This window comes from Arthrobacter sp. Y3224055 (assembly GCF_059090825.1).
The window spans coordinates 568,052-618,527 of the sequence record NZ_JBNHGB010000002.1; the positions used below are offsets into that span (position 1 = coordinate 568,052).

Genomic DNA, 50,476 nt, shown 5'->3' on the forward strand with positions numbered 1-50,476 from the left:
TCGTCGTCGACGCAGACGACCGCGTGGCCGGACCGCTCCGGGCTGAACAGGCGGGCCTTGGTCTCGAAGTACTCGTCCATGCTCCCGTGCAGGTCCAGGTGGTCCTGGGTGAGATTGGTGAAGCCGGCCACGTCGAACCGGACGGCATCGACCCGCCGGAAGGAAATGGCATGCGAGGAGACCTCCATGGCCGCCGCGTCCAGCCCGCGTTCGCGCATCAGGGCCAGCAACCCGTGCACCTCGGGCGATTCCGGCGTGGTCAGGGCGCTGGGAATCGGTTCGGAACCGGCCGTGATCTCGATGGTTCCGATCAGTCCGGTGCTGAGGCCCAGCGCCTCCAGCAGGGACTTGATGAAGTAGGTGGTGGTGGTCTTGCCGTTGGTTCCGGTGACGCCAAACAGCGCCGGCGCCTGTCCGCCCGCCGGCTGGCTGCGGTAGACGGCGGCCGCCAGCGGCCCCACGAGTGCACGCAGGTCCCGCGACCGCAGCACGGGCAGGCCCGGAGCCAGGCCGGCTGCCCGCCGGGCGCCGTCGTCATCGGTCAGGATGGCCGCCGCTCCGGCCGCTTCGGCCTGGGCGGCGAAGTCGGCGCCGTGCCGGCGGGCTCCGGGCAGGCCGACATACAGGTCCCCCGGCTCGACGGAACGCGAATCTATGGTGATGCCGGTAAAGGTCAGGTCCTCCGACCCCGGGCCGCCCTCGGGTACGGGAAGCCCGCGGTGCTGCAGCATGCCGCTCAGCGCCGCCAGCCGGACCGGCCTGACCGTTGGGGGCCGCAAGGGCGAGGCGGACCGGTGGGGCTGCTCGGCAGTGGAACTCACATATTCTCCAGGTTGGCTCATTCCAGCGGCAGGTCGACCCGTTTGCTGGTGGACGGCGGCACGTCGTAGGCGTTGAGGACCTGCGTCATGACCTTCTTGAACGTCGGTCCGGCCGACAGCGTCAGCACCCCGCCCTGCGGCCGCTGGATGGTCGCCACGACGACGAACTGCGGATCCTCCATCGGGGCGATGCCGGCCATCGAAATGGTGTAGCCGCTGAATCCCCCGTCGGCGGCCGGTGCTTCGGCTGTACCCGTCTTGACCCCGATCCGATACTCCTTAATGTTACCGGGCTTGCCGCTGTGGTACTTCGAGTTGGTTTCCAGCATGTCCTGCACCAGGTTGGCGGTCTTCTTGGAAACCGCCCGGCTGCCCTTCTCGACCGGCACCTCGTGCTCGGTGCCGTTCGGATCGATATAGGCGTCGATCAGCCGCGGCTGCATCAGCACGCCGTTGTTGGCGATGGTCCCGAAGGCCACGGCGGTGTGGAGGGCCGTCTGAGCGAGGCCCTGGCCGAAGAGGACGGTGAACTCCTGCCGCCCGTCCCACGTCTCCGGCTCGGCCAGCAGGCCGGCGGTGGCGCCGTTGATGCCGATGTCGAAGCGCTGGCCGATGCCGAACTTCCGCAGGTAGTCGTAGCGCTGCTGCCGCGTCAACTGCTGGCCGATCATGGTGGTGCCGGTATTGAGCGACTGCGCGAAGATGCCGGCCGTGGTGCGCGTCAGGGTGCCGTGCGGTGTCGCGTCCTGGAAGGTCTGGCCGTTGACCGTGTACTTGGGCGGGATGGTGTATCGCGACGCCGGGGTCGTGATGCCCTCTTCGATCGCGGCCGCCATGGTGATCATCTTGGTAGTGGACCCCGGCTCGAAGGCACGTGTCACAGCCATCGACTGCCGTTCGCTGTCCGGAGTGGCGCCCGGGTCATTGGGGTCCACCGTCGTGGAGTCCGCCAGCGCGATCAGGTCGCCGGTCTTGGCATTGAGGACGACGACGGTACCGTAGTCGGCGCCGTAATCCCGCACGGTCTCGGCGATGACTTCCTGGGCGTACCACTGGATGTCGGTATTGAGGGTCAGTCGCACGCTTTGGCCATCCACGGCCGGGACTTCTTCATAGGTGCCGACCGGTATGCGGATGCCGTCGGCGCCGATTTCGTAGGTCTTCGTGCCCGGCGTCCCGGAGAGGACGTCGTTCTGCGAGGCCTCGATGCCTTCGAGCGGCACGCCATCCGACCGCATGAATCCGACCACCGAGCCGGCCACCGCCCCTGCCGGGTAGTTGCGGATGGTGGTCGCGCGCGCGGACAGCCCGGGAAAGGCCAGCTCCTCGATCTTCTGCTGGACTTCCGGGGTGACCGACTTGGCCACGTAATTAAAGGGTTTGTCGCCGGTGACCGCTTTGGTGACGGTCTCCACGTCCTGGCCCAGGATGCCGGCCAGCTCGGCGATGGCGTCGGCGATCTTGACGTCCTCGGACTTTTGGCTGATCGGATCGAACCGGGTGTAGTCCTCGACCAGCCGCTGGTCCACCACCACGTCGAACCGCTGCACGCTGCGGGCGAGCACGTTGTTGTTGGCGTCCAGGATCTCGCCGCGGAGCGCGGGCAGGTCGACGGTGCGCAGGCGCTTGTCCACCGCCGCCTGGGCCATGCCAGCGGTGTCCAGCCCCTGCAGCTGGAACAGACGGGCCCCGAGAATGACCAGCAGGATCAGCACCATCGCCAGCCCGGCCCGGAGCCTCCTGGTAGCCCTCGCCGTGCGGTTGGGGTGCTGCCGGTCGGCTGTTGGTGCTGCCACAGGTACCTCGTTTGCGTTGCCGGGCGATTACTGGCCTGTCTGTTGCTTCGGCGCCGGGATGCTGCCGCCGTTCAGCTGCTTTTCGGCGGGTTTCGGTGCCGCGCCTTCTTCTGCACCGGCTTCAGCAGCGGCAGCAGGTTTCGCCGGTTCCTTCGCCGCCGCGGGGGTGCCGTCCTTCTTCCCGGCTTCATCCTTCGCGGCCGGCTTTTGGACCGGATTTTCCGGCTGGGCCACCAACAGCTCCGGGGCTGCGCCTGGTTCCGCCGCCTTCGGCTTCCCGGTGACCTTCTGGCTCTCCAGATTGATGGAGCCGACCGACGGAGACGTTACCATCCCCAATTCTGCCGCCTTCGCGGCAAGATTCTGGGGAGCCTGGTGGTTTTCGAGTTGCTGTGTCAGTTTTTCGTTCGCCTGGGCCAGGGAGACCTGCTCGTTGCGCAGCTCCACCAGTTTGTACTGCCCGCTGGAGACCGAGATGTTCAGCATCAGGACGCTGCCGAGCGCGAGCACCAGAACCGTGAAACAGAACAGGGCGAACGGCACGCGCTTGCGCGTCGGGCTGTTGGGTACGACGGAGAGCGGGGTGCGGCGGGGGGCCTGCCGGGGCGCCGCTGCGGGACCTCGGGCCGGCACGGCACTGCCGTGCACGTACTGATGCTGGTCGGGACGGGCCGCGTGGGCACTGGCACTCATTTTGCGCTCCTGTTCCGGATCCGTTCTACCGCCCGCAGCTTGGCCGAAGCCGCCCGCGGGTTTTCTGCAATCTCTGCCGCCGTCGGCACTTCGGTGCCCTTGGTCAGGGTCTTCAGCTGCGGCTTGTGTTCTTCCAGCTCGACGGGGAACCCGCGGGGTGCGGATGACTTCGAGAGCTGTCCGAAAACGGCCTTGGTGATCTTGTCCTCCAGCGAGTGGTAGGACATCACGACGATCCGGCCGCCCAGCGCCAGCACGTCGATGGCGGCCGGCAAGGCCCGCTCGAGCACGTCCAGCTCCTCGTTGACCTCGATCCGCAGTGCCTGGAAGGTGCGTTTCGCCGGATGGCCGCCGGTCCGCGCCGCAGCAGCCGGCACGACCTTGCGGATCGCGTCCACGAGTTGGCCCGTGGTGGTCAGCGGGGCCTCGTCGCGGGCTGCCACAATGCTGGAGGCGATGCGTCCGGCGAACTTCTCTTCGCCCCAGCGCCGGATGATGCGCACCAGGTCCGCCTCGGCATACGTGTTGACAATGTCCGCGGCAGTCATGCCCCGGCTGGTGTCCATCCGCATGTCCAGGGGCGCGTCGTAGGAATAGGCGAAGCCGCGGTCCCGCTCGTCCAGCTGGAGCGAGGAGACGCCCAGGTCGAACAGCGCGCCGTCGATCTGGCCGACGCCGAGGTCGTCAACCGCGTCGGCGATCTCGTCGTACACCGCGTGAACCAGATCGGTGCGCTCCGCGAAGCGGCGCAGCCGCTCTCCGGCCAACGCCAGCGCCTGTTCGTCCCGGTCGATCCCGATCAGATGCAGCTGCGGAAAACGCTGCAGCAAGGCCTCCGAATGCCCGCCCATGCCGAGCGTCGCATCGACGACGACGGCGCGGCCGCGTTCGGCCACCGCACGTTCGACGGCCGGGGCGAGCAGGTTGATGCAGCGGTCGCGGAGCACCGGAATGTGGCGCTCCCCTGCCGGCCGCTCGCTGTTCATCCTGAAGCCTTCTTTCCTGCTGGTGCCCGGGACCGGTTGGTCGCTGGAGTCTTTAAGTCCGAAAGTCCTTGAACCAGATCCCCATCCGCGCCTGGCCTGTCCCGCCTGGCTCCGGGGAAGGTGAGCCAGGTTGGACCTGCCGGGCGGCTGGAGATCTCATCCAAGAACGTCCGTGCCGCGTGTGCTGTTTGTCGTGCCGGGGTCAAAAGACTCCGGGCAATACGTCTTCGTCTGTTTCGGAGAAGGCGGTTTCCTGCTCCTGGAGGTAGTCGTCCCAGGCCCGGGCATCCCAGATCTCAGCGCGGGTTCCCGCACCGATGACCGCCAGCTCCCGGTCCAGCCCTGCATAGGTCCGCAGTGCCGGCGGGATGGTGACCCGGCCCTGCTTATCCGGAACTTCGTCAGAGGCTCCTGACAGAAAGACGCGAATGTAGTCACGGGCGTGGCGGGAAGATATCGGAGCCTTCCGCATCTCCTCGTGGACCCGCTCGAATTCCTTCTGGCTGAAGACGTAGATGCAACGCTCCTGGCCTCTCGTCAGGACGAGTCCATCGGCAAGCTCCTCGCGGAACTTTGCGGGAAGTATCAGGCGCCCCTTCTCGTCGAGCCGCGGCGAGTGTGTCCCGAGGAACATCGCCACCGCCCTGCCGATTGGAGGAGACCGTCGCCCCCTGCGTCACCACTACCCTCTTATGTCCTCCACTTTACTCCACATCACGCCACAGTCAACTACTTCCGGCCCCTTTTGTAGCTGGAAATGTTCGGTGCCCTCCGCGTGGGGGCGCGGAAGCAGGCGGGTGGAGCAGAGTGGAGGGAAAGTGGAGGGTCTGGGAACCCCGGCAGTAGAAGTTTCCTGTTGGATCGCGTCCAGGCCGGCCGATGCGGCCGTTGCGCCGGGAAACGGGCCGGATCCGGCCCACACGGGGCCTTTAAACACGAAAAGACCCGACGTTTGACGGGTCTTGCCTTCGTGCCTTCGGCCGCTAGCCGCCGGGTGGGGCGAAGTGGAGGAGCCTCAACGGTTGCTCCGGCGGCCGGGTCTTATGTCAGCGGTCTTCGCCGTGATGCCGCTCGTCCCACCGCTCCTCGAGGCTGGCCATGAAGCCGCCCTTCGATGAGGAAGTCTGCCTGGTGCCGGTCGCCCGCGGCGACCCTGCCCCGGCGCGACGCGTGGTGGCCCAGTAGACGCCGGCACCCATGATGACGAATCCCAGGACTCCGACGGCGATGATCTGGCTGAGGATGCCGGTGAGCAGGACCAGGATTCCGGCAATCGCGACGAGTGAGCCCACGACGATGTGGCGCGTCGACAACGATCGGCCGCTGGCCGATTCCATGTGGCTGGCAAACTTCGGGTCATCAGCATGCAACTGCTGCTCCAGTTGTTCCAGCAGCCGCTGTTCATGCTCTGAGAGTGGCATCTGAGCCTCCTTTGTTCCAGTCCCCCAAGGGTGCATAGCGTACAACGAACTCCGCGGGACAAGAGTTCCTGAAACCAACCGGAACCGAATTGACCTCTGCTACTAAGAATAGAGCGCAAAGCCTGCAATCAAAAGCCACGATGACCCACCTGTGATCCCACCCGCCCCGATTTCACGCACCCTGGCCCCGGCCCGGCCGGCGGCGGGATTCCGGGCCCTGCTCCGCCGGCTTGCGGGGCCCGGACTTCAGCAGCGAGGCAGGCACAATCCCCGCGCCGCCGAACTTCCGGTTCACCTCGTCCAGGGCCTGTTCGGCGCTGTGCCACGTGTCTTCGTGGCCGTCGAAGCTCAACTGCTGGCCGCCCCGGCCGGCGTCCTCCAACTGCTCCGCCCGCAACCCGATGAGCCGGACCGCCTGCGGCCGCTCGCCGAGGGCCGACAAAAGCGCCGCAGCGGCGGCCTGCAACTGCTGGGCGCTGTTCGAGGGCGCTGGCAGCTTCCGTGACCGGTTCAAGGTGGTGAAGTCGGAATACCTGAGTTTCAACGCTATGGTTCCGGCGCGCATGTTCCCGGCGCGGAGCCTGGCGGCCGTCCGGTAGGCCAGCCGCAGGAGCTCGCGCTCGAGCACCTCGTCGTCGTCGACGTCCTTTTCGAAGGTTTCTTCGGCACCTATGCTTTTCTCCACCCGTTCAGGGGTGACCGCCCGGTCGTCCATTCCCCAGGCCAGCCGATGGACGTGGTCGCCGGTGGCTCCCAGGACGCGGTGCAGCGCCGCGGGCGGCGTGTGTGCCACATCGGCAACGGTACGGATGCCAAGGCGGGCCAGGACCTCCCGCGTCTTGGCGCCGACTCCCCACAGGGCGCCCACCGGCAGGGAATGCAGGAAGTCGACCGTCTCGGCCTCGGGTATGAGCAGCAGGCCGTCCGGCTTGGCGTGCGTAGAGGCTATCTTGGCCACGAACTTGGTCGTGGCGATGCCCACCGTCGCGGTCAGTCCCAGCTCGGCCGAGATCCTACGGCGGATCAGCGCGCCGATCTCCAGCGGTTCGCCCAGCCGCCGGCGGGCACCGGCCACATCGAGGAAGGCTTCGTCGACGCTGAGCGGTTCCACGTACGGCGTGATTTCCCGGAAGATCGCCATGATCCGGGTCGAGGCCTGCTGGTACTTGCCGTGGCTGGGTTCAATGATGAGCGCCTGCGGGCAGAGCATGCGGGCCCGTGCCATCGGCATCGCCGAGCGGACACCGTATTTGCGGGCCTCGTACGACGCCGAGAGCACCACCGCCCGGCCCGAGGCGGATCCCACGATGACCGGCTTCCCGACCAGCTCCGGCCGCTCCAGCAACTCCACACCCACGAAAAAGGCGTCCATGTCCACGTGGAGAATGGTGCAGTTGTGCTGGTCCGGGGAGGTCACAGCACTATCGTAGGCTGGCTGCCGCCTGCGGTGCGGCCGAAGCTGCGGGCGGGCGGCCCGGCGGCCCGGCGGGATTGTCTAGACTGGCTGCAGACATCAGTACCACCGCGAGGAGCTCCGCCGCATGCTGTACCGCCCTGACGAATCCCTCCCCGCACGGGCAGACCGGAGGTAACGGCATGGAACCCTCTGCGACCACAACGAGCGCGGCGGAACAGGAAGACTTCCGGCAGGCCGTGGCCGGATTGCTCCGGGAGTTCCTGGCCGGACAGAAGGACCTGCTGCAGGATGCGGCCCCGGACGCGGCACCGCTGGTGGAGGCCATCACCGACCTCACCGCGGGCGGCAAGCGCCTCCGGGCGTTGTTGGCCTACTGGGGCTGGCGCGGGGCAGGGGGGTCCGTGCTCGCCGGCCAGGCCGTTCAGGCGGGAGTCGCGCTGGAGCTCTTCCAGGCCGCGGCACTGATCCACGACGACATCATCGACCGCTCGGACACCCGGCGGGGCAGCCCGAGCGTGCACCGGCGATTTGAGCAGCAGCACCGGCTCAACGGCTGGGCGCTGGACGCCGAGCGCTACGGGCAGGCCGCCGCCCTGCTGGCCGGCGACCTCTGCCTGTCCCTCAGCGAAGAAGTCTTTGCCGGCATCGGGGCGGAGTCCGCGTCAGGAACGCCGGCCCGCGCAATTTTCAACCGCATGCGCGCGGAGGTCATGGCCGGGCAGTATCTGGACCTGCTGGAGGAAGCTGCCGGACCGGGGCGCCCGGCCGAAGCCGCCGTGGACCGCGCGCTGCAGATCCTCCGCTACAAGTCGGCCAAGTACTCCACCGTGCATCCCCTGAGCGTGGGCGGTGCGCTGGCCGGCGCTTCTACCGGCCTGCTGGAGGCCTACGAGGCATTCTCGCTGCCCTTGGGCGAGGCCTTCCAAATCCGCGACGACGTGCTGGGCGTGTTCGGCGATCCGGCCACCACCGGCAAGCCGGCCGGGGACGACCTGCGGGAAGGCAAACGCACGGTCCTGATTGCGCACACGCTCAACCACTGCACGCCGGCCGAACGCGCCCTGCTGGAGACCCGGCTGGGTTCACCGGAACTCTCGGACGCGGCGGTGGAAGAACTGCGGGACCTGATCACCGGAAGCGGCGCCCTGGCTGCCGCCGAGCAAATGATTGCCGACCGGACCGCCGCGGTCGAGGCGGCCCTGGCGGCCCTGCCGGTGGCCGACGGTGTGCGGCAGGCCCTGGGCATGCTGGCCGACGCAGCGGTGCGCCGCAGCGCCTGAGCCGGCAGCCCGGGGCCCGACCCCCGCGGGTTGGGCAATTGCGCCGGCTACCGGGTCCCTACCAGCCGAGCGCCTGGGCGCGGCGGCGGATCTCGGTTTTGCGGCCCTCGCGCAGCGCGTCGATGGGCCGGCCGGGCAGCGAGTCATCGGCGGTGAAGAGCCAGACCAGGGCTTCCTCATCGCTGTAGCCGGCGTCGGACAGCACCGCCAGGGTCCCCTTGAGGCTTTCGAGCACGGTCCCGCCGACCAGGAACGCCGCCGGCACCGAGCGGATCCTGCGCTCCCCCACGCGCGCCTCCACCAAGGCGCGTTCTTCGAGCAGGGCGTGCACCTTTTTAATGGAGACGTCCAGTTGTTCGGCGACGTCGGGAAGGGGCAGCCAGTCGGTAATCAGTTCTTCAAGTTCACTCACCGTATAAGGGTGCCACGGCGGCCCCCGCGGAGCCATTTCCTTTTCGACACGCCGCCTTCATTCTTCATTCTCCGCCGGTGGCTTTTGTGTTATGCGTCGATAGTGTAAATTCACTTGAGTAACAGCTTTCACATCGATAACAAACGGCACACCAGTACCACTGTGCGGCCCGTTGGGGGACGCTCGCCAGGCCGCAGAACAAGGATGAGGGACACCAATGACCGATCAGCGCCCGATCACGCGCAACGACCGCAGCCAGCCCCGCCGGGTACTACTGTCCGCGGCAGCAACCGCGGCGATTCCCGCCGTCGTGCTGTCCTCCGCTGCCTTGGCCATGCCGGCCCAGGCAGCCGAGCTGCCGCCGCGCTCTGCGCTGCAGCCCAAGGCGGCGATTCCGGGCGTTACGGTTCCGGCGACCGCTTTCATTCCCGCTTCCCAGGTTGCCGCCCGATTGCCCGCTTCCCTGCGGGCGCAGAACACTCCCGCCGTCCATACGGTGAGGGCCGGCGAGACGATCAGCGGCATCGCGGCCCGGTACGGCCTCTCCACGCAGAAGGTACTGTCGCTGAACGGCCTCAGTGCCAGCACCATCATTCACCCGGGGCAGAAGATCAAGCTGGGCGGCTCGGCCGCCAAGTCCTCCGGCAACGCCGCGAAGCAGTCCTCGTCGGGTTCCGGCAGCTACACCGTCAGGTCCGGCGATACCCTCTCCGGCATCGCCGCCAAGCACGGCATGAGCCTGGGCGCCGTGCTCTCGGCCAACAACCTCAAGATCAGCTCGATCATCTACCCGGGCCAGAAGATCTCGGTCAACGGCGGCGCCGCCCAGGTCTCGGCCGCCTCGGCCGTTGTCCGGGCGAAACCTTCCGCCAAAACCGTCGCCGGTAACGGCAGCTACACGGTCAAGTCGGGCGACACCCTCTCCGGCATCGCCGCCAAGCACGGCATGGGCCTGGGCGCCCTCCTCTCCGCCAACAACCTCAAGATCAGCTCGATCATCTACCCGGGCCAGAAGATCTCGGTCAACGGCGCGACCAAGACCTCCAGCGCCTCGCCCGCTCCGGCCGCGCAGGCGAAACCTTCCACCACGTCGGTCGCGCCCTCCGGCACCGGAAGCTACACGGTCAGGCCGGGCGATACCCTCTCCGGCATCGCCGCCCGCCACGGCATGAGCCTGGGCGCCGTCCTCTCCGCCAACAACCTCAAGGTCACCTCGGTCATTTACCCGGGCCAAAAAATTAAGGTGAGCGGTTCGTCGGTTACCAGCGCGTCGGCGTCGTCCAAGGCCCCGGCCAACAACGGCGCAGCCACCGGCGCGGGCAGCTATACGGTCAAGTCCGGCGATACGCTTTCCGGCATTGCCGCCAAGCTGAACGTGACCCTGTCCAGCCTGCTGCAGTCCAGCGGCCTGAAGTCGACGTCGATCATCCACCCGGGCCAGAAGATCAGCGTCCCCGGCGGTGCGCAAACCACGACGTCGACTGTGGGGACCGCGTCGGCCCAGCCGCTGGTTCCCAGTACCTTCCTGCACTACACCTACCCGGCCGCCGTGGTGGGCAAGGCGAACGAGAACAAGCGCCTGCTGCTCTCCACCCCGCAGCCCACCCAGGCGCAGATGAAAGACATCATCGCCGAGACGGCCGTCAAGATGGGGGTGGACCCGCGGCTCGCCCTGGCGCACGCCTACCAGGAATCCGGCTTCCAGCAGGACGCCGTGTCGCCGGCCAACGCGATCGGCGCCATGCAGGTCATTCCGTCCTCGGGCGAGTGGGCCTCGACCCTGGTGGGCCGCAAGCTCAACCTGCTGGACCCCTACGACAACGCAACCGCCGGCGTAGCGATCATCCGGTCCCTGGTGAGCACCAGCCCGTCCCTGGACATCGCCATTGCGTCCTACTACCAGGGCCAGTACGGCGTGATGACGTACGGCATGTACAACGACACGAAGGCCTACGTGGCAGCGGTTAAATCGCACATGAAGAAGTTCTAGCGGCCACCGCCCCCGTGGCAAAAGGAGCCGAACCCCGGTGTGGATTCGGGTCCTTTCGCTCATCGGACTTAGGATCGTAGAGTGCAACCGGCAACTGATTCACTGGTCGGCGCCCTGATCGACGGGCGCTACCGGGTTGCCTCGCGCCTGGCGCGCGGCGGAATGTCCACCGTTTACCTGGCATCCGACACCCGGCTGGACCGCAATGTGGCGCTCAAGGTCCTCTATCCCTACCTGGCGGAAGACGCCGGCTTCCTGGAACGGTTTGAACGCGAGGCCAAGTCCGCGGCCCGGCTCTCACACCCCCATGTGGTGGGCGTCTACGACCAGGGCATCGACGGCAACGTCGCCTACCTCGCGATGGAATACGTGCCCGGACACACGCTGCGGGACCTGCTCGACGAGTCCGCTCCGCTGACGCCGCGGCATGCGCTGGCTGTCCTTGATCCTGTGATCGAGGGGCTGGCCGCCGCGCACGCCGCCGGTCTGGTGCACCGCGACATCAAGCCGGAGAACGTGCTGATGTCCGACGACGGCCGGGTCAAGCTCGGAGACTTCGGCCTGGCGCGCGCCGTGACCACCAGCACCAATACCGGGTCCCTGATCGGGACGGTGGCGTACCTGCCGCCCGAATTGGTCACCGGAACCGCGTCCGATGAACGCAGCGATGTCTACTCGGTCGGCATCATGCTGTTCGAGATGCTGACCGGGCGTCAGCCGTTCACCGGCGACGTGCCGATCCAGGTGGCATTCCAGCACGTCAATTCCACCGTCCCTGCGCCGTCAACCCTGGTTCCCGGGCTGGCTCCCGATCTCGACGAACTGGTGCTCTGGTGCACCGGGTCCGATCCGGACCAGCGGCCGGTGGACGCCGCCGCGCTGCTGGGTGAACTGCGGCACGTGCACAAATCCCTCAGCGACGCCCAGCTGGATGCCCGGCCACCCCGGGCCGAGCCGGCGGGAACATCATCCACCCAGGTCATCCCGTCCGATCCGCACCGCACCACCGTCATCTCCCGCTCCGCAAACCACACGCAGGTTTTCAGCGCCGGCGAGGCCGCTGCGGCGGCACCGGCCGGCCAGCAGCGCCCGCTCTCCGCCCGCGAATCCAAGAAGCGCCAGCGGGAACTCGCCCGCCAATCGCGGCGTCCCGAACAGAACCTGCGCCGCGGAAATCCCCGGCGCCGGGGCATCATCTGGATTGTCGTGCTGGCCATCCTGGCCGCCTTGGTCGCAGCCGCAGGGTGGTTCTTCGGCATGGGGCCCGGCGCCATTGTTTCCGTGCCCGACGTTGCCGGCAAGCCGGTGGCCGAAGCCGAGGGCATGCTCCGGGAACAGGGGTTGGAGTACACGCTCGAGGAAGTCTTCGACGAGAAGTTGGCCGCGGGGGTAGCCGTCGGCACGGAACCCGATGCGCCCGTCGAAGTCCGCCGCTTCGAGCAGGTGGCCCTCGTGGTCTCGAAGGGCCCGGAGCTCTTCGGCGTGCCCGCGTTGGCGGGCATGAGCGTGGAGGAGGCCACCGCCGCGCTGGAGGAGGCTGGGCTGGCCGCCGGTGATGTCAAGGAGAAGTACGACGAAGAAGCAGCGGCGGGTACCGTCCTCGGCCACAAACCCGGCGAGGGCGAACAGCTGCGGCGGGGCACCGCCGTCGGGCTCACGGTCTCCAAGGGGCCGAAGCCGTTCAGCGTGCCGCAGGTGGTGGGCCAGCCGCAGTCCGACGCCGCCGCAGCCTTGGAAGGCGCCGGCCTGAAGGTGGCGGTGGCCCCGGAGGCCGTGTTCGACCGCAACGTCCCGGCCGGCTCGGTCGCGGCGCAGACGCCGGCCGAAGGACAGGTCATCCGCGGTGACACCGTGACGCTGACGCTTTCCAAGGGCCCGCGGATGGTCGAGGTTCCGGACACCGTGGGCCGGCAGGTCGACGAGGCGAAGCGCGCGCTGGAGGACCTGGGCTTCGAGGTGAAGGTCAAGGAGTTCCTCGGCGGCTTCTTCGGCACCGTGCGGACGCAGGACCCGGACAGCGGGTCGCTGCCGGAGGGATCGGTCATCACCCTGACCGTGGTGTGACGCTGTCCCTGGCGCGAGCAAGAGCCTGAGCCAGCAAGCCGGCGGCTCGCCCCGCCCGCGTCCCGTGAAGCCGGAAGGCCCGGAACCTGTTCACCTGGTTCCGGGCCTTCCATCTCGTCCCGGTCCTGAGGAGCGCGGGGACGGCGGGCGTGCGGCGGGCTACCGCTGGCGGGAGAGCGCTCCCGCCACCAGGAACGCCATCTCCAGGGACTGCATGTGGTTCAGCCGCGGGTCGCAGACGGACTCGTAGCGGTCCAGGAAGGCGTTCTGATCGATGGGATCGGCGCCGCCCAGGCACTCCGCCACGTCGTCGCCGGTCATTTCCACGTGCAGGCCGCCGGGGAAGGTGCCCAGTTCGTGGTGCACGTCGAAGAAACCGCGCACCTCCTCGATGACGTCGTCGAAGTTCCGGGTCTTGTAGCCGTTGGGCGAGGTGACCGTGTTGCCGTGCATGGGGTCGGTCACCCAGAGCACCTTGGCGCCGCTCTCGGTGACCCGCTTTACGAGCTCCGGCAGCTTGTGGCGGATGTTGCCGGCACCCATCCGCGTGATGAAGGTCAGCCTGCCCGGCTCGCGCTCGGGATCCAGTTTGTCGATCAGCCGCAGGGCGTCGTCGGCGGACGTGGTCGGGCCCAGCTTGACGCCGATGGGGTTCCGCACCCGGGACAGGAAGTCCACGTGGGCGCCGTCCAGCTGGCGGGTGCGTTCACCGATCCAGAGGAAATGCCCGGAGGTGTTGTAGGGCAGGCCCGTCCGTGAATCGATGCGGGTCAGCGCGCGCTCGTAGTCCAGCACCAGCGCCTCGTGGCTGGCGAAGAACTCGACCCGCTTGAGGGCGTCGAAGTCGGCGCCGCAGGCATCCATGAACTTCACGGCGCGGTCGATTTCCCGTGCCAGTGACTCGTAGCGCGAATGCGCCGGGTTGGCCGTGAAGCCCTTGTTCCAGTGGTGCACCAGGCGCAGGTCGGCGAAACCGCCCTGGGTGAAAGCACGAATCAGGTTCAGGGTGGAAGCGGACGTGTGGTACGCCTGCACCATCCGGCTGGCATCGTGGGCCCGGGACTCGGGGGTGAATTCGAAGCCGTTGACCATGTCGCCGCGGTAGGCCGGCAGGGTCACGCCTTCACGGGTTTCGTCGTTGGACGAGCGGGGCTTCGCGAACTGCCCGGCCATCCGGCCCATCTTGATCACGGGCAGCGAGGCGCCGTAGGTGAGCACCACGGCCATCTGCAGGATGGTCTTGACGCGGGCACTGATCTTGTCGGCAGTGGCCGCGCCGAAGGTTTCGGCGCAGTCCCCGCCCTGGAGCAGGAACGCCTTGCCGTCGGCGGCCAGGGCCAGACGCTCCCGCAGGACGTCGACTTCCCCGGCAAAGACCAGCGGCGGCAGGGAGTTCAGCTCGGCAACGGAGGACGCGTAGACCGAGGGATCGTGCCAGGTGGGCTGCTGCACCACCGGCAGCTCTCGCCAGTCATCCAGACCGGGATAGTCCGCTGCCGTCGGCAGCTGGTCGGGAACGGAAGAAATGAAGGTTGTATCGGTCACCCTTCAATCGTAGACCTGCGGCTTCGCTGGCTTCACGTGCAGGGGTCATGGGCCGCCACACGGGCGTCACATTCCGACGGCGTCAGCGCCGGCCCTTCCGGCCGGATCGCGGGACTGTTCCCCCGGCATCCGGTCCTTCCGCCGCGGCCGCGCCCGCTCCGCCGCTGTGCCCTGCGGTGCTGTCGGACGGGCTGTCGGGCAGGGCGCCGGAGGGCGTGGCCGCTGCGGCGTGGCCGGCAGCCTGCCCGTCCGCCTCGGGCTGTTCCTGCCCCAACCCCGCGGCGGCAGGCTCAGGCCCTGCGGCGGCCGGCTCCCGTCCCGCGGCGGGGTCCGCTCCGCCGATGACCGTGATGGCGCCGGGCGCTTTGGCCTTCGGAGGTTCCGGTTGCTCCGGCGGCAGGCCGACGGCGGCGTGGCGCTGGTTTTCGGTCTTGGCCGGTTTGCGGGCGGTCAGCTTGGCCTTGACCGTGCTGGCGTACGAGTCGACGTATTCCTGGCCGGAGAGCCGCATGATCTCGTACATGATCTCGTCGGTGACCGAACGCTGGATGAACCGGTCGTCTTCCAGCCCCTTGTAGCGGGAGAAGTCCAACGGCTTGCCGATGATGATGCCCACCCGGCGGATGTTGGGGATGCGCCGGCCGATGGGCTGAACCTTGTCCGTGCCGATCATCGCCACCGGGATCACCGGCACGCCGGTGTGCAGCACCAACTTGGCCACGCCGGTCTTGCCGCGGTATAGCTTTCCGTCCGGTGACCGGGTGCCCTCCGGGTAGATGCCCAGCAGGCCGCCATCCTGCAGCGCGTCCCGTCCCGCCAGCAAGGACGTGGCCGAGGCCGCTCCGCCGGATCGGTCCATTGGAAGCTGGTTGGTCATCCTGAAGAAAGCCGCGGTGAGCTTGCCCTTGGCGCCCTTGCCGGTGAAGTACTCGCTCTTGGCCAGGAACACCACGGGCCGGGGCACCGCGAGGGGCAGGAAAATCGAATCGGAGAAGGAAAGGTGGTTGCTGGCCAGCACCGCGGGGCCGCTGTCGGGAATATTGTCCAGCCCCTTGACCCATGGCCGGAAGAGTAGCCGGACCACCGGTCCTACGACGATGGTCTTCATGAACCAGTAGAACACGTGTGCCTTTCCGTTCCGCCGCCGCCGGCCGCTTTACCAATACCGCTTGAGACTCTACTCCAGCTTTGGCTTTGCGTGGCTGCGCGGGATGGGGGTGCCGGAGAAAGGAACCGGTCGGCTATTGATGGCCGAACGGCTCCCGTAATGACACGATAGTGCCATGACTTCTGTTGCCGACGGCGTCTTTTCCAGCCCCGGGCACGGCCCGAATTCCCGCGTCGGCGTCGTCCTGCTGCATGGTTTCACCGGTTCCCCGCGCAGTATGCGGGGGTGGGCGGAAAGCCTGGCCGATGCCGGCTTCGGAGTACGGTTGCCGCTGCTGCCCGGTCACGGCACCACGTGGCAGGACTTGGCCACATCCCGTTGGCAAAGCTGGTACGGGGCGGCCGAGCAGGCCTTTTCGGAGCTCGCCCGCGAGCGCAGCCACGTCTTCGTGGCCGGTCTGTCCATGGGCGGAGCGCTGGCGTTGCGGCTGGCCGCGCACCGTCCGGTCTCCGGCGTGCTGCTGGTCAACCCGGGTCTAACCATCGCGGACCGGCGCGCTCCGCTGTCGGGCCTGTTGAAGTATGTCCTGCGGTCGGTGCCGGCCATTGGCAACGACATCAACAAGCCGGGCATGGATGAGGGTGCCTATGAACGCACCCCGGTGGCCGCCGCGCACCAGCTGGGCCAGCTCTTCAAGACTGTCGTGGCCGACCTGCCACGCGTCACTGCTCCCACGCTCGTCTTCCGCTCCGCGGTGGACCACATAGTCCCGGAATCTTCCATGGATGTGCTCCGGCGGCGGATTGGCACGGACCGGCTGGAGGTGGTGCCGCTGGCGGACAGCTATCACGTGGCCACCATGGACCACGACGCCGAGCTGATCTACCGCCGGTCCGCCGAATTCATTCACGCCACTGCGGCCGCGTCTCCGGGGCAGACGGGAGCCACCCATGCCCGGGCATGACCAGGACCGGGACGACGCCGCCTGGCAGGATCTGGTCGCCCGGCTGGAAGAGACAGACTCCGGCAACGCGGACGGCATGCCCCCGGAGCGGCCCGCGGCCGGCAACGGCGGCGATGCACAGCGCCTGCGCGAGATCTTCGAGAACCGCCTGCCGGAGGTCCCGGCGGATGAAGCGCCGCCCGGGCCGCGCGATTACACGGTCGCCGAACCGGACGACGACGAGGGCTACGTCCCGCCGGAACCTGCCCCGCTGGGCGCCGGCGAGCCGCTGCTGGTGCTGGCGTGGATCGGTGCCGTGGGGGCCCCGCTGGGCCTGCTGCTGACCGCCATGTTCTGGCCGGGCGCCCCCTTCACCGCGGTGCTGGCGCTGGTGGCCCTCTTCGTGGCCTCTGCGGCCTACCTGCTCTTCCGCCTGCCCACGGAACGCGACGGGCACGACGACGGGGCGCGCGTCTAGCGCCGGCCGTGGAATCAGACGGAGGCCCCGCGGGCGAGGTCCGCGGCGCCGATCATCCCCGCCTTCGGTCCCAGGCCGGCCGCCCGAACCTCAGCCACCGGCCGGAACCCGCGACCGGTCAGGTTCCGCTGCAGCGCATGGCGGGCCGGCTCCAACAGCAGGTCCCCGGCTTCGCACAGGCCGCCGCCGATCACGAACAGCCCGGGATCCAGCGCCGCGGCAAGATTGGCCAGCCCCAGCCCCAGCCACTCGCCGGCCTCTTCCAGCAGCCGGACGCTGGCGGGGTCGGCGCGTTTCGCCTGATCCGTGACCACCGCGCCGGTGATGTCTGCCACCGTTCCGCCCACGGCCTCCAGCCAACGCTGCGCCACGGGCGAGTTCGCCGCGGCCAACTCCCGGGCCTCCCTGCCCAGGGCGTTGCCCGAGGCGTATTGCTCCCAGCAGCCGCGGTTTCCACACGCGCAGCGGTGCCCGCCGGGCATAATGACCTGGTGCCCGAATTCCCCGGCAACACCCCACCGGCCCCGCTCCAGCCGGCCATCCATCACCATCGCCCCGCCGATGCCGGTGCCCAAGGTGATGCAGACCAGGCGCCGCTCCCCCGTCCCGGCGCCAAAGCGGAACTCCCCCCACGCGGCGGCGTCGGCGTCGTTGACCACTTTGACGGGCCGGGCCAGCAGCCGCTCCAGGTTGTCCCGCAGCGGTTCATTCCGCCACGCCAGGTGCGGGCTGAACAGAACCGTTCCCCCGGCAAGGTCCATCCACCCCGCCGCTCCGACGCCCACTGCGGCAACGTCGTGCTCGGAAGCCAACTCCCGCACCATCGCCGAGATGAGGTGTTCCACGTGCCGCGGATCGTGTCCCGGCGTGGGACGGACCAGCTCCGCCACTACGCGCCCGGCCCGGTCGACGGCCCCGGCGGCCACCTTGGTGCCGCCGATGTCTATGCCCACCGCCAGGGCGCTGTTCTCCACCCCACCATCTTAGGCAGCCGCTCGCGGCGGGCCTGCCGGGCCAGGGAGGGCCCGACCGTTACCGTTTCGTAGGTTACCTGCCGGTATCCGTTGTGATTTAGGTTATAGGCTAAAAGCACCCTCCGTCAGGGAGGCTATACAGAGCTGGCCACAGCTGAGGAAGTGAGGAGCTATCGTGCGCGAATACAGCGTGCCCGTCCTGGTTGACGTTCCGCGGGAGGCCAATATCGCCGGTCTGGTGGTTGAACAGGCGCAGAAGGCATCGAATCCGGCCCTGTTTTCCCGCAAGGACCCGTCCGGGACGTGGCAGGACATCCGTGCCACTGAGTTCCTCGCGGATGTGACCCGGCTGGCCAAGGGGCTGGTCTCCAGCGGTGTTCAGCCGGGCGACCGGGTGGGCATCATGGCCCGCACCCGCTACGAATGGTCCCTGGTGGACTTCGCCATCTGGTTCGCCGGCGCCGTGTCGGTGCCGATTTATGAGACCTCCTCCCCCAGCCAGATCGCCTGGATCCTCGGCGACTCCGGGGCTGTGGCAGTCTTCGCGGAAAGCGCCTCCCATGAGGCGAAGGTCCGCCAGGCCGCCCTCAACGAAGGCTTGGAGGACCTGAAACACGTGTGGCAACTGGGCGAGGAGTCGCTGGACGCGCTCCGCGCCGCCGGCCGGGAGGTGCCCGACGCCACGGTGGAGGAACGCCGCACGGCGGCGAATCTGGACGATCTGGCCACGATCATCTACACCTCCGGCACCACCGGCCGGCCCAAGGGCTGCGAACTCACCCACGGAAATTTCGTGGAGCTGTCCAAGAACGCCGCGGCGGCGCTGCCGGACGTCGCCCACGAGGGCGCGCAGACCATCATGTTCCTGCCACTGGCCCACGTCTTCGCCCGGTTTATCTCCGTCCTGTGCGTCGCCGCGGGTGCCACCGTGGCGCATACGCCGGACATCAAGAACCTGCTGCCGGATCTGCAAAGCTACCGCCCGACGTTCATCCTGGCTGTCCCGCGGGTGTTCGAAAAGGTCTACAACAACTCCATGCTCAAGGCGGAGGATGCCGGCAAGGGCAAGATCTTCCACGCCGCCGCGGACACGGCCGTCGCCTGGTCCCGGGCCGACGAGGCCGGCAAGGTGCCGCTGATGCTCAAGCTTAAGCACAAGCTCTTCGACAAGCTGGTGTACCACAAGATCCGAAGCGATGGGCGGTCGGGTCGAGCACGCGGTCTCCGGCGGCGGCCCACTGGGCGAACGGCTGGGGCATTTCTTCCACGGCATCGGCCTTCTGGTGCTGGAGGGCTACGGCCTGACCGAAACCACGGCCCCGGTGTCCGTCAACACCCCCAAACTGGTCAAGATCGGTTCGGTCGGGGCACCGCTGCCCGGAAACGCGGTCAAAATCGCCGACGACGGCGAGATCCTCGCCAAGGGCGTCTGCGTGCTGCGCGGCTACTACAACCGGCCCGACCTCACCTCCGAGGCCTTCGAAGACGGCTGGTTCCGCACCGGAGACATCGGCGAACTGGACGCTGACGGTTTCCTGCGCATCACCGGCCGGAAGAAGGAAATCATCGTCACCGCCAGCGGCAAGAACGTCGTCCCGGCCCTGCTTGAAGACCAGATCCGCGCCGATGCGCTGGTCTCCCAGTGCGTGGTGATCGGCGACAACCGGCCGTTTATCTCCGCGCTCATCACGTTGGACGAGGAGGCCCTGCCCGGCTGGCTGGACCGCCACAACCTGCCGGCCGACACCACCATGGACCAGGCAGCCGACCACGAAGTGGTGAAGGAGGCGGTCCAGTCGCTCATCGACCGCGCCAACCAGACCGTCTCCCAGGCGGAAGGGATCAAGTCCTTCCGGATCATCCCGTCCGACTTCACGGAAGCATCGGGGCACCTGACCCCGTCGCTGAAGATCAAGCGGGCGCAGGTGCTGGCCGATTTCGACGACTACGTGGAGCAGATTTACGCCGGCGTGCGTCAGTAGCCTCGACGAGACAGGCAGGGCCGCGGCTTCCACGCCGCGGCCCTGCCTGTCTCCTCCCGAAGGTTGCCTCGGGCCTACGCCGGGTCGATGACCAGGAGCAGGTCCCCGCCCTGGACCTGTTCGACGGCGGAGACCGCCAGCCGCGTGACGGTGCCTCCGGCGGGAGCGGTGATGCCGGCTTCCATCTTCATGGCCTCGATGGTGGCCACCGTGTCGCCCGCCTTAATGGTGTCGCCGACCTTGGCGAGGACGGTGACGGCGCCGGCGAACGGAGCCGCCACGTGCCCCGGCTGCGCGGGATCGGCCTTCTCGGCGACCTTGACTTCGGATTCCACGCTGGCGTCGCGCACCATCACATTGCGCTGCTGGCCGTTGAGCGTGCAGTGCACGGTGCGCATGCCCTTCTCATCCGGCTCGGAGATGGCCCCGAGCATGGCGATCAGGCGGACGCCCTTCTCAAGCTCGATCACGTGTTCGGTTCCCGGCTGCAGCCCGTACAGGTAGTCCAGCGTGTCCAGCACGGACACGTCGCCGTACATGTCCCGGATCTTCTCAAACTCCTTGGCCGGGCCGGCAAACAGCAGCCGGTTCAGGGCCGCGCGCCGGGTCGCCGAATCCGCGGCCAGCGCCGCCGAGTCCTCGGCCGTCAGCTCCTCGTCGCGCCGCTTGATGGTGCGGCCAGCCAGGGCCTTGGTGCGGAACGGCTCGGGCCAGCCGCCGGGAGGATCGCCCAGCTCGCCGGAGAGGAAGCCAATGACGGAATCGGGGATATCGTACTTCCCCGGATCGGACGCGAACTCCTCCGGATCGACGTTTGCGCCGACCAGCTGAAGGGCCAGGTCGCCCACCACCTTGGACGACGGGGTCACCTTCACCAAGCGGCCCAGGATCTTGTCCGCGGCGGAGTACATGTCCTCGATCGCCTCAAACCGCTCCCCGAGTCCCAGCGCGATGGCCTGCTGCCTCAGGTTGGAGAGCTGGCCGCCCGGAATCTCGTGCGCGTACACGCGGCCGGTCGGCCCCGGCAACCCCGACTCGAACGGGGCATACACGCGGCGGACCGCCTCCCAGTAGGGCTCCAGCGAGCCGACGGCGGCCAGATCCAGGCCGGTGTCGCGCTCGGTGTGCGCCAGCGCCGCCACGAGCGCCGACATGGGCGGCTGGCTGGTGGTGCCGGCCATGGCCGCGCTGGCGACGTCCACCGCGTCTGCACCGGCATCCACGGCGGCCAGCAGCGTCGCCAGCTGGCCCCCGGCCGTGTCGTGGGTATGCACGTGCACCGGCAGATCGAAGCGCTCGCGCAGCGCCGTGACCAGCTTCGCCGCGGCCGCCGGACGCAACAGGCCGGCCATGTCCTTGATCGCCAGGATATGCGCCCCGGCCTCGACGATCCGCCCGGCCAGCTCCAGGTAGTAGTCCAGCGTGTACAGGTCCTCCGCCGGATCCAGCAGGTCTCCGGTGTAGCAGAGCGCTACTTCGGCCACGGCGGTTCCCGTCTCCCGCACCGCCCGGATTGCCGGCTCCATCTGGGAGACGTCGTTGAGCGCATCGAAGATCCTGAAGATGTCGATGCCGGTGGCGGCAGCTTCCCGGACGAACGCCGTGGTGACTTCCTCCGGGTACGGGGTATAACCGACGGTGTTCCGTCCGCGCAGCAGCATCTGCAGGCAGATGTTCGGCATCGCCTGGCGCAGCGCCGCCAGGCGCTCCCACGGGTCCTCGCCCAGGAACCGCAGCGCGACATCGTAGGTTGCGCCGCCCCACGCCTCGACCGAGAGCAGCTGCGGGGTGAGGGCCGAGACGGCGGGTGCGGCGTTGAGCAGGTCCTTGGTGCGTACCCGGGTGGCCAGCAGCGACTGGTGGGCGTCACGGAAGGTCGTGTCCGTGACCGCCACGGCTGTCTGGGCCCGCAGCTCGGCCGCAAACTTCTCCGGGCCCAGTAGCTGCAGCCGCTGCCGGGATCCGGACGCCGGAACGGCCGTCAGGGCACCGGTGGCCTCCAGCGCCTGCCTGGCGGGTTCGGGCAGCTTCTCCACCGGTGCCGTGGATACCGGCAGCTCGCCGTGCGGTTTGTTGACGGTGACGTCCGCCAGCCAGGTCAGCAGCTTGGTGCCGCGGTCGGCCGAGACCCGGGCCTTGAGCAGTTCCGGCCGCTCGTCGATGAACGAGGTGGCGACGTTTCCGGCCAGGAAGTCCGGGTCCTCCAGCACCGCCTGCAGGAACGCGATGTTGGTGGAGACGCCGCGGATGCGGAACTCGGCCAGCGCACGCCTGGCGCGGGCGGCCGCCGTCGCGAAGTCGCGGCCGCGGCAGGTGAGCTTGACCAGCATCGAGTCAAAGTGCGGGCTGATTTCGGCCCCGGTGTAGATGGTGCCGCCGTCCAGCCGGACACCGGCGCCGCCGGCCGACCGGTAGGCGGTGACCTTGCCGACGTCGGGACGGAAGCCGTTGGCCGGGTCCTCGGTGGTAATACGGGACTGCATGGCCGTGCCGTTGACGGACACGGCCTGCTGGGACAGGCCCAGGTCGGCCAGCGTCTCGCCCGCGGCGATGCGCAGCTGGGACTGTACCAGGTCGACGTCGGTGATCTCCTCGGTCACCGTATGCTCCACCTGGATGCGCGGGTTCATCTCAATGAAGACATGCTGCCCGGCCCGTTCACCGACCGTGTCCACCAGGAACTCGACCGTGCCGGCATTGGTGTATCCGAGCGCCTGTGCGAACGTGACCGCGTCCCGGTACAGTGCCTGCCGGATGCCCTCGTCCAGGTTGGGTGCGGGGGCAATTTCGATGACCTTCTGGTGCCGGCGCTGGAGCGAGCAGTCGCGTTCGAAGAGGTGCATGACGTTGCCCTGCCCGTCGGCCAGGATCTGCACCTCGATGTGGCGCGGCCGCAATACGGCCTGCTCAAGGAAAACGGTCGGATCGCCGAAGGCCGTGTCGGCTTCCCGCATGGCAGCCGCGAGGGCGTCCGGGAGATCCTTGCGGCTGTCGACCCGGCGCATGCCGCGCCCGCCACCGCCAGCAACCGCCTTGACGAAGATCGGGAAGCCGATCTCCTCGGCTTCGGCCAGCAACTTCTCCGGATCGGCACTGGGCTCGGTGGACTTCAGCACCGGGATCCCGGCCCGGCGGGCCGCCTGCAGGGCATGGACCTTATGACCCGCGAGCTCCAGCACATCGGCCTTGGGGCCGACGAAGGCGATGCCGGCACCGGCAGCGGCGCGGGCCAGCTCGGGATTCTCGGACAGGAATCCGTAACCCGGGTAGATGGCGTCCGCGCCCGACTCCTTGGCGACCCGAATGATTTCGTTGACGTCGAGGTAAGCCCGGACAGGATGCCCCTGCTCGCCGATCAGATACGCTTCGTCGGCCTTCTGCCGGTGGATCGAGTTGCGGTCTTCATACGGGAAGACAGCCACCGTTTTGGCGCCCAGTTCGTAGGCCGCACGGAAGGCCCTGATGGCGATTTCGCCACGGTTGGCTACCAAGATCTTTTCGAACATTTCACTCCTGCATCGTTGCCGGGTCCGGACTTTGGGGGCGAAGCACCGACCGTCCGGCGCCGGCGCCGGCGGACTCAGTGAGCCAAGTCTCACGGACTGCGAGCCGGGCTGGCAAGCCAGTGTTGCACAGATCACGCGCCGCGGCGGTCCTCACGGGCCGCATGTTACGGCGCAAGCTGCGAAACGCCCCGGCGGCGCGGGTGGCACGGTGTGCTGCGGCGCTCCACTTATGATGAATAGGGTGCCGTGAAGACTTATCCGGCGCAGAAGCCCCACGACTCGATACGTTAGGTTTTGGTTTTTACGTGCAAGTAGTGAGCATCAGCAGCCTCAAGGGCGGGGTCGGCAAGACCTCGGTCACGCTGGGCCTGGCCTCTGCGGCGCTGGCAGCGGGAATCCCCACCCTGGTCATCGACTTGGATCCGCATGCTGACGCGACCACGGGACTAGGCGTCAAGCCGTCCCGCCAGACCGACGTCGGCCGGCTCCTCAAGAACGCACGCAAGGCCGACCTGCGGGCCAACGTCGCCCCGAGCGGCTGGGTGGCCTCGGCGGATCCCGGCAGCGCGCCGGCTTCCGGCCGGAAGGTTCTCGACGTCGCCATCGGCTCCGCCTACTCCGGCATCTACGACCGGCCCGATTTGAGCCGCCGGGACCTGCGCAGGCTTTCGACCGTGCTCTCCCGCGTGAATGACTACTCGCTGGTGCTCATCGACTGCCCGCCGTCGCTCAACGGGCTGACGCGCATGGCGTGGACGGCGAGCACCCGGGTGCTGCTCGTGGCCGAGCCGAGCCTCTTCTCGGTGGCGGGCACCGAGCGCACCATGCGCGCCATCGATTTGTTCCGGGAAGAATTCGCCCCGGACCTGAAGACGGCCGGGGTGGTGGCCAACCGTGTCCGGCCCAGCTCCAACGAACACGGTTACCGGCTGGCCGAAATGAAAACCATGTTCGGCGACCTGCTGCTCTCCCCCACCATCGCCGAGCAGGCGAACTGGCAGCAGATCCAGGGGGCAGCGCATTCCGTCCACCAGTGGCCGGGTGAATCGGCACGGCAGGCGGCCGCGCTTTTCGACGAACTGCTCAAGAACCTGACCGATTCCGGGCGGATGCGCAGCCGCACGCTCCGCCGCCAGCCCAGCTGACAACAGGTCCCGAACCGTGCGGCGGGTCCGCCCGGGCCGCACCTTACACACGGGATCGCGATACACGGGATCGCGCCATTAATCAGCGGGAGGGGCCCCGGTTTCCCGGAGCCCCTCCCGCTGTTATGTCCTGTGTGCGGTCAGCTGATCTTGCGTGCGGCGCGCCGGCGGCTCAGCTCGTCGTCGGGAAAATCCTGTTCCTCTGCGGCATGTTCGCTGGGGAGCTCCGCGAGGCTGCCTTCGACCTCTCGCCACACCCGGCCGACGGCGATGCCGAAGACTCCCTGTCCGCCCTGGACCAAGTCGATGACTTCGTCGGCGGACGTGCACTCGTACACGCTGGCGCCGTCGCTCATGAGGGTAATCTGGGCCAGATCTTCCACGCCGCGTTCACGCAGGTGGCCGACGGCGGAGCGGATCTGCTGCAGCGAGACGCCGGTGTCGAGCAGGCGCTTGACCACCTTCAGGACCAGGATGTCGCGGAAGCTGTAGAGACGCTGCGAGCCGGAGCCGGACGCGCCGCGGACGGCAGGTTCCACCAGTCCGGTGCGTGCCCAGTAGTCCAACTGCCGGTAGGTGATGCCGGCTGCCTTGCATGCTGTGGGACCGCGGTAACCGGCGTCCTCGTCCAGCACGGGCAGGTCTTCGGTGAACAGCAAGCCCTGGGCACTTGCGGGTATGGCAGCGCCGGTCTGCAGAGCGTGCGGCATCTCGCCTGCATCACCTTTAGGACTCACGTGAACCCTCCTTGTCGAAGTTCCCTGTGGGGAATGAGCTTCGCAGTCAGCCCAGAGGTCTGGTCTAAGTCTGCCTTGAGATGGCCTGCGGTGCAATGGGAACTGTATGCTTCGACGTTAGAACGGCGGGGGCCGCCGGTCAAAGACGCTGGCCTTTTTGCTGCGGCGTGTCGGATGCCCCGGAGCCGGGCCGGGCGTTTCGGGTGCCGGAACCAGATGCCGGCGACGGCTATTTCTCGAAGTCCTCGGGCTCCACGTCGGCGAGGAATTCCCTGAACTCGCGCAACTGGCTTTCCGCGTTCTCCTGCGCCGGGCCGTCGGATTCCTCGTCGTCGGCCGCTTCGGCGATCTTGACCCCGGCCTCGTCCATTACCTCGTCCGCACAATAGATCGGGCAGGGCACGCGCAGTGCCACCGCGATGGCGTCCGAGGCGCGGGAGCTGACTGTCACCCCGCCGTCAAACACCAGCTCGGCAAAGAAGACGGTGTCCTGGACCGTCACCAGACGGACTTCGGTGATCCGCCGGCCGAGCACGTCCACGACGTCGCGGAGCAGGTCGTGGGTCATGGGGCGCGGCGGTTTGATGCCCTGCTGGGCGAACGCAATCGCGCTGGCTTCCGGCGCGCCGATCCAGATGGGTATGTGCCGTTCGCCTTCGGTTTCCTTGAGCAGCACCAGCGGCTGGTTCGACGGGAGTTCAATGCGGACTCCGACAACCTCGAGTTCGAGCATGGCTTCTCCGTTCAGCGGTCCATCTGGGCCAGGTGCCCGTGAACCAGCGCCGTATGCAGGTTCAGGCACAGATCGCTGATTTCCTTGGCCGCCTCGGCGGCGCGGGCCCGGGAGGCGACGTCGCGCCGGGACGCCAGCGGGGCCACCGCACGCTCCACCAGCCCGACCTCGCGGTCTGCGGCGGCCCGGAACGGGCGGAGGTGCCGAGGTTCGATGCCATGGCTGCCCAGCTGCCTGCAGGCGCGCACGACCTTGAGTGCGTGTTCGTCGAAACAGGCGTCGTGGGCGTGGATCAGGCCGTAGGCCAGAAGGTCGTCCACGAGTTCCGTGGACGCTCCGCTGGCCTGCAGGAGCTCGGCCCGGGTGAGCGCCCGGCCGCGTCCGTTTAGTTCTGCCGCCAGCGGCTCCGAGACCATCCGGGGGGCCAGGGTCATACCGCCGGGCAGGGCCTCCGGCCGCTCGCCGCGATCGATCGCGTCCAGATAATCCTTGATGACCTTGAGCGGCAGGTACTGGTCGCGTTGCAGGGCCAGCACGAAACGGAGGCGTTCTACGTCCTGGCCGGTGTACTTCCGGTAGCCGGCCGGCGTCCGCTGGGGGCTGATCAGCCCCTTTTCTTCCAGAAACCGGATCTTGGAGGCCGTGATCTGCGGGAAATCCTCCGTCAGCTGTTGCAGCACCTCGCCGATATTGAGGACGCTGCTGCGGTACCCCTCCCGGGACGGCCCGAGGGTGCGCCGCGCTGGCTGGGACCCGGGCACGGGTTAGCCCTGCCCCTTTGCCGCCGTGCCTGCGTAGTAGGTCAGGCGGAACTTGCCAATCTGCACCTCATTGCCTGTCCGCAGCTGCAGGCTGTCCACACGGTCGTTGTTCACGTAGGTGCCGTTGAGGCTGCCGGAGTCCACCACCATGAAGCCGTCGCCGGAGCGGCGGAATTCCGCGTGCTTCCGCGACACCGTGACGTCGTCAAGGAAGATGTCCGCTTCCGGGTGCCGGCCGGCGGTGGTGACGTCCTGGTCCAGCAGGAACCGGGCCCCGGCGTTCGGGCCGTCGTGGGCTATCAGCAGCGCCGACCCGGCCGGCAGCGCGATCACCGATGCTTCCTCTTCGCGGGAGAGCCTCGGTTTGGCGACGTGGGCCAGGGTCTGCGGCGGCAAAAAGATGGATGTGGTTTCCGCGTGCGCCTCCGGGTTCCGGCTGTCGCCGTTCCCGTTATCCGTGGCGTTGCGAGCTTCGCCCACCATCAATAGTTCCTCCCGTAAAAATGTAGCGGCCAACCGGTTCAGGACCGGTTGGCCGTCGAGTGGCTCCGGTAGCTCCTAGCCTACCTGCTGTTCATACTCCGGGGCACTGAGCAAGGTCTCCAGCGCCGCCGGATCCGACAGCTTGACCTCCAGCAGCCACCCCTCCCCGTACGGATCGGAGTTGATCAGGGCCGGGTCGGTTTCCAGGGCGTCGTTGACGGCCGCGACCTCACCGCTGACGGGAGCGTAGATGTCGCTGACGCTCTTGGTCGATTCCACCTCGCCGATGACCTCGTTGGCGGTGATGGAGGAGCCGGCTTCCGGCATCTGCACGTAGACCACATCGCCAAGGGCGTCCTGCGCAAAGTCGGTGATACCCAGGCGCACCGTGCCTTCGGCCTCGGCGGCAGCCACCCACTCATGCTCGGCTGTGTACTTCAGGTCGGCAGGAATATTGCTCATCGGTTGCCTTTCTCGCACCATGGACGGCCAGTTGCTCCGGCAAGGATCCGTTCCCCGCCATCGCTGAAAGTATAGGCATACAGGGCCTTGCACAAGCCAATGGAAAAGGGACCCGGTCCTCGCGGACCGGATCCCTTGCTGTCGGGTTGACAGGATTTGAACCTGCGACCCCTTGACCCCCAGTCAAGTGCGCTACCAAGCTGCGCCACAACCCGAAGTTCCGCCTTCATGCAACCGGCGGAACCACCTCAAATACTGTACAGCATTTTTCCCTGCGTCATGACCACCGGGCGCCACCGCGGGCGGCGGGGCCCGGGTCAGTGCTTGCGGGACCGCTTCTCGCGCACCCGCATGCTGACCTCGATCGGGGTGCCTTCGAAGCCGAATGTTTCACGCAACCGGCGCGTAATGAAGCGGCGGTAGCCGGGGTCCAGGAAACCGGTGGTGAACAGCACGAACTTCGGCGGCCGTGAGGAAGCCTGCGTGCCGAACAGAATGCGCGGCTGCTTGCCGCCGCGTACCGGGTGCGGGTGGGCCGCGACCAGTTCGCCCAGGAAGGCGTTCAGGCGGCCGGTGGGGATGCGTTTGTCCCAGGACTCGAGGGCACGGTCCAGCGCCGGGACCAGCCTGTCCTTGTGCCAGCCGGTCTTGGCCGAGATGTTCACCCGGGGCGCCCAGTCCACGTGGGCCAGGTCCTGCTCGATCTCGCGTTCGAGGTACCGGCGGCGGTCGTCGTCCAGCAGGTCCCACTTGTTGAAGGCAAGCACCAGGGCCCGGCCGGAATCGATGGCGAGCTGCAGGATGCGCACGTCCTGCTCGCTGAGCACCTCGTCCACGGCCAGCAGCACGACGGCGACCTCCGCCTTTTCGAGCGCGGCCTGCGTGCGGAGCGAAGCATAGAAGTCCGCGCCTTGCTGCATGTGCACGCGGCGGCGGATCCCGGCCGTGTCAACGAAGCGCCACGTCCGTCCGCCCAGTTCGATCATTTCGTCGACCGGATCGCGGGTGGTGCCGGCGATCGTGTCGACCACTACCCGCTCGCTCCCGGCCAGCTTGTTCAGCAGCGACGATTTGCCGACGTTCGGGCGGCCGATCAGGGCGACCCGCCGGGGGCCTCCCGTGCGCTCGAGTCCCCCGTAGGCAGAGAATTCGGGCAGCACCTCCAGGGCCGCATCGAGCATGTCGGCCGTTCCCCGGCCGTGCAGTGCCGACACGGGATAGGGCTCGCCGAAGCCGAGGCCCCACAGGGCCGCGGCTTCGGCTTCCTGGGCCAGGTCGTCCACCTTGTTGGCCACCAGGATGACCGGTTTCTTCTTGCGGCGCAGCATCTTTACCACGGCCTCATCCGTGGCCGTGGCCCCGACGTTGGCGTCGACGACCAGCAGGACGGCGTCGGCCATGTCCACCGCGATTTCGGCCTGGTCGGCGACGCGGGCGTGGATGCCGCGGGCGTCATGCTCCCAGCCGCCGGTGTCCACCAGGGTGAACGGGCGCCCGTTCCAGTGGGCCGAGTAGGAGACCCGGTCGCGGGTGACGCCGGGGGTGTCTTCGACGACTGCCTCGCGCCGGCCAATGATCCTGTTCACCAGCGTCGACTTGCCCACATTGGGCCGGCCGACGATGGCCAGCACCGGGGCCACCCGGAGCGGTTCGTCGTCGGGGACGGGTTCTCCTGCAGCCGCCAGCAGCGCGGCGTCCTCGTCGTCAAGGTCGTAATCGGCCAGGCCGGCGCGCAGCGACGCGGCGCGCAACTCGGCTTCGTCGTCATCGAGCTCAAGCATGTGCTCGGCGATCTGGTCCTCGCCCGCCGGACGGTATTCCTCGTCGGCCGGCCGATCCGCCGGGGAGGATCCGGGCTGGGTGTCACTCATCGTCTGTTCCTTCTGGGTAGGCAGCAAGCCGGTTGTCGTCGGGGGGCGTGGTTGGCCGGAAGCGGCTGCCCGGTGAACGCCACGCTGTGCCGGACATAGCCGGACAACTGCCGGCGGATCTCTTCGGCTGCAGTGTCAATTGAAACACGCCCGGACACCGAGGACCGCCTCCGGCAGGTCTGCGGGGAGCCGAACGCCGACTGGTCCGGCACCTTGCCGACCGGCCTGCCCCACCGCGGCCCCCGCCGCACCGGACCGGTGGATCCGCCGTTCCGGGCGGGTTCAGTGCGCGGCATGCCGGACGACGGCGAGCACCGCTTCGACGGTTTGTTCGAAATCCAGATCGGACGAATCCACCGTGAAGACGCCGTCGGCGGCCTCGGAAAAGTTCACCACGGTCGAATCCTTGGCGTCCCGGGCCAGCACCTGCTCGTGCAGGTCGGCGTCGCTCTGCGTTCCGCCCAGCTGGAGGCCGCGCCGGCGCAGCCTTGCTTCTTCGCTGGCGGTCAGCAGCAGCCGCACCTCGGCGTCGGGAGCGACGACCGTGGTGATGTCGCGGCCCTCGGCAACGATCCGACGGCCGGAGTCGGCGATGATCTGCTGCTGGCGCCGGACCAGCTCGGCCCGTGCCCCCAGCGTCGTGGCCACGGCGCTCACGGAGGCGGAGATTGACGGCTTGCGGATTTCGTCGGTGATGTCCGTGGAGCCGATGCGCACGTATTCGTCGTCCGGGTGGGTGCTGATCTGCAGGTCGACGTCCTTGCTGGCCTGTTCGACGGCCGCCGCATCCGCCAGGTCCACACCGGTGTTGACGCAGTACCAGGTCACGGCACGGTACATGGCGCCGGTGTCGAGGTAGGACGCGTGCAGCCGCCGTGCGGTTTCCTTGCTGACGGACGACTTGCCGGAGCCGGACGGCCCGTCGATGGCAACCACCAGCGCCTTGCCCTGCCGGTAACGAGCCATATCCACTTCCGCCGCGCTCATTGCACAACCTTCCATCCACGTGAGGTCAAGTAATCAATTAATTCGTGCCGCTTGCTAGGCAGCACGGCAAGCTCCGCCAGCCCCACCGGCTGGCCCGCCGAGTGCTCCAGGCGCAGGTCTTCCAGGTTGATGCCCACCTCGCCGATCTCGCTCAGCAGGCGGGCGATTTGGCCCGGTGTGTCGTCGACCAGGACGGTCAGCCATGCGAACGCCTGCGGCGGAGCGCCGTGCTTGCCGGGAATCCGCGCCTGGCCTGCGTTGCCTTCGCTGATCAGCTTGGCCATGTCCAACCGGGCGCCGTCGGCCTCGGGGTGCTCAAGCGTCCTGATCAGCCGTTCCAGGTCTTCGCGGACGCCATACAGGATGTCCACGAGCCGGGACGCGTTCGCGCCGAGGATCTGCACCCATAACGCCGGGTCGCTGGCCGCAATCCGGGTGACGTCGCGCAGGCCCTGGCCGGAAAGGGACAAGGCATGCGCCGGGGTGTCCTGCAGCCGGCTGGCCAGCAGCGAGGACATCACTTGCGGCAGGTGCGAGATCAACGCCACGGCGGCATCATGTTCGTCGGCCGACATGTGGGAGACCACCGCGCCTAGGTCGATCGCCAGCGCGTGCGCCGTCTTCACCGCCCCCGGCGAGGACAACTCCGACGGGCACAGGACCCACGGCATCGACGTGAAGAGCTCGCCGCGGGCGGCGACGGGGCCGGATTTTTCCCGCCCCGCCATCGGGTGGGTACCCACGTAGCGGCCCAGGTCCGCCTCCGCCAGGTCCGGGTCCTTGGCCAGTGCCTCGAAGACGGCCGTCTTGACGCTCGCGATATCCACGACGACGGCGTCCGGGTAGTCGCGCAGCGCGCGCGACACGACGGCGGCGGTGACGTCCGGGGGCGCCGCGACGACGACCAACTGGGGCTCCACCCTCTCGCCGGCAGGCAGGATCCGGCCCGCACCGATATCCTGCGCCACGGCCTGCGCCGACGGCGAGGGGTCCGAGAGCAGCACGTCGATGCCGCGGGCACGCAGGCCGAGCCCGATGCTGGCTCCGAGCAGGCCGGTTCCCATCACCAGGACCGGCCCGGACAGGTGGGTTGCCTGCGCGTGTGCCGGGTTCACCGGCTACATCCCCACCAGGGCCAGCAGGTGCCCTGCTTCCTGGCGGCCGAGGGCGCGGATGCTGCCCTGTCGCTGGTCGCCCAGCCGGATGGGGCCGAACTGGATCCGGACGAGCCGTTCCACGGGGTGGCCGACGGCGTCAAACAACCGCCGCACAACGCGGTTCTTGCCCGAATGCAGCACGACTTCCACCAGGACGTGTCCCGGCGTCGAGTCGACCAGCTTGAACGAATCGACCGAGGACACGCCGTCTTCCAGCTCGATCCCGGATTTCATCCGCGCCCCGACACCGTGCGGCATCGGCCCGCGGACCTGCACCAGATACGTCTTGGGTACCTCGTAGGACGGATGGGTGAGGCGGTTGGCGAGTTCGCCGTCGTTGGTCAACAGCAGCAGGCCTTCGGTGGCCTGATCCAGCCGCCCCACATGGAACAGCCGCTGGCCCTGCTGCGGCTTGAGGTAGTCGCTGATGCAGGGGCGTCCCTCCGGATCCTCCATGGTGGAGACAACACCCTTTGGCTTGTTGAAGACCAGGTACGTCAGCGTTTCATCCATCTGGACGCGGATGCCGTCCACATGGATGACCGCGCGGGACGGGTCGACGCGCACGCCAAGTTCGCGCACGATAACGCCGTCAACCTCGACCCGGCCGGCCTGGATCAATTCCTCGCACACCCGCCGGGAGGCCACGCCCGCACCGGCGAGCACCTTCTGCAGGCGCACGCCCTCGGGATCGTGCAGCTCGGAGGCCGCCCCCGCTCCCGCCCGCGAGGGACGGTCCGGGCGCCTGACCGGTCCGAGGTTCTGGCCGAACCGCTCCCGCCCGAAGGGCCGCGGCCCGGCGGGACGCTGCGGCTGCCCGCCGCGTGACTTGCCGGCGCCGGCCTTGCCCGCAGCCTTGCCGCCGGACTTGCCGCCGGCCGGTTTGGCCGGCTTTCCTTGGCCCGGGCCGGCCGTCGACGGCTTGCGACTCCCGTGCTTGGCCGCACCGGGCTCGGCCGGGCCGCGGCGGGCACCGGGCTGACCCGTGCCGAACTCGTTGCGGCCCTGGTCCCGTCCGGCCGCCCCGGAGCGGCCGCCGCCCGGCTTGCCGGCACCGGTCCGGCCGGCGCCGCCGGTCCCCTGACCGGGCCGGCCACGTCCCTGGGCGGAACCGCCCTGGGGACGGCGCTCGGCATCGTCCGGACGGCGGCCGTCGCCGGGACGTTTTCCGCCGCGGGGGTTGTTCCGTCCGGAGCCGGAACGAGGCGGTTGTGTCATGGTGGATCCTTACCCGTGGAAACTACTGCAATGGTCTGCTGCTGCCGGAGGCCGGCAGCCTAGAGCGAAGCGTCGTCGTACTCGCACAGGTTTTCCAGTCCCGGCAGATGCGGGGCGATCTCCGGCAGTTCGCCGATGCTTCCTATCCCCAATCTTTCCAGAAAATAAGAGGTGGTCCGGTACAGGACGGCTCCGGTCTCCGGATCGGTGCCGGAATCCTCGATGAGGCCGCGCTGGGTGAGCGTGCGCACCACGGAATCGACATTGACCCCTCGGATCGCCGAAACCCGGGCCCGCGAGACCGGCTGCCGATACGCGATGACGGCCAGCGTCTCCAATGCGGCCTGGGTCAACCGGGCGGTCTGGCCTTCCAGCACGAAACGGGACACCAGCGGCGCGAAATCGCTGCGCGAGAAGATCCGCCAGCCGCCGGCGATGTGGCGCAGCTCAAAGCCCCGCGGCTCCGCGGCGGGCCGCCCTTCGGAGCGGACTCCGCCGTCGTAATCGCGCTGCAGGTCCAGCAGCAGGGCCTGGACGGTGCCCACCGGAAGGGCCAGCGCTGTGGCCAATTCCACATCGGTGGCCGGTTCGTCGATAACCATCAGGACCGCTTCCAACGCGGCCCGGGCACCGCCCGGCAACCGTTCCACATCGACCTCGGGCCCCGCCGTCTCCTCCTGCGGATCAGTCATCGCGTCCCTCCGTTGTGTCCGCGGCCGTGTCCGCGGCCGGCGCGTTGTCATATTCCTCGCTGAGGTTGGCGCCGGTCCATTCCGCGTCCGGCCCGGTCCAATGGACCGTCAACTCGCCGAGCGGCGCAACCTGGTTGAAGGCGATGACGCCGTCGCGGAACATCTCCAACAGCGCCAGGAAGCGGGCAACCACCACCAGCGCGCCGTCCGCGTCGTCGGTGAGCGCCCGGAACGTCAGGGGCGGGCCTGCCTGCAGTCGCGCCCCAAGGATCGCCGCCTGCTCCTTCACGCTGACCGGCGGCGCGTGCAGGTGCGAGAGCCCGACTTGGGTCGGCGCGGGCTCCTTGGGCTCCAGGGCTTTGGCCGCAAGGGCGGCAAAGTCCGCCAGGGGCGTGCGCCAGACGAGCTCGGGCAGCAGCGCGGCGAACTGCGGCTCCAGCGCGACCTGCCTCGGGAATCGTTCGGCCTCCCGGGCCAGGCGCTGGCCGAGCAGGGCCGCGATTTCCTTGAAGGCCTTGTACTGCAGCAGCCGGGCGAAGAGCAGGTCCCGGGCCTCGAGCAGGGCGATGTCCTCGTCGTCCTCCACCTCGCCGGTGGGCAGCAGCCGGGCGGCCTTGAGGTCCAGCAGGGTCGCCGCGATGACGAGGAACTCGCTGGCTTCGTCCAGGGCCTTGTCGTTGCCATCGGCCTGGAGGCGGCGGATGTAGGAGATGAACTCGTCCGTGACGCGGGCAAGCGCCACTTCGGTGATGTCCAATTCGTGCTTGGAGATCAGTCCCAGCAACAAATCGAACGGTCCGCTGAAGTTGTCCAGCGTGACGGCGAAGCCTGCCGGCTTCCGGTCGCCCTCCTGGTCCGGGACGCCGGGCACGGTGTCCTGCCCTGCCGGGAGGCCGCCTGCCGGCACCGTCCCCGCCGGCGCCGGCGTCATCAGGGGGCGCCGCCGCGGGCGATGAGCTCCTTGGCCAAGTCGCGGTAGGCGGTCGCGCCGGCGTGGTTGCCCGCGTAGCTGGTGATCGGTTCCGCGGCGACGGTGGCGTCGGCGAACTTGATGGTGCGTTTGATCACGGTTTCGAAGACCTTGTCGCCGAAGGCTTCCAGCAACCGGCCGATGACCTCGCGGCTATGCAGGGTGCGGGCGTCGTACATGGTGGCCAACACGCCGTCGATCTGCAGGCGCGGGTTCAGCCGGTCCTGGACCTTTTCGATGGTCTCCACCAACAGCGCCACCGCGCGCAGCGCGAAGAACTCGCAGATGAGCGGAATGATCACGCCGTGGGCCGCGGTGAGCGCGTTGACGGTCAGCAGGCCCAGCGAGGGCTGGCAGTCAATCAGGATGACGTCGTAGTCGTCCTCGACCTTGCGCAGCGCGTGGGCCAGGACCTGCTCGCGCGCCACCTCGTTGACCAGCTGCACTTCCGCGGCCGAGAGGTCGATGTTGGCCGGCAGCAGGTCGATGTTTTCCACGTCCGTGGGCTGGATCGCCTCACGGATGTCGGTCTTGCGGTCCATCAGCACGTTGTAGACGGTCAGGTCCAGCTCATGCGGATTGGTGCCAAGCCCGGCCGACAGGGCGCCCTGCGGGTCGAAGTCGACCAGCAGGACCTTACGGCCGACCTCGGCCAAGGCGGCGCCGAGGTTGATGGTGGACGTGGTCTTGCCGACGCCGCCCTTTTGGTTGACCATTGCCACGATGCGCGCGGGGCCGTGGGACGTCAGGACGGGCGGTTCAGGGAACTCGGTCAGCGGCCGCCCGGTCGGGCCCAGGACATCCTCGTCCGCTTGCCGCAGAGTGGTTGTCGAACCTTGTTCGCTGCTCACGTATCTAACCCAGCTTCCATCGTTTCGCTGCCGTTCTTCTTCCTGACAAGGTTACAGTGACCGCCCCGTTATCGATCGACAGGCCGCTGATGATCGGCGAGCCTTTAGCTTCAAGTAGAGGTCTAAGGTTTATCCTTCGCCGTCGGGAAATAAGGGCAGGCACGACGGCGGTGGCGGATCGACATGTATACAGAAGCGAGCATTTTCCGCAATGTGTCCCGCTTTTCCCGCAGCTATGTATACACTGGCGGGATGAAGCAGAACTTGCGTGCCGGCGAACGGGCGTACTGGACGCTGCGCGAGGACATTGTGGAATGGCGGTTGCCCCCGGGCACGGTCCTGGCCGAGGTTGAGCAGGCCGCCCGGCTGGGCATCTCCCGCACGCCGCTCCGCGAGGCGCTGGGCCGGCTGACCGCCGAAGGGCTGGCCACGCCCCACACCGGACGCGGCGTCGTCGTCGCCGACGTTTCACTGGAGAACGTCACCGAGCTCTTCGAACTGCGCACGGCACTGGAGTGCCAGGCGACGGCCTTGGCCGCCAGGCGCGGCGAACCGGCCGAATTCCGGCGGCTGCAGCAGGAATTCCTCGCGGCGGCCGAGGCCATGCGCGGCGCCGTTCCGGACCCGCAGGCCTACTACCGGCTGGTCGGCCGGCTGGACGCCGCGGTGGACCACGCCGCCGCCAACACCTACCTCCGCCAGGCGATGGCCAACCTGCGCGTCCACTTGGTGAGGATCCGGCGGCTAGCACGGGACAACCCGGCCCGCCTGCTGGCCTCGGCGGCCGAACACGCCAACATCGCCGGCGCCATCGCCGACGGCGACAGCCAGGTGGCGGCCGCCGCCACCCGCATCCATCTTCACCAGAGCCTGGAACACTTCAAGACCACCGATCCGAAACACCGGACCGACCTGCCAGCCGAGAGGACATTCTGAATGACCGTCAACCATCATGTGCGCGTCTACCGCAGCGAAGAGAACCTGCCCCGCGAGGACCAGCTCGCCTACAAGATCGCCCGCGTGGCCACCGACCCGGTGGAGGTTTCCGCCGACGTGGCCGAGATGGTGATCAACCGGATCATCGACAACGCTTCGGTTGCCATCGCGTCGCTGAACCGCTCCCCCATTGTCGCCGCGCGTGCGCAGGCGCTAAGCCACCCGGTCTCCGGCGGCGGTGCCGGTGCCGGGGTCTTCGGCATCGCCGGGAAGACCTCCCCGGAGTGGGCGGCCTGGGCCAACGGCGTGGCCGTGCGCGAACTGGATTACCACGACACGTTCCTGGCCGCCGACTACTCGCACCCGGGGGACAACATCCCACCCATCCTCGCGGTGGCCCAGCACGTGGGCGCGAATGGCCGCGACCTGCTCCGCGGCATCGCCACCGGCTACGAAATCCAGGTGGACCTGGTCAAGGCCATCTGCCTGCACAAGCACAAGATCGATCACGTGGCCCATTTGGGCCCGTCGGCCGCGGCGGGCATCGGCACGCTGCTGGGCCTGGATACGGAGACCATCTTCCAAGCCGTGGGCCAGGCGCTGCATACGACGACGGCGACGCGCCAGTCGCGCAAGGGCGAGATCTCCACCTGGAAGGCGCACGCACCGGCCTTCGCGGGCAAGATGGCGGTGGAGGCAGTGGACCGGGCGATGCGCGGCCAGACCTCACCCGTGCCGATCTACGAGGGCGAGGACGGCGTCATCGCCTGGCTGCTGGACGGGCCGGACGCCTCCTACGACGTGCCGCTGCCGGCCCCGGGCGAGCCCAAGCGCGCCATCCTGGACACCTACACCAAGGAACACTCCGCCGAGTACCAGGCCCAGGCCTGGATCGACCTGGCCCGCAAGCTGCACCGCGAGCATCCGGAAGCCACCGACGCGGAGAACGTGAAGTCCGTCCTGATCAGGACCAGCCACCACACGCACTACGTGATCGGCTCCGGCGCGAACGATCCGCAGAAGTACAGCCCCACGGCGTCCCGCGAGACGCTGGACCACTCGATCCCGTATATCTTCGCCGTGGCCCTGCAGGACGGCGCCTGGCACCACGTTGATTCGTACGCCCCCGAACGGGCGGCCCGGCCGGACACCGTGGCGCTGTGGCAGAAGGTCAGCACCGAGGAAGACCCGGAGTGGACCCGCCGCTACCATTCGCTGGACATCGCCGAGAAGGCGTTCGGCGGCTCGGTGGAGATCACGCTCACCGACGGGACCGTCATCGCCGACGAGATCGCCGTGGCCGACGCCCACCCGCTGGGCGCCCGCCCGTTCGCCCGGGCACAGTATGTGAACAAGCTGCGCACCCTGGCCAAGGGCATCGTCGACGATGCCGAAATCGACCGGTTCCTCGCCGCCGTCGAGCGGTTGCCCGAACTGGCCGCCGGAGAGCTGGACCAGCTGAACATCCGGGCGGCCGACGGCGTCATCGACCTCTCCGCCGGGCCGAAGGGGCTGTTCTAAATGCTCTACTCCGCGACAACCCCCGAGCAGAAGCGCCGGACGCTGCGCGAAGGGCTGGCCTCCGGGAAGCTGCAGCAGTTCCCCGGCACGTTCAATCCCCTCTCGGCGCGGCTGATCCAGGAGAAGGGGTTCGACGGCGTGTACATCTCCGGCGCCGTGCTGGCCAACGACCTGGGGCTGCCGGACATCGGGCTGACCACGCTGACCGAGGTCGCTGTCCGGGCCGGGCAGATCGCGCGGATGACCGACCTGCCGGCCTTGGTGGACGCCGACACCGGCTTCGGCGAGCCGATGAACGTGGCCCGCACGGTGCAGGAACTGGAGAACGCCGGCCTGGCCGGCTGCCACATCGAGGACCAGTTCAACCCCAAGCGCTGCGGCCACCTGGACGGCAAGAACGTGGTGGACCTGGAGACCGCCAGCAAGCGGATCCGCGCCGCCGCCGACGCCCGCCGGGACCAGAACTTCCTGATCATGGCGCGCACCGACATTAGGGCCGTGGACGGCCTGGCCGCGGCCCAGGACCGTGCCCGCGCCCTGGTCGACGCCGGCGCGGACGCCATCTTCCCCGAAGCCATGAGGACCCTGGACGAATTCGCAGCCATCCGCGACGCCGTCGACGTGCCGGTGCTGGCCAACATGACCGAGTTCGGCAAGAGCGACCTGTTCACCGCGGACCAGCTGTCCTCCGTGGGTGTGAACATGGTGATCTATCCGGTGACCCTGCTGCGCAGCGCGATGGGCGCGGCAGAGCGGACCCTCGACGCCATCAAGGCCGACGGGACCCAGCAGGCACAGGTAGGCGACATGCTCACCCGTGCGCGTTTGTACGAATTGGTGGATTATGAGGCGTATAACCAATTCGACACCTCTGTATTCAATTTCCACGTGCCCGGCCGGTACTGACCACAAGACATAGGAGTCGCCATGAGCACCGATGCATCAACCGAAGCACCGCAGATCCGCAAGGGGCTGGCCGGCGTCGTCGTCGACACCACGAAGATTTCCAAGGTCAACGCGGAGACAAACTCGCTGCTCTACCGCGGCTACCCGGTCCAGGATCTGGCCGCGCACTGCAGCTTCGAAGAAGTGGCCTACCTGCTGTGGAACTCGGAGCTGCCGGACGGCGACCAGTTGCGGGAGTTCACCGCGGCCGAACGCGGCGGACGCGCGCTGGACCCGGTGGTGAAATCGGTCATCGATGCCCTGCCGGCCGAGGCCCACCCCATGGATGTCTGCCGGACCGCCGCCAGCGTGATCGGGGCCCGGCACCCGCTGGCCGGGGATTCCTCTCCGGCGGCGAACATGTCCAAGGCCGTGGAACTGCTGGCGGCCTTCCCGGCGGTCGTCGCCTACGACCAGCGCCGGCGCCGCGGCCAGGACCTGGTGGAACCGCGCGCGGACCTGGGCTACGCGGCGAACTTCCTGTGGATGTCCTTCGGCGAAGAGGCCGCGCCGGAAGTCGTGGACGCATTCAACGTGTCGATGATCCTGTACGCGGAGCACTCGTTCAACGCGTCCACGTTCGCGGCGCGGGTAATCACCTCCACGCTCTCCGACCTGCACTCGGCCGTGACCGGTGCGATCGGCGCGCTGAAGGGCCCGCTGCACGGCGGAGCCAATGAGGCGGTCATGCACACCTTCGAGCAGATCGGGATCCGCCCTGACGAGCCCCGCGAGGAAGCCGCCGCACGCGCCCGGACCTGGATGGAACAGGCGCTGGCCCGGAAGCAGAAGGTGATGGGCTTCGGCCACCGGGTCTACAAGCACGGCGACTCCCGGGTGCCGACCATGAAGGCCGCGCTGGACAAGATGATCGAACACTATGGGCGGCCCGAAATACTCGGCCTCTATGACGGCCTGGAGCACGCGATGGCCGAGGCGAAGGACATCAAGCCGAACCTGGATTACCCCGCCGGCCCCACCTACCACCTGATGGGGTTCGACACCGAGATGTTCACCCCGCTGTTCGTGGCCAGCCGCATCACCGGCTGGACCGCGCACATCATGGAGCAGTTGGAGTCGAACTCGCTGATCCGGCCGCTCAGTGAATACAACGGGCCCGCCCAGCGGGAGCTGGGCCGCTAAAGCTGCCAGGCCACGCGGTGGCCGGTGTCGAGATTCTCGACGCCGGCCACCGTTTCGTTGTCCGGCTGCATCAGCACCCGCAGCCGCGGCCGCTGCCCCGACAACGCCAGCGGCAGCCAGTGGCCGGCGTCCTGCCACATCTGCGCCAGCGGCAGCCGGTCCACCCGGTACCAGGCCGGCGCGATTTCCGCGGACTCTACCGGGACGCCCTCCCACCGCCGGGCCACGAAGAGCGCGGTGTCCATGTTCCACGCGGGAAGGGCCGGAAAATCGAAGAAGATCCGTCCGGCCTGCTCCAGCGCCTCCGGCCCCACGCGGACTCCGGTCTCTTCCTGCATCTCACGGCAGGCCGCGTCGTCGTCGCCCTCCCCCGGCTCCACTTTGCCGCCGACCCCCACGACCTTCCCGGCGCCGAACCCGGTCTTCTTCCGGCCGAGCAGCACGTAACGGCGCCCGGCTTCCTCCCGGAGCAGGAAACACAGGGCAACGGCGACAGTCATGGCAGCGAGTCTAGCCCGGCGCGACGGCGCCGACGGTGCGTTCCGGTGCAACCGGCCGGTGCCCGAGAGAGACGCCGGCGGGCCCGGGCGCGCGCGGAGCGGCCTTAGCTCCGGGGCCCCCGGGAGACGCGTCAGCCCCGGGCCCGCGGATGCGCCGCCGCGTAAACTTCGCGGAGGGTATCGGCGGTGACCAGGGTGTAGATCTGCGTCGTGGTGACGGACGCGTGGCCCAGCAGCTCCTGCACCACCCGGACGTCCGCGCCGCCCTCCAGCAGGTGGGTGGCGAAGGAGTGCCGCAGGGTGTGCGGGGACACGGGCTGGGTGATCCCGGCCTTCTCCGCGGCGGTCTTCAAAATAGTCCAGGCGCTTTGGCGGCTCAGCCGGCCGCCGCGGGCGTTCAGGAACAAGGCCGGTGTGCCGTGCCCCTTCGCGGCCAGAGCCGGACGTCCACGGACCAGGTATGCGTCCGCCGCCTGCGCGGCGAAGGAGCCCAGCGGCACCAGCCGCTCCTTGGATCCCTTGCCGAACAGGCGGACGACGGCGGGGCCGTCGCTCTGCGGTTCGACGCTGACATCATCGACGTCCAGGCCGACGGCTTCACTGATCCGGGCGCCGGTCGCGTACAGGAACTCCAAAAGCGCCCGGTCGCGCAGGCCGGTGGGGGTGTCTGCACCCGCAGACTCCAGGATTGCCGTCACAGCGGCGACGGAAATCGCCTTCGGCAGGCGTTTGCCGGGCATCGGCGGATGCACGTCAGTAGCGGGGTCGGTCTCCGTGACCCCTTCAAGCGTCCAGAACTTATGCAGCCCCCGCACGGCCACGATGGTCCGCGCCGCGGACCTGACGCTCAGGGCGGCGGCGCCGTCGGACCCCTCGGTGATGGCCTGGGCGAAGGCCGTGACATCGTGCCGGGTCACCGTGGCCGGCTCCTCGACCGCGCGCGCCTGCAGGAACCGCAGGTAACGGCCCAGGTCCCTGCGGTAGGCCGCTACCGTGTTGGCGGCCAGCCCGCGTTCCACCGCCATGTGCTGCAGGTAGTCGCCCGCCGCGCGGCCCAGCGGTGTCGCGGTGAATTCGTCTCCCTTGGCGGACGGGGCCTGCAGGGGCGCGATGGCGGATCAGTCCCGGCCGGTTCCGGCGGCACCGTCCGGGCGCTGGCTGGGATGCTCCGGCCACGGCGCGTCGGCCGGGCGCAGGTCCTCGAAGCCGGTGGCGGCCGCGCGCGCGGCGGCAAGCACCCCGGTCACGGCCGACGGATTGTGCAGCCGCCCGGCCATGACCGCGTCCACCGCATCGTCCAGATCTACCCAGAGATGCTCGATTTCGGCCTCCTCGTCGGTGCGCTGGTGCCGCTGCGCCTCCGGCACCTCCGAGAGGTCACGGGCCAGGTAGATCCGGATCGCCTCACTGGAAGAGCCGGGCGAATTGAAAAAATCCACCAGCACGTTCCAGCGCCCGGCCACCAGGTCGGCTTCCTCGGCCAGTTCCCGCACCGCGGCATCGACGAAGTCCTCGCCGTCCACGTCCAGCAGGCCCGCCGGGATTTCCCACAGCGACATCCTGGTGGGCTGCCGGTACTGCCTCAGCAGCAGGACCCGTCCCTCCGTGTCCATCGCCAGGATGGCCACCGCGCCAGGATGTGCGATGTAGTCGCGCACCAACGTCTCGCCCGTGTCCGGGCCCAGCGTGAAGGTGTCGCTGACCACGTCCCAAATGCGTCCGCGGTAAACGGTTCGGCTGTCGACCAGCGGACGCGGGTCGGGGATGTCGGCAAAGGCCGCGGAGTGCGCCGACACTCAGGCTCCGGACTTTGCCGTGGCCTTGGCCTTGCCATGCTCCAGTGCGGCGGCGACGAGGCCGGCGAACAGCGGGTGCGGCCGCGTGGGGCGCGAACTGAGTTCCGGATGCGCCTGGGTGGAGACGTAGTACGGGTGCACGTCGCGGGGCAGTTCCACGAACTCCACCAGCTTGCCGTCCGGGGAGGTGCCGGAGAAGACCAGGCCCGCCGCGGCCAACTGGTCGCGGTATTCGTTGTTGACCTCGTAACGGTGGCGGTGACGTTCGCTGACCCTGGTGCTGCCGTAGGTCTCCGCGACGACGGAACCGGACTGCAGGGCTGCCTCGTACAGGCCAAGGCGCATGGTGCCGCCCAGATCACCCTTGCCGTCGACGATGTCCAGCTGCTCGGCCATGGTGGCGATCACCGGGTGCTTGGTGTCCGGATCAAACTCGGTGGACGAAGCGTCTTCCAGTCCCACGATGTTGCGGGCGTACTCCATCACCATCGACTGCAGGCCGAGGCACAGGCCAAGGGTGGGCAGCTTGTGTTCGCGGGCGTGCCTGAGTGCGCCGAGTTTGCCCTCCAGGCCGCGGATGCCGAAGCCGCCGGGCACGCAGATGGCGTGCACGCCGTCGAGGGCGGTTGCTGCGCCTTCTTCGGTGGCGCAGTCGTCGGAGGGAACCCAACGGATCTTGACCTTGGTCTGGTTGGCGAAGCCGCCGGCCCGGAGCGCTTCGGTCACCGACAGGTAGGCGTCGGGCAGGTCGATGTATTTGCCGACCAGCGCCACCTCGACGTGGTGCTTCGGGTTGTGGACCGCCGACAGCAGCCGGTCCCACTTGGTCCAATTGACATCCTTGAACTTCAGGTCAAGGTGCTGCACGATGTACGCGTCCAGGTTCTGCGAGTGCAGGGTCTTGGGGATGTCGTAGATGCTCGGCGCATCCGGGCAGCCAATGACCGCGTCGATGTCCACGTCGCACATGCGGCCGATCTTCTCCCGCATCGCCGCAGGGACTTCCCGGTCGGACCGGATCACGATGGCGTCCGGCTGGATGCCGATGGAGCGAAGCGCGGCGACGGAATGCTGTGTCGGTTTGGTCTTCAGCTCATGCGACGGGCCGATGTACGGCACCAGCGACACATGCAGGAAGAACACGTTGTTGCGCCCGACATCCTGCCGGACCTGACGGGCGGATTCGAGGAACGGCTGCGATTCGATATCGCCGACGGTGCCGCCGATCTCGGTGATGATCACGTCCGGAACCTTCTTGCCCGCGACAGGCTCGGCGGGCAGGCGCATGCGGCGCTTGATCTCGTCGGTGATGTGCGGGATGACCTGAACGGTGTCGCCGAGGTACTCGCCGCGTCGTTCCTTCGCGATCACGGTGGAGTACACCTGGCCGGTGGTCACGTTCGCCGAACCGTCCAGATTCTCGTCCAGGAACCGCTCGTAGTGTCCGATATCCAGATCGGTTTCCGCGCCGTCGTCCGTGACGAAGACTTCACCGTGCTGGAAGGGATTCATCGTGCCCGGATCCACGTTCAGGTAGGGATCGAGCTTCTGCATCGTCACGGAGAGGCCGCGGGCACGGAGCAGGTGGCCGAGGCTTGAAGCCGTCAGTCCCTTCCCGAGCGAGGACGCCACGCCGCCGGTGACAAAGATATGTTTGGTCGTCTTGGACGACTTGGAAAACCGGGAATTAGTTCGCTGCACCACGGAATTCGAGCCTATCACCTTTCTGGACGCCCTCGGATCTCAAGGCCGTTCCGACCGCTGCCGGGTGTGCGAACACACACCCGCCGGTCAACTGCTCCCCCGCCGGCGGCGGGGCTGGTCGTGCCTGTAGCCGATGCTACAGCGCCCTCGCCCCGTCGATGAGTTCCTGGGCATGGGCGCGGGCGGAATGGGATTCTTCCTGGCCGGCGAGCATGCGGGCCAGTTCGGTCACCCGCTCTTCGTCGTCGAGCAACCGGACGTCACTGGCGGTCATCCCGCCGTCGTCCCCGCCGGCCGTCTTGATCACCCGGATGTGCTGGTCCGCGAAGGCCGCCACCTGCGGCAGGTGGGTCACCACGATGACCTGCACGTAGCGCCCCAGCATGGCCAGGCGGCGGCCGATCTCGACGGCCGCCTTGCCGCCGACGCCGGCATCCACCTCGTCGAAGACGAAGGTGGGCACGGGATCGACTTCCGCCAGCACCACTTCGATGGCAAGCATCACGCGGGACAGTTCACCGCCGGAGGCCCCCTTGCCCAGGGGACGCGGCGGGGCGCCCCGGTGCGGCTTCAGCAAGAACGTGATGACGTCGGCGCCGTGCACCGTGAGGGCGGGCGCCGGTTCGATATCGATCAACAGTTCGGCCTCGGCCATGGCCAGCGCCGACAGTTCTGCGCCGACCCGGCGGCCGAGTTCGGCTGCGGCGTCACGCCGCAGCGCCGTCACCGCGGCTGACTGGACGGCCAGGGCGGAGTCCAGTTCTGCGATTTCCGCCTCCAACCGCTCGATCCGGCTGGAGTCGTCTGTCAGGTCTTCCAAGCGGGTGCGGGCCTGAACGGCCCACTCGAGCACTTCGTCGATGCTCGGCGCGTATTTGCGCACGAGCCGCGCCAGGTCGGCCCGGCGTGCTTCGACCTCCTCCAGCCGGCCCGGCCCCTCGCTGTCCAGCGATGCGCCGTAGCTCGCCAGCTCCGCGGCGACGTCGGCGAGGATGATGCCGACCTCGGCCAGTCGGGCCGCAGCGCGGCCCAATTCGGCGTCTTCGTCCTGGACCTGCTCCAGCGACCGCTTCGCCGCGTCGACCAGGGCCGTCGCGTCCGGAGAGTCGGTGTACTCCTCGGCCACGAGCGCCTGGTGCGCCAAGGTGGCAGCAGCGCGCAGTTCCTCGACGTTGGCCAGCTTCACGGCCTCGGCCTTCAAGGCGTCGTCTTCACCGGGCTGGGGGTCCAGCCCGTCGATTTCCTCCAGGGCCTGCTGCAGCGCCTCGGCTTCGCGCAGGCGTTCGCGGGCCTCGGTCCGCAGGGTCTCCAGTTCGGTGCTGGCTTCCCTCCAACGGGCGAATGACGCTGCATAACCGGACAGCGCCGTGGTGAGGGCTTCACCGGCAAACTTGTCCAGCGCTTCCCGCTGCGCCTGCTGGCTCTTGAGCCGCAGCTGGTCTGTTTGGCCGTGGACCGCCACCAGGTGGCCGCCGATCTCGGCCAGCGTTCCCACCGGCGCTCCCCGGCCGCCGACGTGCGCGCGGCTGCGGCCATCGGCGTTCACCGTCCGGGCCAGCATCAGTTCAGCTCCGCCGTCGAACTCGTCGATGTCAGCGCCCGCCTCACCCGCGCGGGCCAGGGCAGGACTTCCCGCGGCAAGCCGAACCACGGCCTCGGTCACTGCGTTGCGTGCCCCGGTCCGCACCGCCCCGGCGTCCGCGCGGGCTCCCAGCAGCAGGCCGAGCGCGGTGACCACCATGGTCTTGCCCGCACCCGTCTCGCCCGTCACCACCGACAGGCCGGGCCCCAGCGGAAGCGTAGCCTCGGTGATCACACCGAGGTTGCGGATCCGGATTTCTTCGATCACTTCGGCGCCTCCTGGCTTGGCTGGGCGTATCGTGGTTCCACTGTCCGCACCGTAGGCAGGGACGAAGTCGGCGGCTGTTCTTCCGAGGGGCTGACGGGCCCGCGCCATCCCGACGTCGGCAGTTCGAATTTGCGGACCAAACGCTCCGAGAACGGCGTCCTCCTGGTCCGGGCCAGCCGCACGGGTTTGTTGGAGCGCGTCACTTCGATCCGGGAACCGGGCGGCAGCTCCAGGCTTCGGCGGCCGTCGCACCAGAGTACGCCGTTGGCATCGCTGCGGCTGAGCACTTCCACCGCCATGATCGAATCCGGGGCAACCACCAGCGGTTTGGCGAACAGCGCGTGGGCGCTGATCGGGGTCATCAGCAGGGCTTCCACCTGGGGCCAAACCACCGGTCCGCCCGCGGAGAAGGCGTAGGCAGTGGACCCCGTGGGGGTGGCCATGACCACGCCGTCGCAGCCGAACGAGCTGATGGGCAGGGCGTCGACCTCGACCACCACTTCCAGCATCCGCTGCCGGTCGCCTTTTTCCACCGCCGCCTCGTTCAGCGCCCAGGTATGGCCGATCTTGCGCTTGTCCAGCCACACCTGGACGTCAATGGTCAGGCGCTCCTCAACCGTGTATTCGCGGTTTACCACCCAGTGAACCGTCTGGGCCAGATCCGCCCGCTCGCTCTCGGCCAAAAAGCCGACGTGTCCGAGGTTAACACCCAGCAGCGGGACGTCCGATTCCCGGACCAGTTCGGCCGAGCGCAGGATGGTACCGTCGCCGCCGAGGACCATGCCCAGATCAACGCCGTCCAGGCCGATGTCCTCGTCCAGTATTTCGGTGGGAACGGCCAGCTCGCCGTAGGTCTCCTGGAGGTGTCCGACCTCTTCCCGTCGCATGACCGGCACCAGGCCGGACGAGTGGAGTTGGGCGCAGGTTTCCTGGGCGGCCGCCAGGGCGTCTGCGCGCCCGGTGTGCGCGAGCACCAATATCCGCCGGCTCATCGCTCCACTCCCGGTTCCTGCCCTCTCGGTTCATCCAACTGGTCCGGCCTCGCTTCCCGCTCCCGCGGGAAACCGGCCATGGCCGCGTCCACTGCCTCCTGCAGCACACTACCCGTTCTGCGCTCAGTGGCCCCCGGGGGAACACTTATCCACAGGAAATATTCGACGTTCCCGTCCTGGCCGGGAAGCGGGCTGGCCGCCAATCCGCGTATGTCCAGCCCCCGTTCCAACGCTGCGGCGACAACGTTGCGAACCGCCCGGTACCGTTCCGTGTCGGAACTGACGACGCCGCTGCGCGCCAGCCGCTCGCGGCCAACCTCGAACTGCGGCTTGACCATCAGCAGCAGATTCCCGGCCGGACGGGTCGCATCGGCCAACGGTCCTATGACCAGGGTGAGGGAGATGAACGACAGGTCAGCGACGGTCAGGTCCACCGGGCCGCCGATCGCTGCCGGTTCGAGATACCGGACGTTCAGGCCTTCGAATACCCGGACCCTGCTGTCCGTCCGGATCGCGTCGACGAGCTGGCCGTGTCCGACGTCCACGGCGACGATCTCCCGCGCGCCGGCGCGCAGCAGTACATCGGTGAAGCCTCCGGTAGAAGCTCCGGCATCGAGGCAGCGCAGGCCCGCCGGATTAACTGCGGGGAAGACCGCCAGTGCACCGGCAAGTTTGTGTCCGGCCCTGCTGACGTAGTCGGGGCCTCCGTCTGCGGCCACGGCCAGCTGGTCGTCCGGGCCGACGGCGGCCGCCGCCTTGGTCAGAACAGTTCCGGCACGGCTGACCCGCCCGGCCGCTATGAGCTTGGCTGCGTGGGTACGGGACCGTGCCAATCCGCGGGATACGAGCTCCTGGTCCAGTCTGGGCATAGGGCTCAATCAGCCTCGGTCTCCAGCTCGGCCAGCAAATCGTCGTGGATCTGCTGGTACACGTGTTGGTGCCCGCGTACGGGAAGGTCCGGAATCCGGGCCAGGCCGGAGATGATCGCGTCGACCGGCTCGTCGGCCGTGGAGTCGCCGGGAACCGGCCACTGCGGCTGCATCCGGCCGCCGCTTTCCCCTGATTCTGGCAGGTCCAAGCTATCCTCCCTCGCGTCGGCGGCTGTACCCAACCGCATGAGCCAGTCTAATATCGGCCTTCAACCGGCAAGGTCAGGCGCGGCCGCGGACGCCTGGTGCGGATGGGCATCCCACCAGGCCGCGCAGGCAGCGCGCCAGGTGTCCACATCCTCCCGGCTGCCGGAGACATTCAGCTTCCCGTTTTCGACGGCGGCCACCGCAGCACCGCAGCGGAACCCCGAGCCGTCAGGGGTAACGGCAGGATAGGGCCGGTACAGTTCGGTCAGGCTGCCCAGCAGATACCGTGGCCGTTCCGCCGTGCGCGCGGCGAGGATCGTTTCGACCCCGTCGATGCCGGTCAAGACGACTGCCGTGTCCATGCCCGCGTTGTTGCCGCCCAGGATGTCCGTATCGAGCCGGTCCCCCACTACCAGCGGCCGGCGAGCCCCCAACGCCGCAGCCGCCGTCGTAAAAATGCCCGCTTCCGGCTTTCCTGCAACCAGGGGCACCGCGCCGGTGGCTGCCTGTACGGCCGCCACCAACGACCCGTTTCCGGGGGCGATGCCACGCTCTCGGGGAATGGTCAGGTCGGTGTTGGTGGCGATCCAGAGGGCGCCCGCGGCGACGGCGAATGATGCCTCCGCCAGGTCTTTCCAGCCCAGCTCCGGGTCGAACCCCTGGATCACGGCGACCGGGGCATCGAGGGCGGAACGGACCGGTACGAAGCCCTGGGCGGCTGTTTCGTCCGCCAGGGTCCGGCTACCCGTGACCAAGACCTTTGAGCCCGCCGGAACATGTCGGGCAAGCATCAGCGCACCGGCCCGCGCCGACCCGAAGACCTGGTCGGCGGTGGCCGGGGCACCGAGCTCGCGCAAATGAGCGGCCACCTGCGCCGCTGACCGCGACGCATTGTTGGTGATGTAGCCCAGCGCCGTCCGGGTCTCCGCGAGGCCCCTCAGTGCCTCTACGGCTCCGGGGATAGCCTGGTGCCCGGCGTACACGACGCCGTCCAGATCGGACAGCACGGCGTCGTAACCGGAGATCAGGGGCTTACCCGTCATCGTCCCTGCTGGCCTGGGCGGACGCGGTGCCGGGAGCGCCGGCGTCTTCGACGTCCGTCGCAGCTGGAGCAGCCGCTTGATCGGAGGCGGTCGGAGAACCAGCCGCAGGTTCACTTTCGCCGTCGTCCGGCGCTGACTCTTCAGATTCGGCCGGGCCGGCCGTGTCGGCCTCGTTGATGAAACCCCGCACATCGGTAACGGGGCCAGCTTCGCGGCGGCCGTCATCCGGTTCCATCTCATCGCCGACCAGGTCGACAATCTCAGGCTCGGCAAAATCTCCCACGCCCAGGGCGTTTTCGGCCACCATCGCCTGGCGCCTCCATTGCTGTGCTTCCTCACCACGGTTAGCGGCATCCAAGGCGTCCGCATACGCCCGGAACAGCCGCGGGCTGTAGGAGAAGGCCCTGTTTCGGTCCAGTTGCGGAATCTCCAAGGCCGCAACCGCCGCGTCGTACTGCTCCAGGTCGGAACGGGCGCCGGAGGCCACAATCGCCAGTTCCACTTTGCCCGCCGTATCCAGTGTTGCGGCGTCTTCTGACCGCGTCAGCTCCAGCGCCCTGTCCGGCCGCCCGAGGCCACGTTCGCAGTCGGCCATGATCGGCAGGTGCTCATTGGAGCCGCTGATGCGACGGAAGGTGCGGAACTCCCTGAGGGCTTCACCGTAGTGACCGGCCGCGTATGCGGTCAGGCCGACGGCCTCTCGCACCGGAGCCATGCGCCCACCCCTGCGGCTGGCCGCCAGGGCGTGCTGGAAGGCAAGTTCCGGTTCCTCGTCCAGCAGTCGCCCGGCCATCACCAGGTGCTTGGCAACCCACTCAGCGTTCTTGGACTCCAAGGTCCGCAGCTGCGCGCGCGTGACGCGGTCCAGCTCGGCACCCGTGACGTCGGGGTCAATCTCCGGTGAACGCGGGCGGTCGACCCGGTTGGAACTGCGCAGGTCTCCGGCATTGTGATCAGGCGCTCCGCCGGCGCGGTCGAACGACCTGCCACCGCCATCGTTGCGGGAACGGTCACCGCGGTCCTGGCGGGGGCGGTCACCGAAATCCCGACGCTCACCACGATCCTGACGCGGCCGATCATCGCGCGAGCGGAAACCACCGGCACCGCCAGACGCGCTGCCACGATCCTGACGCGGCCTGTCATCGCGCGAACGGAAACCACCGGCACCACCAGACGCGCTGCCACGATCCTGACGCGGACGATCACCAAAGTCCCGACGCTCACCACGATCCTGACGCGGACGATCACCAAAGTCCCGACGCTCACCACGATCCTGACGCGGACGATCACCAAAGTCCCGACGCTCACCACGATCCTGACGCGGACGATCACCAAAGTCCCGACGCTCACCACGATCCTGACGCGGACGATCACCAAAGTCCCGACGCTCACCACGATCCTGACGCGGACGATCACCAAAGTCCCGACGCTCACCACGATCCTGACGCGGACGATCACCAAAGTCCCGACGCTCACCACGATCCTGAC

44 protein-coding genes, 1 tRNA gene and 2 pseudogenes (1 of these 47 only partly in view) are annotated in these 50,476 nt (G+C 68.3%); 12 read left to right on the top strand and 35 right to left on the bottom strand.

The annotated features are described in order from the left end of the window. The 7 genes from AC5RTY_RS07955 to dinB form a co-directional block, all read right to left on the bottom strand. Positions 1-842 carry the 5' portion of a UDP-N-acetylmuramoyl-L-alanyl-D-glutamate--2,6-diaminopimelate ligase gene (locus AC5RTY_RS07955; protein WP_494025804.1) on the bottom strand. The gene continues 817 nt to the left of window position 1, outside the view, so only the first 842 of its 1,659 coding nucleotides appear in the window; its start codon is at positions 840-842; its stop codon lies beyond the left edge, outside the window. Then, entirely contained in the window at positions 839-2,617 is a 1,779-nt protein-coding gene (locus AC5RTY_RS07960) for a peptidoglycan D,D-transpeptidase FtsI family protein (RefSeq protein ID WP_494013802.1), read from the bottom strand. The genes AC5RTY_RS07955 and AC5RTY_RS07960 overlap by 4 nt, the downstream gene beginning before the upstream one ends. A gap of 27 nt (positions 2,618-2,644) precedes the next feature. Further along, positions 2,645-3,310 (bottom strand): cell division protein FtsL, encoded by a 666-nt coding sequence (ftsL, locus tag AC5RTY_RS07965; RefSeq protein WP_494025803.1) that lies wholly within the window; start codon positions 3,308-3,310, stop codon positions 2,645-2,647. Beyond that, a complete protein-coding gene (rsmH, locus tag AC5RTY_RS07970; protein ID WP_493999459.1) occupies positions 3,307-4,296 on the bottom strand; it encodes a 16S rRNA (cytosine(1402)-N(4))-methyltransferase RsmH in 990 nt (329 codons plus the stop codon). Before rsmH ends, ftsL begins: the two co-directional genes overlap by 4 nt. 202 nt (positions 4,297-4,498) lie before the next feature. After that, complete coding sequence (gene mraZ / locus AC5RTY_RS07975; protein WP_493987551.1) at positions 4,499-4,930, bottom strand: division/cell wall cluster transcriptional repressor MraZ; 432 nt, start codon at positions 4,928-4,930, stop codon at positions 4,499-4,501. Positions 4,931-5,342: 412 nt separating this feature from the next. Continuing rightward, positions 5,343-5,717: an SCO2097 family morphological protein gene (locus AC5RTY_RS07980; RefSeq protein WP_493999458.1), complete on the bottom strand. Its 375-nt coding sequence runs from the start codon at positions 5,715-5,717 to the stop codon at positions 5,343-5,345. Positions 5,718-5,889: 172 nt separating this feature from the next. Beyond that, complete coding sequence (gene dinB, locus AC5RTY_RS07985) at positions 5,890-7,134, bottom strand: DNA polymerase IV (RefSeq protein ID WP_494013800.1); 1,245 nt, start codon at positions 7,132-7,134, stop codon at positions 5,890-5,892. A gap of 179 nt (positions 7,135-7,313) precedes the next feature. Between dinB and AC5RTY_RS07990 the strand changes: the two genes are divergently transcribed. Beyond that, entirely contained in the window at positions 7,314-8,414 is a 1,101-nt protein-coding gene (locus tag AC5RTY_RS07990) for a polyprenyl synthetase family protein (protein ID WP_493999457.1), read from the top strand. Positions 8,415-8,472: 58 nt separating this feature from the next. Here AC5RTY_RS07990 and AC5RTY_RS07995 read toward each other — a convergent pair whose 3' ends face one another. Then, positions 8,473-8,826, bottom strand: coding sequence for an Rv2175c family DNA-binding protein (locus AC5RTY_RS07995; protein ID WP_494014841.1), 354 nt, complete (start codon positions 8,824-8,826; stop codon positions 8,473-8,475). A gap of 217 nt (positions 8,827-9,043) precedes the next feature. On the opposite strand from AC5RTY_RS07995, the gene AC5RTY_RS08000 reads away from it, so the two are divergent. After that, positions 9,044-10,816, top strand: coding sequence for a LysM peptidoglycan-binding domain-containing protein (locus AC5RTY_RS08000; protein ID WP_494139337.1), 1,773 nt, complete (start codon positions 9,044-9,046; stop codon positions 10,814-10,816). 81 nt (positions 10,817-10,897) lie between these two features. After that, on the top strand, positions 10,898-12,880 hold the full coding sequence (gene pknB / locus AC5RTY_RS08005) for a Stk1 family PASTA domain-containing Ser/Thr kinase (RefSeq protein WP_494013799.1): 1,983 nt from the start codon (positions 10,898-10,900) through the stop codon (positions 12,878-12,880). A 159-nt stretch (positions 12,881-13,039) separates the two neighbouring features. Here pknB and AC5RTY_RS08010 read toward each other — a convergent pair whose 3' ends face one another. Together AC5RTY_RS08010 and AC5RTY_RS08015 are read right to left on the bottom strand one after the other, a co-directional pair. Then, positions 13,040-14,425: a class II 3-deoxy-7-phosphoheptulonate synthase gene (locus AC5RTY_RS08010; protein WP_493999453.1), complete on the bottom strand. Its 1,386-nt coding sequence runs from the start codon at positions 14,423-14,425 to the stop codon at positions 13,040-13,042. 436 nt (positions 14,426-14,861) lie between these two features. After that, a pseudogene (locus tag AC5RTY_RS08015) lies at positions 14,862-15,548 on the bottom strand (lysophospholipid acyltransferase family protein); the annotation flags it as partial. A gap of 160 nt (positions 15,549-15,708) precedes the next feature. Here AC5RTY_RS08015 and AC5RTY_RS08020 point away from each other — a divergent pair. Further along, positions 15,709-16,497: an alpha/beta hydrolase gene (locus AC5RTY_RS08020; RefSeq protein WP_493999452.1), complete on the top strand. Its 789-nt coding sequence runs from the start codon at positions 15,709-15,711 to the stop codon at positions 16,495-16,497. Beyond that, entirely contained in the window at positions 16,484-16,954 is a 471-nt protein-coding gene (locus tag AC5RTY_RS08025; protein ID WP_493999451.1) for a hypothetical protein, read from the top strand. Before AC5RTY_RS08020 ends, AC5RTY_RS08025 begins: the two co-directional genes overlap by 14 nt. Positions 16,955-16,968: 14 nt before the next feature. Here the strand turns inward: AC5RTY_RS08025 and AC5RTY_RS08030 are convergent, their stop codons facing one another. Continuing rightward, on the bottom strand, positions 16,969-17,928 hold the full coding sequence (locus AC5RTY_RS08030) for an ROK family glucokinase (protein WP_494013798.1): 960 nt from the start codon (positions 17,926-17,928) through the stop codon (positions 16,969-16,971). 175 nt (positions 17,929-18,103) lie between these two features. On the opposite strand from AC5RTY_RS08030, the pseudogene AC5RTY_RS08035 reads away from it, so the two are divergent. Beyond that, positions 18,104-19,910 (top strand): annotated as a pseudogene (locus AC5RTY_RS08035) (AMP-dependent synthetase/ligase). A 74-nt stretch (positions 19,911-19,984) separates the two neighbouring features. Here AC5RTY_RS08035 and AC5RTY_RS08040 read toward each other — a convergent pair. Further along, positions 19,985-23,416, bottom strand: coding sequence for a pyruvate carboxylase (locus AC5RTY_RS08040; protein ID WP_494013797.1), 3,432 nt, complete (start codon positions 23,414-23,416; stop codon positions 19,985-19,987). A gap of 305 nt (positions 23,417-23,721) precedes the next feature. On the opposite strand from AC5RTY_RS08040, the gene AC5RTY_RS08045 reads away from it, so the two are divergent. Then, positions 23,722-24,561: a ParA family protein gene (locus AC5RTY_RS08045; RefSeq protein ID WP_494013796.1), complete on the top strand. Its 840-nt coding sequence runs from the start codon at positions 23,722-23,724 to the stop codon at positions 24,559-24,561. Between the two features lie 140 nt (positions 24,562-24,701). Here the strand turns inward: AC5RTY_RS08045 and AC5RTY_RS08050 are convergent, their stop codons facing one another. The 13 genes from AC5RTY_RS08050 to AC5RTY_RS08110 form a co-directional block, all read right to left on the bottom strand. Beyond that, positions 24,702-25,298, bottom strand: coding sequence for a MerR family transcriptional regulator (locus tag AC5RTY_RS08050; RefSeq protein ID WP_493999446.1), 597 nt, complete (start codon positions 25,296-25,298; stop codon positions 24,702-24,704). A 229-nt stretch (positions 25,299-25,527) separates the two neighbouring features. Next, positions 25,528-26,031, bottom strand: a complete 504-nt coding sequence (locus tag AC5RTY_RS08055) for a bifunctional nuclease family protein (protein ID WP_493999445.1) — start codon at positions 26,029-26,031, stop codon at positions 25,528-25,530. Between the two features lie 11 nt (positions 26,032-26,042). Further along, complete coding sequence (ftsR, locus tag AC5RTY_RS08060) at positions 26,043-26,792, bottom strand: transcriptional regulator FtsR (protein ID WP_493977983.1); 750 nt, start codon at positions 26,790-26,792, stop codon at positions 26,043-26,045. Between the two features lie 3 nt (positions 26,793-26,795). Further along, on the bottom strand, positions 26,796-27,275 hold the full coding sequence (locus AC5RTY_RS08065; protein ID WP_493999444.1) for an FHA domain-containing protein: 480 nt from the start codon (positions 27,273-27,275) through the stop codon (positions 26,796-26,798). Positions 27,276-27,350: 75 nt separating this feature from the next. Continuing rightward, the gene (gcvH, locus tag AC5RTY_RS08070; protein ID WP_493999443.1) at positions 27,351-27,737 is read right to left on the bottom strand and encodes a glycine cleavage system protein GcvH; all 387 of its coding nucleotides are present in this window, start codon (positions 27,735-27,737) and stop codon (positions 27,351-27,353) included. A 141-nt stretch (positions 27,738-27,878) separates the two neighbouring features. After that, a tRNA-Pro gene (locus AC5RTY_RS08075) sits at positions 27,879-27,952 on the bottom strand. Positions 27,953-28,054: 102 nt separating this feature from the next. After that, on the bottom strand, positions 28,055-29,608 hold the full coding sequence (gene der, locus AC5RTY_RS08080) for a ribosome biogenesis GTPase Der (RefSeq protein WP_493999442.1): 1,554 nt from the start codon (positions 29,606-29,608) through the stop codon (positions 28,055-28,057). 282 nt (positions 29,609-29,890) lie between these two features. Beyond that, positions 29,891-30,595, bottom strand: coding sequence for a (d)CMP kinase (cmk, locus tag AC5RTY_RS08085; RefSeq protein WP_493999441.1), 705 nt, complete (start codon positions 30,593-30,595; stop codon positions 29,891-29,893). Further along, complete coding sequence (locus AC5RTY_RS08090; RefSeq protein ID WP_494014118.1) at positions 30,592-31,659, bottom strand: prephenate dehydrogenase; 1,068 nt, start codon at positions 31,657-31,659, stop codon at positions 30,592-30,594. Before AC5RTY_RS08090 ends, cmk begins: the two co-directional genes overlap by 4 nt. A gap of 54 nt (positions 31,660-31,713) precedes the next feature. After that, positions 31,714-32,970, bottom strand: a complete 1,257-nt coding sequence (locus tag AC5RTY_RS08095; RefSeq protein ID WP_494013795.1) for a pseudouridine synthase — start codon at positions 32,968-32,970, stop codon at positions 31,714-31,716. Positions 32,971-33,029: 59 nt separating this feature from the next. Beyond that, complete coding sequence (gene scpB / locus AC5RTY_RS08100; protein WP_494139338.1) at positions 33,030-33,662, bottom strand: SMC-Scp complex subunit ScpB; 633 nt, start codon at positions 33,660-33,662, stop codon at positions 33,030-33,032. Continuing rightward, a complete protein-coding gene (locus AC5RTY_RS08105; protein WP_494013793.1) occupies positions 33,655-34,593 on the bottom strand; it encodes a segregation and condensation protein A in 939 nt (312 codons plus the stop codon). The genes scpB and AC5RTY_RS08105 overlap by 8 nt, the downstream gene beginning before the upstream one ends. Next, positions 34,593-35,483: a ParA family protein gene (locus AC5RTY_RS08110; protein WP_493999437.1), complete on the bottom strand. Its 891-nt coding sequence runs from the start codon at positions 35,481-35,483 to the stop codon at positions 34,593-34,595. Before AC5RTY_RS08110 ends, AC5RTY_RS08105 begins: the two co-directional genes overlap by 1 nt. A gap of 264 nt (positions 35,484-35,747) precedes the next feature. Here AC5RTY_RS08110 and AC5RTY_RS08115 point away from each other — a divergent pair, with 264 nt between their 5' ends. Genes AC5RTY_RS08115 through AC5RTY_RS08130 form a run of 4 tightly spaced genes read left to right on the top strand, consistent with a single transcriptional unit; the run spans position 35,748 to position 40,028 of the window. Continuing rightward, complete coding sequence (locus tag AC5RTY_RS08115; RefSeq protein ID WP_494001237.1) at positions 35,748-36,419, top strand: GntR family transcriptional regulator; 672 nt, start codon at positions 35,748-35,750, stop codon at positions 36,417-36,419. Continuing rightward, the gene (locus tag AC5RTY_RS08120; protein WP_494013792.1) at positions 36,420-37,940 is read left to right on the top strand and encodes an MmgE/PrpD family protein; all 1,521 of its coding nucleotides are present in this window, start codon (positions 36,420-36,422) and stop codon (positions 37,938-37,940) included. Continuing rightward, positions 37,941-38,846 carry a methylisocitrate lyase gene (gene prpB / locus AC5RTY_RS08125; protein ID WP_494013791.1) on the top strand — a complete coding sequence of 302 codons (906 nt, stop codon included), beginning with the start codon at positions 37,941-37,943 and terminating at the stop codon, positions 38,844-38,846. Between the two features lie 21 nt (positions 38,847-38,867). Continuing rightward, on the top strand, positions 38,868-40,028 hold the full coding sequence (locus AC5RTY_RS08130; protein ID WP_494013790.1) for a bifunctional 2-methylcitrate synthase/citrate synthase: 1,161 nt from the start codon (positions 38,868-38,870) through the stop codon (positions 40,026-40,028). Here the strand turns inward: AC5RTY_RS08130 and AC5RTY_RS08135 are convergent. From AC5RTY_RS08135 to AC5RTY_RS08180, 10 genes are all read right to left on the bottom strand, one after another. Then, complete coding sequence (locus AC5RTY_RS08135) at positions 40,025-40,528, bottom strand: 8-oxo-dGTP diphosphatase (protein WP_494013789.1); 504 nt, start codon at positions 40,526-40,528, stop codon at positions 40,025-40,027. The genes AC5RTY_RS08130 and AC5RTY_RS08135 overlap by 4 nt on opposite strands. A 131-nt stretch (positions 40,529-40,659) precedes the next feature. Beyond that, complete coding sequence (gene xerD / locus AC5RTY_RS08140; RefSeq protein ID WP_494013788.1) at positions 40,660-41,631, bottom strand: site-specific tyrosine recombinase XerD; 972 nt, start codon at positions 41,629-41,631, stop codon at positions 40,660-40,662. Positions 41,632-41,646: 15 nt separating this feature from the next. Further along, positions 41,647-42,324, bottom strand: a complete 678-nt coding sequence (locus tag AC5RTY_RS08145) for an NUDIX domain-containing protein (RefSeq protein WP_493999432.1) — start codon at positions 42,322-42,324, stop codon at positions 41,647-41,649. Then, positions 42,325-44,046, bottom strand: a complete 1,722-nt coding sequence (gene pyrG / locus AC5RTY_RS08150; RefSeq protein WP_494025795.1) for a CTP synthase — start codon at positions 44,044-44,046, stop codon at positions 42,325-42,327. It lies immediately after the preceding gene. A 118-nt stretch (positions 44,047-44,164) separates the two neighbouring features. After that, positions 44,165-45,877, bottom strand: coding sequence for a DNA repair protein RecN (gene recN, locus AC5RTY_RS08155; protein WP_493999430.1), 1,713 nt, complete (start codon positions 45,875-45,877; stop codon positions 44,165-44,167). Next, positions 45,874-46,869: an NAD kinase gene (locus tag AC5RTY_RS08160; protein ID WP_493999429.1), complete on the bottom strand. Its 996-nt coding sequence runs from the start codon at positions 46,867-46,869 to the stop codon at positions 45,874-45,876. The genes recN and AC5RTY_RS08160 overlap by 4 nt, the downstream gene beginning before the upstream one ends. Then, positions 46,866-47,738 (bottom strand): TlyA family RNA methyltransferase, encoded by an 873-nt coding sequence (locus AC5RTY_RS08165; RefSeq protein WP_494025794.1) that lies wholly within the window; start codon positions 47,736-47,738, stop codon positions 46,866-46,868. The genes AC5RTY_RS08160 and AC5RTY_RS08165 overlap by 4 nt, the downstream gene beginning before the upstream one ends. 5 nt (positions 47,739-47,743) lie before the next feature. Further along, a complete protein-coding gene (locus tag AC5RTY_RS08170; RefSeq protein ID WP_494023269.1) occupies positions 47,744-47,947 on the bottom strand; it encodes a hypothetical protein in 204 nt (67 codons plus the stop codon). Positions 47,948-48,007: 60 nt separating this feature from the next. Next, a complete protein-coding gene (locus tag AC5RTY_RS08175) occupies positions 48,008-48,988 on the bottom strand; it encodes an HAD-IIA family hydrolase (RefSeq protein WP_494013785.1) in 981 nt (326 codons plus the stop codon). Beyond that, entirely contained in the window at positions 48,978-49,823 is an 846-nt protein-coding gene (locus AC5RTY_RS08180; protein ID WP_494025793.1) for a hypothetical protein, read from the bottom strand. Before AC5RTY_RS08180 ends, AC5RTY_RS08175 begins: the two co-directional genes overlap by 11 nt. 114 nt (positions 49,824-49,937) lie before the next feature. Here AC5RTY_RS08180 and AC5RTY_RS08185 point away from each other — a divergent pair. After that, positions 49,938-50,476 (top strand): hypothetical protein (locus AC5RTY_RS08185; protein WP_494139339.1); only part of this gene is annotated, 539 nt, incomplete at its 3' end.

Coding starts and splice junctions, on each gene's coding strand:
- ftsL (WP_494025803.1), bottom strand. CDS start 3,310: ATGAGTGCCAGTGCCCACGCGGCCCGTCCCGACCAGCATCAGTACGTG.
- rsmH (WP_493999459.1), bottom strand. CDS start 4,296: ATGAACAGCGAGCGGCCGGCAGGGGAGCGCCACATTCCGGTGCTCCGC.
- mraZ (WP_493987551.1), bottom strand. CDS start 4,930: ATGTTCCTCGGGACACACTCGCCGCGGCTCGACGAGAAGGGGCGCCTG.
- AC5RTY_RS07980 (WP_493999458.1), bottom strand. CDS start 5,717: ATGCCACTCTCAGAGCATGAACAGCGGCTGCTGGAACAACTGGAGCAG.
- AC5RTY_RS07990 (WP_493999457.1), top strand. CDS start 7,314: ATGGAACCCTCTGCGACCACAACGAGCGCGGCGGAACAGGAAGACTTC.
- AC5RTY_RS08000 (WP_494139337.1), top strand. CDS start 9,044: ATGACCGATCAGCGCCCGATCACGCGCAACGACCGCAGCCAGCCCCGC.
- AC5RTY_RS08020 (WP_493999452.1), top strand. CDS start 15,709: ATGACTTCTGTTGCCGACGGCGTCTTTTCCAGCCCCGGGCACGGCCCG.
- AC5RTY_RS08025 (WP_493999451.1), top strand. CDS start 16,484: ATGCCCGGGCATGACCAGGACCGGGACGACGCCGCCTGGCAGGATCTG.
- AC5RTY_RS08040 (WP_494013797.1), bottom strand. CDS start 23,416: ATGTTCGAAAAGATCTTGGTAGCCAACCGTGGCGAAATCGCCATCAGG.
- AC5RTY_RS08055 (WP_493999445.1), bottom strand. CDS start 26,031: ATGCTCGAACTCGAGGTTGTCGGAGTCCGCATTGAACTCCCGTCGAAC.
- AC5RTY_RS08065 (WP_493999444.1), bottom strand. CDS start 27,275: ATGGTGGGCGAAGCTCGCAACGCCACGGATAACGGGAACGGCGACAGC.
- gcvH (WP_493999443.1), bottom strand. CDS start 27,737: ATGAGCAATATTCCTGCCGACCTGAAGTACACAGCCGAGCATGAGTGG.
- der (WP_493999442.1), bottom strand. CDS start 29,608: ATGAGTGACACCCAGCCCGGATCCTCCCCGGCGGATCGGCCGGCCGAC.
- cmk (WP_493999441.1), bottom strand. CDS start 30,595: ATGAGCGCGGCGGAAGTGGATATGGCTCGTTACCGGCAGGGCAAGGCG.
- AC5RTY_RS08090 (WP_494014118.1), bottom strand. CDS start 31,659: ATGGGAACCGGCCTGCTCGGAGCCAGCATCGGGCTCGGCCTGCGTGCC.
- AC5RTY_RS08095 (WP_494013795.1), bottom strand. CDS start 32,970: ATGACACAACCGCCTCGTTCCGGCTCCGGACGGAACAACCCCCGCGGC.
- scpB (WP_494139338.1), bottom strand. CDS start 33,662: ATGACTGATCCGCAGGAGGAGACGGCGGGGCCCGAGGTCGATGTGGAA.
- AC5RTY_RS08105 (WP_494013793.1), bottom strand. CDS start 34,593: ATGACGCCGGCGCCGGCGGGGACGGTGCCGGCAGGCGGCCTCCCGGCA.
- AC5RTY_RS08120 (WP_494013792.1), top strand. CDS start 36,420: ATGACCGTCAACCATCATGTGCGCGTCTACCGCAGCGAAGAGAACCTG.
- prpB (WP_494013791.1), top strand. CDS start 37,941: ATGCTCTACTCCGCGACAACCCCCGAGCAGAAGCGCCGGACGCTGCGC.
- AC5RTY_RS08130 (WP_494013790.1), top strand. CDS start 38,868: ATGAGCACCGATGCATCAACCGAAGCACCGCAGATCCGCAAGGGGCTG.
- AC5RTY_RS08135 (WP_494013789.1), bottom strand. CDS start 40,528: ATGACTGTCGCCGTTGCCCTGTGTTTCCTGCTCCGGGAGGAAGCCGGG.
- AC5RTY_RS08160 (WP_493999429.1), bottom strand. CDS start 46,869: ATGAGCCGGCGGATATTGGTGCTCGCGCACACCGGGCGCGCAGACGCC.
- AC5RTY_RS08165 (WP_494025794.1), bottom strand. CDS start 47,738: ATGCCCAGACTGGACCAGGAGCTCGTATCCCGCGGATTGGCACGGTCC.
- AC5RTY_RS08175 (WP_494013785.1), bottom strand. CDS start 48,988: ATGACGGGTAAGCCCCTGATCTCCGGTTACGACGCCGTGCTGTCCGAT.